Here is a 57,341-nt window from a genome sequence, read left to right as displayed (position 1 = left end):
CGCGGCTGCTTGTCGGTGGCGGCCAGCTCTTCTCGAACCAGTACCTCGGTCTCTACCAGTCGACCGACCTCGGTGTGACCTGGACCCCACTGCACAACAGCAGCTGGCCGACTCCGGTGGTCCACGGCATCGCCGTGGATCCGCACGACCGGGACACGATCCTGGTGACCACGGCCGGTACCGGTGTCCACCGCACCACCGACGGCGGCGCGACCTGGGAGATCAGTGTCGGCGGCACCAACACCCTGACCGGGCGGTCGATCCGCTTCGCGCCCGGCAACTCGCGGCAGGTCATCCTCGGAACCGACGCGGTGGCTGTCTTCCGCTCCACCGACGGCGGCACGTCGTTCGCCCAGTCGTCGAACGGCATCGCCGAGATCGACCTCCGCTCCATCCACGTCAACCCGCGTGACCCGGACGAGATCGCGATCGCCTTTCAGGGACAGAACACCGGCGGTGTCTACTCCACCGTCGACGGTGGTGCCAACTGGAAGCGGGAGCCGCTGCCGCCGACCCGGTACGGCACCGTCCGATTCGCCCCGGACGGCACGCTCCACGCCCTCTCCAACGGCCCCTCGACAGTGGCCCAGGAGGGGCTCTACCGGCGCGGAGGTGACGGGAACTGGACCGTACTCGGCCCCGACCAGGGGGCCTACTACGAGTCCGACCTCACGACGATCCGGTTCAGCCGCACCAACCCGGACCTGATCCTCCTCACCGGCGCCGACTTCGGGTACGCCGGCACCGAGGCCACGATCTGGCGCACGCTGGACCGCGGCCAGACCTGGACCAAGGTCCACGAGGGAACGTCCGGCCAGGCGGCGCTCGACGTCGAGATCGTGGAGAACGGCACCGACCAGGAAATGATCGCCTCGATCAACGACCGGAGCGGCGCCTACGCCAGCAGCGTCCTGCGCTCGGAAGACGGCGGCACGTCGTGGTTCACGTCGATGATCGGCCTGTCCGGAAGGTACATGAATCCATACCTGTGCGCGTCGTCCCACGACCCGCGCGTCGTCTACCTGGCGGCCTGGTTGGCCTCCAGTTCCACCGGCGTGTACCGCAGCCTGGACGGCGGCGTCACATGGGAATCCACCGGCTGGACGAGCAACGCCACCGTTGCCGACCTGGCCTGTGACCCGGCCGACGGGCGGACGCTGTACATGTCGCTGAACACCGACCCCCGGGTCGTCCGCTCCGCGGACGCCGGCACCACGTTCTCCCCGTTCGACAGTGGCATCGAATCGGTACGGCAACCTCGGACGCTGACCTTCGCCGGTCCGTCCCGCCTGCTGCTGGCGACCGCGAAGGGAAGCTACGCGACCAACCTCGACCGCGACATCATCACCGTCGGCACCTCGGTACGCCGGGACAGGGGCCAACTCGCGGTGGATCTGACCTGGCAGGGGGCAACCTCCGTCGACGTCGACATCTACCGCGACGACACGCTGGTCGGCACGGTGCCGAACGATGGCGCCCACACCGATCCCCTCGACGTCCAAGGCCGCGGCACCGCTACGTACCAGGTGTGCCGGGCGGACAGTTCGACCTGCTCAGCCAGGACGACGGTGACGTACGGCGGGCCACCGGTCTGAGCCGTCCGGGTCGCGAACAACCGCGTGGTGATGGCCAGTGCGGGCCATCACCACGCGGGGCGGCCATGACCCAACTGTGACCTGCATAGATGAGAAGCCGCAGGAGGGCGGGCGCAGTTGAGCGCCGTCACGTGCTGTTGGTTGCGGTTCGACGCCGTTCAGCGCACCCGACTGCTCCCCACGTGCTCCCCGATCCACGGCGCGACAGCGGCGTCGCCCGGCGCCTCGGGCACTTCGCTGCGGCACGTCTCCGAGGAGAAGCACCGAGGTTGACGTCTACTCGGTGACCGGTGCGCTGAGACACAGCGCGCCCAGCCGGCGGCACGGGCGAATGCGGCTGTCCGCCGGAGAGAGGCCACGACTACGGTGATGCTGTGGCGGTGTGGGAGCTCTGGCGGCAGGACGACAACGGCAACCGGGTCCGGATGGGCACCTTCGCTGACCGAATCGAGGCGCTGGCCAAGGTCCTGGCGCTGGAGTCGGGTGTGGCGCACAAGCAGACCTACTGGGTCGACGGGCCACCCGGGCCGGTCTGCCGCACAGACCGCGACCTGTACCGGCGCCTTGTCCGGGATGGCGAACGCATGAACGCGGCCGCGCTTGGTTTGGACGTGTTCCTGCGTTCGTGGTGGCGGGTAGCCCGGCCGCTGTCGGGTCGGGTCTCGCTGGACCTGGACACGGTTGCCGCGATGGTCGTGGCGGCGGGCATGGTCGAGCCGGCGCCACCGCAGGCCTCCTGGCGTTCCGCCTCGTTTCGCTACACGGACGAGCCGACATCGTATGCCGACTGGGAAGCCATCGTGCTGTCTCAGATCGCGGACCTGGCCGACTTCGCCGATCAGGGACCCCTGGACGAGTACGCCCGGTTCGGCATTGACGCCCCCCGCACGACGGGATGTGTGCGAGCCACGGGCATCCGCTGGTACAACTTCGATCCGCAGGCGTACCTGGAATGCGGGATGGCCGGGGCACTGGGCGGCTGGAGCGAAGACGACGGCCTACGGAAACAAGTTCCTGGCCCCGTCGTGCCGTTGGTGAACGAACCGGAGCCGGGCGAGCACACCATCGGCTTCCTCGGCTGGGCCGATCTCGCAGAACTGGCCCGGTGCGGGCAGGAGTACGAGTAGCACCACCGCGGCCGAGGGGTTGGCAGCCGATGCTGCTCGACGTCAGAAAACCGTTTGAGGCTTCCTTCCGCGTTCCCTTAGGTTGCCTGCGGCCCGTCGCTGTGAGGACAGAGGACAAAACGCGTGACCCCGCCTGCTCTTTAGACCTGACACCTTCTTCCGCTCACCTGTAGCCGACGCTCCCGTCGGTTCTGCCGGGCTGCCCTTGTGCGCCCGGAAATTGCAGCGTTGAGGCCGCGCGTAATCGGCCTCGTGTCAGGTCTAGAGAGATCAGGTCTAGAGAGATCATGTCTTCACAACCTCATACCGTGCTGTCCTGGGTCGTTCGTCGGGCCAGGCTGCCTCTGCTGTCGTTGCGGTGCGTGGACTGCCGGTCGGAGTCGGCCACCACCGGCGCGGGCAGGTTCCGCGTCAACGCCAACGGCAAACTGCTGGACGTGTGGCTGCTGGTCCGCTGCGCATCCTGCGATCGGACGAGCAAACTCACCGTGCACGAGCGAGTGCCAGTCAGATCCTTCGACCCGGCCGAACTCCACGGCTACCGTGTCAACGATCCGGACCTGGTGGCGTCCAGGCTGTTGGATCCGCTGCTCGCCCGGCGCAACCGCTTCACCCTGGACTGGACGGGGGCCTGGCGGCTGGACACCCCGTCGACATGGCTCGACGAGGCGTGGCCGGTCCAGGTGGAGGTCGTCTTCGAGGATTCGGTACCGGTGCGCCCGGAACGGCTCATCGCGCAAGGGCTCGGCCTCAGCAGGAACGAGGTACTGCGCCGGATCAAGTGCGACATTCCCCTGCGCCGTCCGACGAGCGCCGGATTCACCTTTACCGTGATGGCTGGGGCTTAGCGGGGATGTAGCCGCGGCGGGCCACCCGGCCCGCCCGGCTTCACCCCCGAACCCATGCCAATACCGGTCGCACAAGCACGATCGCGGTGAGGACCAGGCCGAGCGCGGCGATCTGGTCCTCGATGCCCTGGGTGATCCGGCCGTCGCGCGACAGCATCCGGATCGCGTCCGTGCGTGGATCGACCCGACGCTCCGCAGGTCTTTCAGCCATCGGAACTTTCTGACATCATCCGGCAGAGGGATCGAAGATTATGACCGTGGAGGTTCGGATGCGCTCCCGCCTGACGAGTTCCCTCAGCGTCGCCCTGCTGGCGACCGCCGCGTTCCTGGTTCCGGCGTCACCCGCCGCCGCCGCGCCCTCGTTCCGAACGCCTTTCCCGTGCAACCAGACGTGGTCCGGTCAGACCCGCACCACGCACAGCCCGCAGTACGCAATCGACTTCAACCGGACCAACGACCACGGCGATCCGGTCAAGGCCAGCGCCCCGGGCACGGTGGACGTGGTCGCCAACCTCGGTGACACCAGCTACGGCCGGTACGTGCGGATCAACCACGGCAACGGGTATACCACCTACTACGCCCACCTCAGCGGGTTCAACGTCTCGGTCGGCCAGTCCGTCGGCTACAGCACCACCATCGGGTACGTGGGCAACAGCGGCGGCTCCTCCGGATCGCACCTGCACTACGAACAGCGCCTGAACGGCAACGACATCAAGGTGCGCTTCAGCGGCAACCTGGCTCTCTACTTCGGGACGCGGAACTACACGCGTACCGCCGGCTGCTGATCCCCCGATCGACTGCCCCGGTTCTCGGGCACGGGCGACGGCCCTCCGGTTGGATCCGGCCGTCGCCGCTACCCCGGCAGGGGAGTTGTCGGCCCGGCACGTGACCGGCCAGCGAACGGGTGGCCGCGGGAACCGGAGGGCCCGCTGGCCGAGACGCAAAACGCCTGCGGTGCGGACGTCAGACACGAAGGGCAACCTTCCGTGCGGTCTGCGGTGAACCAGGATCCAACCCGCGAGGATGGGAACCCTCCGCCTTCAGACGGAGGAGGAAGTCAAGCCCGGTAGGTGTACCAGCGAGCCGAAGGGGTACCCGCGCCCAACATCCCGCCAGAGAGGGAGGCTGTGTTGGAAAGTCGAGCCAAGGCGATGGGCCACGGGATCCACCCCATGCTGATCGTTTTCCCGCTGGGGCTGCTCGCCACGGCGGTGATCTTCGACATCCTGTATCTGATCACGGATCGGGCCGGATTCCAGATCTCCGCCGGGTACATCATCGGCGCCGGCATCATCGGCGGCCTCGTCGCCGCGGTCTTCGGATACACCGACTGGCGGGCCATCCCGTCCGGCACCCGCGCCAAGCGGATCGGCGCGATCCACGGCATCGGCAACGTCGTCGTCGTGCTGTTGTTCGCGGTGAGCTGGCTGGCGCGGGCCACCGCGACGAACTGGGAGCCGAATGCCCTGGCCCTGATCTGCAGCTTCGCGGGCATCGTCCTGTCCGGGATGACGGCCTGGCTCGGCGGCGAACTGGTCGAACGGCTCGGCATCAGTGTCAGCGACGGCGCCGGCGTCAACGCGCCGAGTTCCCTGTCCCGCCGCCCCGCGCGCCGCTCCCGCGCCTGACCGGACCGGGGCGGCATCACCACGGCGCCACCGGCCCGTCGACCCACGTGCCGACGGAGGAACCCATGACCGGGTTGCGTACCGACCTGTACGAGCTGCGGATGGCGGCCAGCTACCTGCGCCGGGACATGGTGGAGCGCGCCACGTTCAGCCTGTTCGTCCGCCGCCTGCCGCCGCAGCGCGGCTTCCTGGTGGCCGCCGGACTGGCCGAGGCGCTGGCCTTCCTGGAAGGCTTCGCGTTCGACGAGGACGACATCGGCTATCTGCGCGACACCGTCGGGCTCGACCAACCGACCATGGCGGCGCTGGCCGGGCTGCGGTTCACCGGTGACGTCTGGGCCGTACCGGAGGGTCGCCTGGTGTTCGCCGACGAGCCGCTGTTGGAGGTCACCGCGCCGATCGCGGAGGCGCAGCTGGTGGAGACCGGCGTGCTGAACCTGATCACCTTCCACACCACGGTGGCCAGCAAGGCGGCCCGATGCCGCCTCGCGGCCGGCGGTGCGCAGTTGGTCGACTTCGCGTTCCGCCGGACGCACGGGATCGAGGCCGGGGCGGCCGTGGCGCGGGCGTCGGCGATCGCCGGCTTCGCCGCGACCAGCGACGTCGAGGCCGCGCGACGCTATGGGCTGCCGCCGTCCGGGACGATGGCCCACTCGTACGTCGAGGCGTTCCCCGACGAGCGTGCCGCGTTCCGCGCGTTCGCCACCGACTTTCCCACCAACCCGGTGTTCCTCGTCGACACCTACGACACGCCCGCCGGAGTGCGGGCCGCCGTCGAGGTCGTCGCCGAGTTGGGCCTGACCGGCCCGGTGGCCGTGCGACTCGACTCCGGGGATCTCGCCGCACTGGCCGTGCAGGCCCGCGCGATCCTCGACGACGCGGGGCTGACCCGGGCCCAGATCGTGGCCAGCGGCAGCCTCGACGAGGACGTCATCGCGGCGCTCGTCGCCAAGGGCGCACCCATCGACGCCTACGGCGTCGGCACCCGCATGGGCGTCTCCTTCGACGCGCCGTCCCTGGACAGCGCCTACAAGCTGGTGGCCGTCGGCGACCGGCCGGTGCTCAAGCTGTCGCCCGGCAAGGCCACCCTGCCCGGTCCCAAGCAGGTCTTCCGTGATCCCACCGGTGCCAGCGGCGACGTGGTGGGGCTGCGCGACGAATCGCCGCCGGGCAACCGCGAGCCGCTGCTCGTGCCGGTCATGCGCGGCGGTCGTCGCCTCGACGCCGCCGACCCGGCCGGTGAGGTACGCGCCGCGCGTCGCCGATTCGACGCGGACCTCACCTGGCTACCGGAGACGGCGCGTCGGCTGGCGGACCCGACGCCGCTCACCGCCACCGTCAGCCCGGCCCTCACCGCGCTGCACCACCGGGTGGCGGCGCAGGTGGCGCGGGGCGCGACCTACTGAGCTGTCTCAACCTGAGTAGCGCTGTTTCCTCCGCGGTGAAGAGCCAACCATCTGCCGGACCAGGTCTCTCCCCCGCCTGAGCGATCGCACGGGCGTGCTGGACCAGGCTCGCCGGGGTGGAACCACGCAACCGTCGAGCGGCGCTGGTCCTGCTGCTGGGGGCGGCGACCGTGATCGGTGCCGGCGCGGCCACCGGAACCCTCTTCGGCTACGGGTTCGCGTTCGCCTGGGTCGTGCACGTCGCGCTGATGGCCTGGATCGCCGGCTGGATGCAGCAGGCGCAGCCTGCTGCATCGGGCGTTGTGGGCCCGCGTCGAGCGTATCGCCACCGCCGCCGAGCGGGTCTGACAGCCTGTCCGACCGGGCCCGCGCCGACTCGCACGTGGTCTCGCTTCCGAGCTTCCGGCGAGAGCCCGAGTTCGTCGAGTTCAGGCTGCGTGAGCGCGCAGACAAGAATGACGACACCGGTGATGCGTAGCCCTGCCGAAGCACGCGTGTGCGGAGGACGGCGACGCGCCGCCGGCGGTCTGAACGGGCAACAGGAATACGGAGAACGGCGTCGGCCGGTGTCCCCACCCGGCCGACGCCGTTCACGCGGGACGTCAGTGCTTCTCCAACTCCACCTTCGGCAGCAGCCTCGCCAGCGGCTCGGGCATCCACCAGGCGCGCCGGCCCATCAGCTGCATCGCGGCCGGCACGATCAGGCAGCGGATGATGACCGCGTCCACGAAGATGGCCACCGCCATGCCGAAGCCGGTCTGCTGGAGCAGCCGCTCCGGGCTGAGCATGAAGGCGCCGAAGACGACGATCATGATGGCGCCGGCGGCGCTGATGACCGAGCCGGTGTGGCCGAGGCCCTGACGGACGGCGAGTGCGTGGTCCTTGGTGTGCACCCACTCCTCGTGGATCCGGGAGACCAGGAAGATCTCGTAGTCCATGGAGAGACCGAAGACGACCGCGAAGATCATCACCGGCAGGTACGCCTCGATCGGGCCGGGCTCGATGCCGAACCAGCCCTCCTGGAAGACCAGGGTGATCGCGCCGAGCGCCGCGCCGATGCTGAGCAGGTTGAGCAGCGCCGCCTTGAGTGGGATCAGGACCGAACGGAACACGGCCATCAGCAGGATGATGGACAGTCCGACGACGATCGCCATGAACAGCGGCATCCGGTCGGAGACCTTGGCGGAGTAGTCCTCGGCGGCCGCGGTCGAACCGCCGACCAGGTAGCTGGCGCCGGTGAGCTCGGAGACGCCGGGCAGTACGTCGTCGCGCAGGTGCGCGACGAGCGCGGAGGTGTCCTGGTCCTGCGGCGACGACTCCGGGAACGTGATTATCGTGGCGACGCCGGGGTTCTTGGTCGGCATGGCCGGGGAGACGGCCTGGACGCCGGGGGTGCCGGCCAGGACGCTGCTCGCCGCCTCGGCGGCCTCGGCCGCGTTGCCGCCCGTCGTGTCATCGACGACCACGATCAGCGGCCCGTTGAAGCCGGGGCCGAAGCCATCGGAGAGCAGGTCGTACGCCTGGCGGCTCGTGCTGTCGGGGTTGTCGCTGCCCGCGTCTGCGAAGCCCAGCCGCATGGTGAACGCCGGCAGGCACAGGGCGCCGAGCGCGACCACGGCCACCAGCATGGCGGTGAGCGGACGGCGCTGGACCGCGGCGGCGAGCTTGCGCCAGAGGGTGCCCTCGGGCGCCCTGCCCTTCGCCTCGCGCTTGGCGGCGCGGGCGGTGAACTGGCGGGCGAAGCGCGCGCCGAAGATGCCCAGCAGCGCGGGCAACAGGGTCAGCGAGGCGGCCATGGTGACCAGCACGGTCAGCGCCACGGAGAGGGCCATGCCCTTGAGCGAGCCGAGGCCGAGGGCGACCAGGCCCAGCAGGGCGAGAATGACGGTGCAGCCGGCGAAGAACACCGACCGTCCGGCGGCGTCGAGGGCGTCTACCGTGGCCCGCTCAGGGGAGGCGCCCTTGACCAGTTCGGCCCGGTAGCGGGCGAAGATCAGCAACGCGTAGTCGATGCCGACGCCGAGGCCGACCAGCATCATCACGTACGGGGTGTAGGCGGCGATGGTGAACAGGTGCGAGGCGAGGATGATGATGCCGAGAGTGGAGCCCACGGCGAAGACGGCCGTGATGATCGGCAGCCCGGCGGCGATGACGGTGCCGAACATGAAGACCAGGATCACCAGTGCCGCGAGCAGTCCCGCGCCTTCGGCCGCGCCGCCCGAGCTCTGCCCGAGCAGCCGGGCCGGCCCGCCGCCCAGCTCGACCTGGAGGCCGTCGCCGGCCGCCTCCTGGGTCACGTCGTAGACGCGCTTGGCGTCCTCCTTCTCCATGTCCTTGGCGGGCACGTTGAGCATCACCGTGGCGTAACCGATGGTGCCGTCGGGCGCGATGGCGGCCGCATCCGCGTAGAGGCTGCGTACCTGCGCGACGTGGGGCTGCTCGGCGACCTCGGCCAACATCGTCTCGACGCGCTGCCGGACGGCGGGGTCGCGCAGTCCGCCCTTGGCGTGCAGGACGATCTCCATGGTGTCCCCGGCGCGGGCCGCGCCGCTGGCCGCCAGCAGGTCGGCGGCGGCCTGGGACTCGGTGCCGGGTAGGGAGAAGTCCTCGCGGTAGTCGTTGCCGGCCATGACGGCCGAGGTCCAGACGCCGATCATCACGGCGAGCCAGAGCAGCAGGGCGAGCCAGCGGCGGCGGTGGGAGAAGCTGGCGACGCGCGCGAACACGCCCGGCCGGCCGCGTGAGTGCGGTGTTGCCTGGACGGTCTCTTCGGTGAGGGTCATGGTCTCTTTCAGGGTCGGATCAGCAAGGGGAGTCGGTCCGTGCGTTCACCACGGGGTGGTTCTGTACGGCAGGTGCGCGGCGGACGCGTCCTCGCGGGCCTGACAGCCCGCCCGGGGTTGTGCGGTCCTGACTCGGAGCCGTGTACGGGGCGGCAGCGGGCGTAATCAGGTGGTGGTGAAGTCGGCCATCATGGCCATGTCTTCGTGTTCGAGGTTGTGGCAGTGCAGCATGAAGGTCCCGGCGTAGTCGGTGAACCGGATGGCGATCTCGACCGCTTCGGACGGGCGTACGTCGACGGTGTCCTTCCAGCCGGCGTCGTACGGGCCGGGTGCCCGGTTGTTGCGGCTGATCACCTGGAACGGGTCGAGGTGCACGTGTACCGGGTGGTGGAAGTCGCTGATCAGTCGCCAGACCTCGGTGGTGCCGAGGCGCGGCCGGGCCAGCGGGCGGCCGGGCCGGTAGGGCTGGCCGTTGATGGTCCATCCGTGGTCGGGACGCAGCTGGAAGTGGAACGTCCGCGTCGCTGCGGCGCGGGCCGGGTCGAGGGGCTCGATGTGGCCGAGTCGCTCGGGCAGGCCTGGGTCGTCGTGGGTCGCGCCGGTGATGTCGAAGGCCATCACGTGGGCCGTGCGGCCGGTGCCGAGGCGGTTCACCAGCCGTACGCGTGTGCCGGGACGGTAGCGAGAGAAGTCGATGACCACGTCGAAGCGTTCGGCGGGTGCGATGTCGATGGTGTGGTGGGTCAACGGGCGATGCAGCAGACCACCGTCGCCGCCGATCTGCACCAGGCCACCGCCGGGAGCCGGCGGGTCGAGTGCCAGCCGGTATCGCCGGGCGTTGGAGGCGTTGAGCAGCCGCAGCCGGTACCGGGCCCGGTCGGTCCGCAGCACCGGCCAGGGCGCGCCGTTGACCAGGATGACGTCGCCGAGCACGCCGTTCATGTACGGATCGGTGACGCCGGGGCTGCGCAGGTCCGGATCGATCAGCGGATAGCGGAGCGAACCGTCCGCGGCGAACGACCGGTCGGCGATCATGATCGGGATGTCGCGGTCGCCGGCGGGTAACCGCAGCGCGTCCTCCTCGTCGTCGTGCACGAGGTGGAAGCCGGCCAGCCCACGCCAGACCGCCACGCCGGTGTGCCCGTGCCGATGGTCGTGATACCAGAGCGTCGCCGCCCGCTGCCGCATCGGGTACGTGTAGTCCCGCTCGCCGACGCTGATCCGCCCCGGATCGTGGCCGCCGTGGTGGCCGGCGTGGTGGCCGACGTGCGCCGGGGTGCTTCCTCCGGCCGGCATGATGAGGTCCGCGGGGTAGCCGTCGCTGTCGGCGGGGGTGTGTCCGCCGTGCAGGTGGACCACGGTCGGGTGGGGCAGGGTGTTGCGGTGCCGGACGACGGTGCGCCGGCCGGCGCGGGAGCGGATCGTGGGGCCGGGGAAGCTGCCGTGGTACGTCCACGCCTCGGTGGGCAACCCCGGCAGGATGCTCAGCGTGGCCGGCCGTTGGGTGATCTCGTGGTAATCCGTCGTGGCGTCGGAGCGTACCGGCGCGAGCACCGGAGGAACGGGCAGCGGCACCTGGTACGGCCGGGGCAGCGGCGCCTGGCTCGGCAGCAGCCGGCCCGGTTCGCCGGGGCCGAGCAGCCCGCTGCGGGCGAGCCAGCCACCGCCGGCGGCCGCCGCCACGGCGGCCGCGCTCGTGCCGAGCAGTCGACGGCGGGTGATTCGTGGACTCATGCGGCCTCTCCCGTGGTCAGGTCCGGCGTCGGCGTGCCGGTCGCCGTCCGCCGGGGACGGGTGGGTGCCGCGCCCCATGACTTGACGAGCAGCAGCGCCACGCCCACGGTGAGTCCGACGGCGACGGGAACGTGGACGGTCAGGACCCGCTGCTCGCCGAGGGGGATCAGCGCGCCGGCGATCAGGAGTTGGATCAGGCTGGTCCGCACCGGCCAGGACGGGCCCCTGCTGGACCGCCACCAGACGATGGCGGTGATGCACTGCACCAGCAGGGCCAGCGCCAGCAGCCCGCCGTTGAGGCCGTGGGCGGCGAGGGCGTCGTAGTGCCCGGAGAGGAACCCGCCGGCGAGGGCGGCCTGACCGAGGATCAGCACGGCCACGCAGGTGGTGATCGCGCGGAAGACCAGCCACGACCGGGAGCGTGCGGCCCCCGGAGTGGCGTCGGGTGCGTGATGGTCGAGGATCGTCACGTCACTCGTCCTCAGATCTGGGCGTCGGCGACGGCCGGCTGCCGGTTCTGGCGTACGCCGCGACGCCAGACGTCGACGGCGGCGCTGACGGCGGTGATGTCGGTGGTCGGATCCCCGTCGACGAGCAGCAGGTCGGCGCGGAGCCCGGGCGCGATGCGGCCCCGGTCGGTCAACCCGAAGTGCCGGGCCGGCACGCTCGTGGCCGCCGCCAACGCTTCGGTCCGGGTCAGTCCGGCCTTGACGAGCAGCGCCAGCTCGCGGTGCATGGCGGTGCCGTGCTGCGGGGCGAACGGGGTGGCATCCGTGCCGGCCAGCAGCGTGACTCCGGCCCGGTGCAGCACGCCGGCGGCGTGCACCGCGTTGGCGGCGCTGCCCGCAGCGACGTGGTCCAGGGCGGCGCCCTGGCTGATCGCTTCGAAGTAGGCGAGCGTGGTGACCACGAAGACGCCGTCACCGGCGATCCGCTCCGCGAGTCGCCAGCCGGTCGGGTCGTCCGACCCGGCGTCGGCGTAGACGTGCGCGAGCCCGTCGACACCGCCGTCGAGGGCGATGGTCACCTCCCGGGTCGTGATGGCGTGTGCGATCACTGTCAGGCCGGCGGCGTGTGCCGCCTCGACCAGGGCGGACACGACGTCGGGGGCCAGCACGGGCAGGTCCGCGCCGTGCATCGCCCCGTCGTCGACGACGATCTTGATGTAGTCGGCGCCCTCGGCGACCCGGGCGGCGACGAACGGCGCCGCGTCCGCCACCTTTGCGACGGTGGGGAACGGGCCGGCGGCGTCGCCGAGCGCCGCCATCGCCTGCGGGTCGAGACCGGTCATCAGTTGGCTCGGGTGGCCACCCGGGGCCGTGGCGAGCAGGCCGGCGCTGCGCAGGTCGGCCACGTCATCGCAGTCGGCCGCCAGCCGACGCTGGCGGGCCAGGTTGTCCGGCAGACAGAACATGTCCAGCTCGGTGGTGACGCCGGCGGCCAGGGCCTGGGCGAGGCTGCCGTCGAAGGTGTGGGTGTGGGCGTCGATGAGGCCGGGCAGCAGGGTCCGGCCGGCGCCGTCGACCTGCACGTCGGCCGGTCGGCCGTCCGGTTCGGCAATCCGGTCGCCGTCGATGAACACGTCGGCTCGTTCCACGGTGTGCTGCCCGTCGAACACCCGCACGTCACGGATCACGGTACGCATTGCGGCCTCCAAGGCGATGGGAGTGGCTCGGCCGGGACGGGATCGTCCCGACTCGGCAACCAGGAGGGCGCTCGCGTCGCCAACTGTGACAGCGGTGGTGCTCGGCTGCGGAATGGATCACATTTCCCCACCGGGGATGTCACACTCCCGGGCGCCGGTGTCCTCTCAGAGGTGAACCCGACCGGAGGTGACACCCGTGTCCGACGACGTACAGCCGGCGCCGACCGCCGACCCGACGACTACTTTCCTCGCCCACCGGGAGCTGCTGTTCTCGGTGGTCTACGCGATGCTGGGCAGCGTCGCCGACACCGACGACGTGCTGCAGGAGACCTGGCTGGCCTGGGCGGCGAGAAACCACACCGACGGTGCGTCGATCGAGAACCCACGCGCCTATCTGACGCGGGTCGCCGTCAACCAGGCCCTCGCCCAGCGCGCGGCCCTCGAGCGGCGCCGGGAGTCCTACGTCGGCCAGTGGCTGCCCGAGCCCCTCGCCACCCTGCCCGCCAAGGACGGCGACGCGGGCGACGCCGTCCTGCGCGCCGAGTCCTCGTCGATGGCGCTGCTGGTGGTGCTGGAGACCCTCACCCCGGCGGAGCGGGTCGTCTTCGTCCTGCACGAGGTGTTCGGCTACCCGCACACCGAGATCGCGACCATCATCGGCCGCTCACCGGCGGCGGTGCGCCAACTCGCCCACCGGGCCCGTGAGCATGTGCAGGCCCGCCGCCCCCGGTTCCAACCCGATCCCCGACTCCAGCAGCAGGTGACCGAGCGGTTCTTGACCGCCGCGCTCGGCGGTGACGTGCGCGGCCTGCTCGCCGTTCTCGCCCCGGACGTCACCCTGTGGACCGACGGCGGCGGCAAGGGACCCGCCACCAGCCTGCACCCCGTGCACGGGCGCGACGAGGTGGCCCGGCTGCTCGTCGCGGTCGCCGCCGGTGTCCCGGCCGGGCTCGACATCCGCTACCGGCCGGTCAACGGCGATCCCGCCGCGATCCTGTTCGAGCGCGGCGTCCCGTTCGCGGTCCTCGTCCTCGACCTCGACCCCGAGCGGGAGGCGGTGCGCCGGGTCTTCTCCGTCACCAACCCCGACAAGCTCTCCCGGGTCGGCGGATGAGGCAGCGGAACGCGAGCCGGCCCGGTCGTGCCGACGAGCGGTCGTCGTACCGACCGAGTCCTTGCGTCCGTTGAGGAGCCTTTGCCAATGGCGCTCCTGCCACAGGTTTCGGCGCGGCGCGCAGTGCTCCGGCTTCGGCTTTGGTGTGATCCGTGCGGACCCGGCTACCTGGCGACCTCGAAGATACTCAGCCGCCTCGTGCAGCGCCCGGAACTGGCGCAGTTCCAGCCACGAGGCGGCACGACCCGACCGGCGCTCAGTGGGGCGGCGCTTCGGCCGCTGCCGCCAAGGATCGTCACCGGGCTGCCGATCCGCGCCGCCGCTCAGGATTCCGAGGCGCCACCACGGAGAGTGACCGGTCAGGCCGGGGCGTGGTAGGCCAGCACGCCCCGGTTGACCGCGGCGATCGCCTGCCTGGCGGTGGACCTCAGCTCCGACGAGGCGCCGCCGGAGTCGGCGAGCTGACCGAGCAGGTCCACCACCTGCCGGGCCCACCGGACGAAGTCGCCGGCCGGCATCTCGCCGTCGATCTCGTGGCCGCTCGCGAGCACCTTCGCCAGGGCCTCGCCCCGGGCCCAACGGTAGACCGGCCAGGCGAAGCCCAGATCCGGCTCGCGGGTGACCGCCAGGCCACGGGCCGCCTCGTCCGCCTCGATCTCGCTCCACAGCTTGAGCGTCTCGTCGACCGCCTCGGCCACGGGGCCGCGCGGCAGCGACGCCCGCTCGTCGACGTCGCGGCGGGCCTCGAAGACCACCACCGACACGGCGGCGGCGAGTTCGGCCGGGGAGAGCCCGTCCCACACCCCCCGGCGCAGGCACTCGGCGACCAGCAGATCCGCCTCCGTCCAGATCCGGCCGAGCATCCGGCCGGCGTCGGTCACCGTGCCGTCGGGCGCGAGGTAGCCGCGGGCGGTGAGCAGCGCGACGATCCGGTCGAACGTACGGGCCAGCGAACCGGTCCGGCCGGCCACCCGCTGCCGCAGCTCCTCCGTGTCCTTCTCCAGGCGGCGGCGCCGCTCCGCCCAGCGGGCGTGCTCCTCCCGGTCGGGGCAGGCGTGGCAGGGGTGGCGACGCAGCTCGCCGCGGAGCTGGCTGAGCCGGTGGTCCTCGCCGACGGCCTGGCGGGAACGGCCGCCCCGGCGCCCGCCGTGCCGGTCCAGCCCGGTGCCGCTGACCTCGGCGGCCAGGTCTCGCCGGGCGGCCGGCGACCGGTGGTTGAAGTGCTTCGGCACCCGGATCCGCGCCAACACCTCGGCGGGGGTGGTGAAGTCGCCGGGGCTGACGCGGCCGGCCCAGCGGTCCTGGGTGAGCACCAGCGGCCGGGGCTCACCGAAGCCGCCGGTGGCCGGGTCGAGCACGACCGCCAGGCCGGCCCGCCGGCCCGACGGCACCCGGATCACGTCGCCGACGCGCAGCCGCTCCAGCGAGGCCACCGCGGCGGCCTTACGCTGGCTCTGCCCCTGCCGGGCGATGGCCCGTTCCCGGTCGGCGATGGCGACCCGCAGCGCGAAGTACTCGTCGAAGTCGCCGTGGTGGCAGGCCGCCTCCACGCCGTACGCCTCGATGGTTTCGGTGTTGCGCTGCACCTGGCGGGCCAGGCCGACCACCGAGCGGTCCGCCTGGAACTGCGCGAAGGAGGATTCCAGCAGCGCCCGGGCCGGCTCCGCACCCACCGTGCCGACCAGGTTGACCGCCATGTTGTACGACGGCCGGAAGCTGGATCGCAGCGGGTAGGTGCGGGTGGAGGCGAGGCCGGCGACGTGCCGGGGGTCGGTCTCCGGGGACCAGACGACGACGGCGTGCCCCTCGACGTCGATGCCGCGCCGGCCGGCGCGGCCGGTGAGCTGGGTGTACTCCCCCGGCGTCAGGTCGACGTGCGCCTCGCCGTTGTACTTGACCAGGCGCTCCAGCACCACGCAGCGGGCCGGCATGTTGATGCCCAGGGCGAGCGTCTCGGTGGCGAAGACCGCCTTCACCAGGCCCCGGACGAACAGCTCCTCGACGACCTCCTTGAACACCGGCAGCATGCCGGCGTGGTGGGCGGCCAGGCCGCGTTCGAGGCCGTCGAGCCACTCCCAGTAGCCGAGCACCGACAGGTCCTCGCCCGGGATCGCGGTGACCCGGGACTCGACGACCCGGCGGATCTCCGCCCGCTCCTCGGGCGAGGTGAGCCGCAGCCCGGCGGCGAGGCACTGCTGCACGGCGGCGGCGCAGCCGGCGCGGCTGAAGATGAACAGGATCGCCGGCAGCAGGCCCTCCCGGTCCAGCCGGTCGACGATGTCGGGGCGCATCGGGCCGCGCCAGCGGGGGCCGCGCCGCCCGCCGCCCGGGCCGGCGCTGCGCCCCTCGCCCAGCTCCAGCCGGCGCATGGTGTCGCGGGTGTAGCGCAGCAACTCGGGGTGCACGTCGTGCTTGCGGGCGGCGTCGGCGTCGTGGAACAGGTCGAACATCCGCTTGCCGACCAGCATGTGCTGCCACAGCGGCACCGGGCGGTGCTCGCTGACCACCACGGCGGTCTCGCCGCGCACGGTGACCAGCCAGTCGGCGAACTCCTCGGCGTTGGACACGGTGGCCGAGAGGGAGACCAGGGTGACGGAGGCGGGCAGGTGGATGATCACCTCTTCCCAGACCCCGCCGCGGAACCGGTCGGCGAGGTAGTGCACCTCGTCCATCACCACGTACGCCAGGCCCTCGAGGGTGGCCGAGCCGGCGTAGAGCATGTTGCGCAGCACCTCGGTGGTCATCACCACCACCGGGGCGTCGCCGTTGATGGCGTTGTCGCCGGTGAGCAGACCGACCTGCTCGGCGCCGTAGCGGTCGACCAGGTCGTGGTATTTCTGGTTCGACAGCGCCTTGATCGGGGTGGTGTAGAAGCACTTGCGCCGCCGGGGCGCGGCCGGGGCCGGAGCGGCCTCGCCGCCGGCCGCGGGCACCACCTCGTCACCCGCGCCGCCGGGGCCGCCGGCCTCGCGCCCCGGCGCGCCGCGCAGCGCCAGGTGTACGGCGAACTCGCCGACCACCGTCTTGCCGGCGCCGGTGGGGGCGCAGACGAGCACGCCGCTGCCCCGCTCCAGCGCCTGGCACGCCTCCCGCTGGAAGTCGTCGAGATCGAACCCCAGATCGAGGGCGAACTCGTCCAGCGCCGGGAACTGGGAGGCCTGCGCGGCCCGGCGGCGCGCCGCGGCGTACCGCTCGGCGGGGCTCGACATGTCCTCAAGATTAATGCGTGCCGAGGGCGGCCACGTGACAAGGCCAACCGACAGCGGGGTCGGGGGCGGTCGGTAGGGTGCACGGCGTGCCGGACCATGCCGAACCGCCCCACGCCTCACCCGGGGCCGACGACGCCGTCGTCCCGGGCCCGTCCCGCCGCCCCGTGGAGGCGGTCCTGTTCGACTTCCACGGCACGCTGGCCCAGGTGGAGGAGCCCCGCGAGTGGGTGCTCGCCGCCGCGGCCTCCTGCGGCGTGACGCTGGAGCGGATGCGGGCCACCGCGCTGGCCGACCGGCTGTTGACGGCGGGCCGGGCGGGCGGCCCCCTGCCGGCCCGGGTGCCGCCCCGGCTGGCCGAGCTGTGGGCCGACCGGGATCTCTACCCGCACGCCCACCGCGGCGCCTACACCGGGCTCGCCGAGACGGTCGACGCGGGCATCGAGGGCTTCGCCGAGGCGCTCTACGAGCGGGTGCTGGTCCCCGACGGCTGGGTGCCGTACCCGGACACCGCGCCGACCCTGGCCGCCCTGCGGGCCGCCGGCGTCCCGGTGGCCGTGGTCAGCAACATCGGCTTCGACATCCGGCCGATCTTCGCGGCGTGGGGGCTGGCCGACCTGGTCGACGCCTTCGCCCTGTCGTACGAGGTCGGGCGCTGCAAGCCGGACCCGGGGATCTTCCTGCGCGCCTGCGGGATGCTCGGCGTCGACCCGGAGCGCGCGCTGATGGTGGGCGACACGCCGGCCGACGCGGGAGCCGTCGCGGCCGGGTGCGGGGTGCTGGTGCTGCCGGCCGCCGAGGCGGGGCGCGCCAACGGGCTGGGCACCGTGCTGGACGTGGCCGGCGTCGACCAGCACCGCTAACGACGAGACGACAGCAGCGTTAGCAACCGCCGCTAACGCGAGGGCGTTATCGTCTTTGCCATGATCACCGAGACGTCGCCCCGGGACCGGATCGTCCGGGCCGCCGCCGCCCTGCTCGCCGAAGGCGGCCGGGAGGCGGTCTCGACCCGCGCGGTGAGCCGGGCGGCCGGGGTGCAGGCGCCGACCATCTACCGGCAGTTCGGCGACATGCGCGGCCTGCTGGACGCGGCGGCCAGCTACGGGTTCGCCGCGTACCTGCACGCCGAGGCGTCCCGGGACCTCGCCGGCGACCCGGTCGACGACCTGCGCCGGGGCTGGGACCTGCACGTCGGCTTCGGCCTGGCCAACCCGGCCTGCCACGCCCTGATGTACGGCGACCCGCGCCCCGGCGAGACCCCGACCGCGGCCCGGGTCGCGGCCGACATCCTGCGCCAGCTCGTGCACCGGGTGGCCGAGGCGGGCCGGCTGCGCGCGGGCGTCGACCAGGCCACCGAGATGCTGCACGCCGCCGCCTGCGGGGTGACCCTCGCCCTGATCCGCACCCCGCCGCCGCGGCGCGACCCCGCCCTGTCGACCCGGACCCGGGAGGCGGTGCTCGCCGCGCTGGTCACCGACTCCCCCGCCGCCCGGGCGACCTCCCGGGCCGGCAACCCGGTCCGGCACGCGGTGGCGCTGCGCGCCGCCCTCGACGGCCTGACCACCGACCTCTCCCCGGCCGAGCGCGCCCTGCTCGCGGAGTGGCTGGACCGCATCGTCCGCACCACCCCCGCCCCCTGACAGCGAGGATGCGGAAGCGGACCGACCAGGCCAGCCTCACAGTCAGCGGAGCAGGTGGACGGCGGCCGGGACGGCGGTCACGGTCACCGGAAGGTCCAGTGCCCGCTCGCCGTCGGCGTACGTGGTGATGCCCTCGGCGCTCAGCTCGACCGTGCGGGCGCGGTAACTGCGCACCAGCGGGTGCGCCACGTGGGTGCCCTGGTAGATGCGCGGCTTGACCCGCATCAGGGTGCGCCGGTCGAACCGGCCGCCCACCACCACGTCGAGCAGCCCGTCGGCGGGGTCCGCGTCGGGGCAGATCCGCATGCCGCCGCCGTAGCTGGCGCAGTTGCCCACCGCCACCAGCACGGCGTCCACCTCGTGCGCCACCCCGTCGAGCCGCAGCGTGTAGCGGCGCGGGCGCAACCGGGCCAGCTCCACCAGGATCGCCAGGTCGTAGCGGCGCGGCCCACGCGGCCGGCGCATCCGGTTGGCGCGCTCGTTGACGATCGCGTCGAAGCCGGCCGCGAGCACCGCGCCGTACCAGCGGCGCACGCCGTCGGCTCCCGTCAGCCGCGCCAGGTCCACCGGGTGGGTGCGGCCGTCGCGCAGCGCCGCCGCGATCACGTCGGCGGCGGCGAGCGGGTCGGCCGGGAAGCCGGTGTCGACCGCGAAGTCGTTGCCGGTGCCGGCCGGCACCGGACCGAACGGCACCGCCGTGCCGGCGACCGCCTGCAACGCCCGGTGCACCGTGCCGTCGCCGCCCACCGCGACCAGGGCGGACGCGCCGTCGCCGACCGCCGCGTGGCAGGCCGCCTCGGCCTCGTCGGCGCTGTGCGCGTGCAGCAGGCGCACCGGCCGACCGGCGGCCGCGAGCCGGTGCAGGACCTTTGGCAGCAGCCCCCGGTGCCGCCCACGGCCGGCGGTCGGGTTGGCCAGCACGGCGACGGGTCCGCCGGCGGCGGAGGGGTGATCGTCTGCGGTCACGGCGAGCACCGTACCGCCACCCACCGGGGCGGCCGCACCGCCCGCCCCGGCGACGGCGACACCGCCCGCCACCCGCCGCCGCGACCGACGAGCATCCCGGGCGCACCTGACATTTGTCACGGCCGGCCGTGCGGCATGCATTCACCGTCATGACTGATCGCACTGGATCAACCACGGCCCGAACGGACAGACTCAGATCAGCCAGCAGGGCCGAAGGATGGGCCGAACAGCGGAGGGAGTGGTCACGGTGGACGATCGCTACGACAGCTACTGCGCCGCCGACCGGCTCTTCTACGACTCGCTCGGCAGCGCGGTCGAACAGCCCACCTTCGCGGCGGCCCGGCGGCCCGTGCCCGACGGCTGGCGCTCGGAGCCACTCGACGACTGGCTCATCTACGCCCCGGAGGGCGGCACGCTGCCCCAGCAGGGCTGGAAGATCCACGTGTCGGCGACCCTGGCCAACGCCGAGCGGGTGCTGGACACCGTCTGGGACTACTGCGTCCCGCGGGGGCTGTCGTTCAAGTTCCTCCGCGGCCCACGCACCCTGCTGCTACGCAACTCCAAGTACGCCTCCCGCGGGGCCAGCGGCAAGTTCGTCACCGTCTATCCGCGTGACGACGCGGAGCTGGAGCTGGTCTGCAAGGAGCTGGACGAACTGCTCGCCGGCGAACCCGGCCCGTACATCCTCAGCGACCTGCGCCACGGCGCCGGGCCGGTGTACGTGCGCTACGGCGGCTTCGCGGCCCGCTACTGCCACTCCCCCGACGGCCAGGTCGTCCCGGCGATCGAGGACGACACCGGCACCCTCGTGCCGGACCGCCGCGACCCCGTCTTCCACGTGCCGTCCTGGGTGACGCTGCCCGACTTCCTCGGCCCGCACCTGGCCGCCCGCAACGCCACCAGCACCAACGAGGTGCCGTACCGGATCGAGAAGGTCATCCACTTCTCCAACGGCGGCGGCCTCTACGTCGGCCGGGACCTGCGCAGCGACACCCAGGTGGTGCTGAAGGAGGCCCGACCGCACGCCGGGCTGGACGCCGACGGCACCGACGCCGTCGCCCGGCTGGGCCGGGAGGCCGAGGCGCTGCGCCGCCTCGCCGACCTGCCGCAGGTGCCCCGGGTGCACGACGAGTTCACCCTCGGCGAGCACCGCTTCCTCGCGCTGGAGTTCGTCGAGGGCCGCGCGTTGAACAAGGTCCTGGTCGACCGGTACCCGCTGATCGACGCCGACGCCACGGACGCCGACCGCGCCGACTACACCCGGTGGGCGTTGGACGTCCACCGGCAGGTCGAGGAGGTCGTGCTGGCCATCCACGAGCGCGGCCTCGTCTACGGCGACCTGCACCTGTTCAACGTCATGGTCCGCCCCGACGACCGGATCGCGCTGGTGGACTTCGAGGTCGCCGCCCCGATCGACGGGCACCGCCGGCCGGGCCTGCGCAACCAGGGCTTCGCCGCGCCCCGGGACCGCACCGGTCCCGCCGTCGACCGGTACGCCCTGGCCTGCCTGCGACTGGCGCTGTTCCTGCCGCTGACCCAGCTGGTCCGGCTGGTGCCGGCCAAGGCCGCGCACCTCGCCGACGTGATCGCCGCCCACTTCCCGGTGCCGAGGAAGCTCCTCGACGCCGCCGTGGAGGAGATCACCGGCGCCCCCGCCGCCGCGACGGCCGGCACGACCGGCAGGACCGGCACGACGACCGACGAACGGGACGACGGAGCGGCGGCCGACCTCACCGTCGGCGTCGGACCGGCCCACCGCGACCGGCTCGCCCGGGCGATCCTCGCCAGCGCGACACCCGACCGGGACGACCGGCTCTTCCCCGGCGACATCGAGCAGTTCCGCAGCGGCGGGCTCAACCTCGCCCACGGCGCCGCCGGCGTCCTGTACGCCCTGCACGCCAGCGGCGCCGGGCGCTGGCCCGACCACGAGCAGTGGCTCGTGCGCCGCGCCACGGCGCCCGCCTCCGGCACCCGGTGCGGCTTCTACGACGGCCTGCACGGCGTCGCGTACGCCCTGGAGCTGCTCGGCCGCCGGCAGGACGCCCTCGACGTGCTCGACATCTGTCTGCGGCAGCCGTCGGACGGGCTGGACCACAGCCTGGCGAGCGGCCTGTCCGGGATCGCGCTCAACCTCGCCGAGCTGGCCGGGCGCACCGGTGAGACGGCCCTGCGCGACGCGGCCTGGCGGGCCGCCGAGCGGGTCGTCGACCGGCTCGCCGACGACCCGGGGCCGGACGTCAGCGGGGGGCGGCACCCGTACGCCGGGCTGCTGCGCGGCCGGACGGGCCCGGCGCTGCTGCTGGTGCGGCTGCACGAGCTGACCGGCGACCCCGCCCTGCTGGAGCACGCCGCCACCGCCCTGCGCCAGGACCTGCGCCGCTGCGTGGTCCGCCCCGACGGCGCGCTGGAGGTCAACGAGGGCTGGCGCACCATGCCCTACCTCGGGCAGGGCAGCGTCGGCATCGGGCTCGTGCTCGACCAGTACCTGCGGCACCGCGCCGACGAGCGGTTCGCCGAGGCCAGCGCCGGCGTGCGCCGCGCCGCCCGGTCCCCGTTCTACGCGCAGTCGGGCCTGTTCGCCGGTCGCGCCGGCATCATCGCCTACCTCGCGGCGTACCCGGACGACCCGGAACGGCGCCGCGAGCGGGACGCCCAGGTGCGGCGGCTGGCGTGGCACGCCCTGCCGTACGGGGACGGGACCGCGTTCCCCGGCGAGCAGTTGCTGCGGCTGTCCATGGACCTCGGCACCGGCACCGCCGGCGTGCTGCTGGCGCTGGCCGCCGCGCGGCACGACGCGCCGGTGACCCTGCCGTTCCTCGCGCCCCTGACGGGCGCCCCCGACCCCCTCGCCGACGCGAGGGCGACCGACCCCACCGACCAGCACGGAAGGAGGTGACACGACATGGCGCTTCTGGACCTCCAGGGCCTGGAGATGGCCCCCGCCGACCGCACCGGCGGCGGCAGCCGGGCGAGCCTGCTGCTCTGCGGCGACAGCTCGCTGTCCATCACGACCTGCAACTGACCAGGTCGCCACGCGAGGCCCTGGGCGGGTAGACGTACCCGCCCAGGGCCGCACGTCTTCGTGGGAGGTCCGATGCGGACGCTGACCGGCTCCGACCGACTGCTGCGCCGGGTGGTCCGCGACGGCGGCGGCTGGACGGTCCTGCTCGGGACGGTCGCGCTCGCCGGCGCGGCCGCCGAACTCGCGCTTCCCGCGACGCTCGGGCTCGCCGTCGACGCCGCCGTCGGCGGTCACGGCTCCTGGTGGCCCGCCGCCGCCTGCGGGCTGGTCGCCGTCCTCGTCGTCACCGACGTCCTCGGCGACCTCGCCGGCGGGTACGGCGCGGCCCGCGCCACCGCCCTGCTACGCCGGCGCCTGCTGCGTCACCTGTTCGCCTCCGACGTGCGCACCGTCCGCCGGTACCCGGTGGGCGACCTGGTCGGTCGGCTCGTCGGCCAGGCCGCCGACGCCGGACAGGCCGGCACCGCCGTGGTGCTGGGCGTCGTCGCGCTGCTCCCCCCGGTCGGCAGCGTCGTGGCGCTCACCCTGATCGAGCCGCTGCTCGGCGTCACCCTCCTCGGCGGGCTGGCCCTGCTGGCGGTGCTCATGCGCGCGTTCGTCACCGACGCCTCCGCCGCCGTCGGCGGGTACCAGCGGGTGCTGGGCGCCATCGCGGGCCGCCTGCTGGAGGCGCTGGGCGGCGCCCGCACCATCGCCGCCGCCGCGACCGTCGACCGGGAACGCGACCGCGTCCTGGCGGCTCTGCCGGAACTGCGCGGGTACGGTCTGCTCGGCTGGCGGCTGCTGGCCCGGGCGAGCGCCCGCACCGCCGCCGTGGGTCCGGCGCTCCAGGTGGCCGTGGTGGCCGTCGGCGGGTACGCGCTCACCGCCGGCTGGCTCACCCCCGGTCAACTGGTCGCCGCGGTGCAGTACGCCGCCCTCGGCGCCGGGCTGGGCGCGGTGCTGGCCACCCTCAACCGGCTCGTCCGCAGCCGCGCGGCGGCCGGCCGGATCGCCGAGCCGCTGGCCCATCCGGTGCGCCGCGACGGCACCGAACCGCTGCCGCCCGGCCGCGGCGAACTGCGGCTGCGCGCCGTCGGCGTCCACGCCGAGGACGGCAGAGCGGTCCTCGACGGGGTCGACCTGACCGTGCCGGCCGGCGCCACGGTGGCCGTCGTCGGACGCTCCGGCGCCGGCAAGTCGACCCTCGCCGCGGTGGCCGGCCGGCTGCACGACCCGGACTCCGGCGAGGTGCTGCTCGACGGGGTGCCGCTGCGCCGGTTGCGCCCCGCCGCGCTGCGGCGGGCCGTCGGGCACGCCTTCGACCGGCCGGCCCTGGTCGGCGAGACGGTGCACGACGCGATCGGGCTCGCCCTGCCCGACGGGTCGGCACGCCCGCCCGCCGGCGGCGCCCCGGCCACGCCGGCCGTGCTCGTCGCGGCGCGGGCGGCGCAGGTCGCCGACGTCGTCGCCCGGCTGCCCGACGGGTTCCGCACCCGGCTGGTGGACGCGCCGCTGTCCGGGGGCGAGGCGCAGCGGCTGGGGCTGGCCCGGGCATTCCCCGCCGAACGGCTGCTGATCCTGGACGACGCGACGTCCAGCCTGGACACCGCCACCGAACACCGGATCGCCCGGGCGGTGGCCGACGGCGCGCAGGGGCGTACGCGACTCGTGGTGACCCACCGCGCGACGACGGCGGCAGCGGCCGACCTGGTCGCCTGGCTCGACGGCGGACGGCTGCGGGCCGTGGCGCCGCACCGGCGGCTGTGGGCCGACCCGGACTACCGGGCGGTCTTCGCGCCCGGCGGTGCCGCCCCGTGAGCGGCGTACGCGGCACGACCTGGGGGGCGCTGCGCGCCCGCCGCCGGGCGCTGGGCCGGCTCGCCGCCTGGTCGGTGGCCGAGTCCCTGCCGGCGCTGCTCAGCGGGCTGCTCGTGGCCCGCGCCGTCGACCGGGGCTTCCTGGCCGGTCAGTTCGGCACCGGCCTGGCCTGGCTGGCCGGGCTCGCCGTGGCCGTGCTGGTCGGCGCGTCCGCCACCGGGCAGGTGTACCGCAGCCTCGGCGACGTGGTGGAGCCGTTCCGCGACGAGCTGGCGGCCAGGGTGGTGCACGCCGCGCTGTGCGACGCCACCCGGGCCGGTGGCCGGCCGGACAGCGCCGCCGTGGCCCGGCTGACCCACCAGGTGGAAGTCGTCCGGGACACCTTCGGCGGGCTGCTGCTGGTGGTCCGCGGGTTCCTGTTCACCGCCGGCGCGGCGCTGCTCGGCCTGCTCGCCCTGGCGCCACCGCTGGCGGGCGCGGTGGCCGCTCCGCTGCTGGTCGGGCTGGCCGTCTTCGCCGCGGCGCTGCCGGCGATGGTGGCGCACCAGCGCTCCCAGGTGGCCGCCGGGGAGGAACTCGGCCGGTCGGCGGCGTCCGCGCTGGCCGGGCACCGCGACGTGGTCGCCTGCGGCGCGCAGGACCGGGTCGTGGCCGGGGTCGCCCGGCGGGTGTCGGCGCAGGCCGACGCCGAGCGGACCCTCGCGCGGATGGCGGCGCTGCGCAGCCTCAGCCTCGGGCTCGGCGGCTGGCTGCCGGTGGTGGTGCTGCTGCTGGCCGCGCCGTGGCTGGTGCGGCACGGGCTCAGCACCGGCGCCGTGCTGGGCGCGCTGGTCTACGTCACCACCGGCCTGCAGCCCGCCCTGCACGCGGTCGTGCAGGGCGTGGGCGGCGGCGGCCTGCGTTACGCCGTCACCCTCGACCGGATCCTGCGCACCTGCCCGCCCCCCGGGCCGGTGCCGCCCCCACCCGCCGTCGCCGGGCCGGTGCCGCCCCCACCCGCCGTGCCCGGTCCGGCGCCGTGCCGCGCCGACCCGGCGGCCGCCCCGCCCGCGGTCCGGCTGCGCGGGCTGACCTTCCGGTACGGCCCGCACGCCCGGCCCGTCCTGGCGAACCTCACCCTGACCGTGGCCCACGGCGAGCACCTGGCGGTGGTGGGGCCCAGCGGCGCCGGCAAGTCCACGCTGGCCGCCCTGGTCGCCGGGCTGGTGCCGCCGGAATCCGGCACGGTGCACCTGGCCGGCACGCCCGTCGCCACCACCCCGCCCGAGGCGCTGGCCCGGCTGCGGGTGCTGGTGCCGCAGGAGGCGTACGTGCGCAGCGGCACCCTCGCCGACAACCTGCGCTACCTGCACCCCGAGGTGGACGACGCGACCGTGGCGGCCGCCGTGGACGCCCTCGGGGCCCGCCCCCTGGTAACTCGCCTCGGGGGGCTCGACGCCGAGATCGACCCCGCCGCCCTGTCCACCGGGGAACGGCAGCTCGTCGCCGCGGTCCGGGCCTACCTGGCCCCGGCGCCGCTGGTGATCCTCGACGAGGCGACGTGCCACCTGGACCCGACGCTGGAGGCGACCGTCGAGCGCGCCTTCGCCCGCCGCCCCGGCACGCTGGTGGTGATCGCGCACCGGATCAGCTCGGCGACCCGCGCCCGCCGCGTGCTGGTGTTCGACGGCGACCGGCCGCTCGTCGGCACCCACGACGACCTGCTGGTCCACTCCCCCACCTACCGCGAACTGGTCGGCCACTGGCAGGACGTCGCACCGCCGACCCGCGTGCCTCTCGGCCGGGAGTGACCGCCCGCGTGGCCGGTCACGCCCGGGACGCCACCGGCGATGCCGGATCGTGGTGAGCTGCGGCTCCGCGCCGAACGGTCCGTGCCGGGCCCGATCGTGGTGGGAGACGGCGCCGTCAGATCCAGCCGGCCTCGCGGGCGACCCGCACCGCCTCCACCCTGGTGCGCGCGCCCGCCTTGCGGGTGATCCGCCCGAGGTGGTTGCGCACGGTCCCCGGCGAGAGCCCGAGCGTCCGGGCGATCTCCACGACCGGCGCCCCGGCCGCCGTCAGGTCGAGGATCTCGGTCTCCCGCACGGTCAGCGGGCTGTCCCTGACCAGCGCCGCCATCACCAGGTCGGCGTCGATCACCGACTCCCGCCGGGCCAGCCGCCGGACCCCGTCCACCACCCGCTGCGGAGCGACGTCGTTGCCGAGGATGCCGACGGTCCGACCCGGCGTGAGGACCCGGTGCAGGCTGCGCGCGCGGCGGTGGTCGGCGAGCACCAGCAGGGGGCACTGCCCGGCCACCCCCGCCCCGACGAGATCGAGGTCGACGACCGCCACGTCGGGGCGCTGCGCCCGGACCGCCGACGGGAGGGCGTCCTCCCGGTCCAGCTCCGCCACCACACTGATGTCATCCTCGGCGGCGAGGACGAGTGAAAGGGCGCCACGGACCAGGGCACCGTCGAGGGCCAGCAGGGTACGGATCACCGTTGACCTTCCCGAGCGTCGTCAGACCGAGCACGGACCGTCCGCATTCAAACACGTACCGAGCGGCGCCGCTCGGCTCAGGCGCCGCACGCTGTTCCGCGCGCAGCGCGGAGAGCATCGCTGTCCTCCGGGGGCGGCGGAGAGAACGTCAGATCCACCCGTCGCGCCGGGCGCGCCACACCGCCTCCATCCGGTTGCGGGCCCCCGTCTTGCGCATGACCGCCGACAGGTGGTTGCGCACCGTGCCGTGCGCGAGGAACAGCCGGCGGGCGATCTCCTTGAGCGGCAGGCCCTCGGCGGCCACCCGCAGCACCTCCACCTCCCGACGGGTCAACGGGCTGGACGGGGGTAGCAGCGCCGCCACGGCGACCGCCGCGTCGATGACCTTCCCGCCGGCGGCGAGTTCCCGGACGGCCTCGACCAGCGCCTCGAGCGACGCGTCCTTGCCGACCAGGCCGCGTACCCCGGCGGCCAGCAGGTCCCCGACCGCGGCCTGGCTCCACCGGCGCCCCATGCCCAGCACGGCCGTCTCGGGCGCCGCCCCGATGATCTCGGCAACCACCTCGACCGGCTGCGGCGCGTCCGACGCCAGGTCCACCACCACCACGTCGGGCCGGTGCCGACGCACCACGACGGACAGCTCCGCCACCCCGGCCACCTCGGCAGCGACCTCGATGTCCTCCTGGCTCGACAGCGCGGCGCACAGCGCGGTGCGCAGCAGCCCCATCTCCTCGGCAACGACAACGCGGATCAACGCGTAGCTCCGATCTCGGGTACGTGGTGGCCACCGAGTCCCCTGAACGGGACTGTGCGGGCCGGCCGCGTGGACAGATTGGGATCGCGCCCGCGACGTCGGACGTGGCGACGCTCATGGGCACCGTGTGACCACGCACCGGACGGTGCGACCGGACGGGCCGGACGACCGCGCGGGCGGGTCCGCCGGAACTCAGCCGGGGTGTGCGCTCATACCGTGGAGCCGGTCGCCGGATGCCACCGCTGGCTCTGCGGAGACGGCCACGCCGGGCCGCGAGCAGCACGGGCGAACGGCGGCGCGCCCCGCCCGGCGGCCCCCATCAGGGCGGTCGAGCGGGCGACGGGCAGCCTGCGCCGCCCCGGCGAGGGGGCGGCCCCCGGCACGGCGACGGGCGGAGGACGGAAAGTCGGGCGACGCACTGGGCAGCGACCTCCCCGTGTCGGGAACGTCGACACATCGTAAAGACGCGATCACTCGACCGCAGCTTGTGAACGCCTGGTGACGGATTGCCGACTGGATCGCCCACAACGGGGGTGGCGTGCGCTAGGCGCGCGGCACCCGGCCGGAAACGACGCAAGCCCCCGGCGAAGGGGGCTTGCGTCGTACGCGGGTGGTGCGGTCGGCCGCGATCAGGTCATGTCGTCGTAGCGGCGGTCGATCGGGGCGGGCGCGGCGACCGGCTCCGGGGCCGCGATCGGCTCGCTGGCGTCGACCCGCTGCCCGGCCTCGACCGGGTCCGCGTCGAACTCCAGCGGCGACACCTCGTCGTCGTCGATGCCCGCGTAGGCCTCCCGGCCACGGCCCTTGCGCTTGTCGTTGAGGAACGCGACACCGACGGCAATGAAGTAGAGCAAGGACAGGCAGAGCGCCAGCAGCGTCATGCCGAACGGACCCGGGTCCGGGGTGGCCACCGCCGCGAACGCGAAGCATACGAACACCACGGCCCGCCACCAGCTGAGCAACCGGCGAGCGGTCACCACGCCGGTGAAGTTGAGCATCAGCAGCGTGAGAGGGAACTCGAACGCCACCCCGAAGAGCAGGATCATGTTGGTGACGAACGAGATGTACCGAGTCACCTCCAGCTGGGAGTCGGTACCGGTGACACCGGCCTCCAGCAGGAAGGCCAGGCCCTTGTCCACCACGAAGAACGCCAACACCGCGCCGGCGGCGAACAGGGGCGCCGCGATCGACACGAAGACGTACGCCCACTTGCGCTCGTGCCGGTGCAGGCCGGGCGCGATGAACGCCCACAGCTGGTAGAGCCAGACCGGGGCACCGATGATCAACCCGATCCAGAGCGCCAGCTTCAGCTTGAGAACGAAGCCGTCCGTGGGCGCAAGCTGGAGGAAGTTCTGGCACTCACCGTCCACCACCATGCCTGGGAGCCGACAGTACGGCTGCTTGAGCAGGTCGAACGCCGGCTGGGCAAGCAGCCAACCACCGATCAGCCCTACCATGATCGCCAGGGACGCCTTGAGCAGCCGGTCCCGCAGCTCGCGGATGTGCTCGACCAGCGTCATCGAGCCGTCGGCGGCCCGCTCGAAGTTTTTCCGACCGCGCTTCTTGAGGGCGAAGGCCACGGGTCTCGGGCCCTCGGTCAGTTGTCGCGGACGCGGTGCACCGGGTCAACGACCGGCTGCTGCTGCGGCGGGGCCTGATGGGGCGCCTGCTGCGGAGCCTGCTGACCGGTGTGCGGCGGGAGCGGCTGGTAGCCGGCCTGCGCGTCGGCCTTCTCGGCGAGGTTGCGGTCGTCGTCGTGCAGGCTCTTGGTCTCGGCCTTGATGATCCGCAGCGACCGGCCCAGCGAACGGGCCGCGTCGGGGAGCCGCTTCGCGCCGAAGAGCAGGATCAGCACGACCACGAGTACGGCGATGTGCCACGGCTTGAGGGCACCCATGGGAAGCTCCAGTCGCTCTGTGTCGTCGTGAGGGGTGTACCGCAGCCATCGTACGTGCGCCGACGGCCGTTGCCACCCGCCGGGTTCGTCCCGGCCGGTGAAGTCTTGACCAACCCGGGATGTCCCGTCAACACTCCCCCGACGGACCGTTCCTGCGCGGTACCGGACCGGATCGCGCAGGGACGCGACACCGATCGATCAACCGCCGCGCTTGGCCTTGATCAGCTCGACTCGCCGGTGGGTGACGTCGAGCTGCTGCTGGAGGGCCTCGGCCCGCTGCTGGAGGGCCTCCGCGGTGTCCCGCAGCGCCTCCGCCTCGGTCGCCCGTCGTTGCAGGGCGACGGCCGCGCGGCGCAGCCGGGGCAGCCGCGCCAGCACCGGCCGGACGGCCAGGGCCAACACGACGAGCGCGAACAGCACCACCGCGAGCACGATCCACTTCACCACGGCGGCCAGCCTACTGGGTGCCCGCGGTCACCGCCGGGTCGGCCGAGGGCACCGCCGGCGGCGTGTCCGACCCGTCCGCCGGGCGCCGGGGCGCGGCCGGGGTCGGCGTCGCGTACGCGTCGAGCGCGGCGGTCGCCGCGGCCCGGACCTGCTCGGCCAGCTCGGCCGGGGCGACCACGGCGACGTCCGGCCCCAGCCCCAGCACGAAGCGACGGGCCCAGCCCAGGTCGGTGACCCGCAGCGAAACCAACCACTGGTCACCGGTGCCGGCCTCGACCCGCTCGCACGGGTAGTACTCGGTGATCCACCGCTCGCCCCGGCCGACCCGCAGGGTGATCAACGGCAGGTCCGGCGAGGGCCGGAACACGCCGTCGGTGAGGTCGTGCGGGCGGGCCTGCGGCGGCACCATCGCCGGCTCGTCCAACTCGGTGACCGCGTCGATCCGGTCGACCCGGAACAGCCGCACCGCCTCCGCCCGGCGGCACCACGCCTCCACGTACGCCCGGCCACCGACCATCAGCATCCGCAGCGGATCGACGACGCGGTCCGTGGTCTCGTCCCGCGCCGCCGTGTAGTAGGTGATGCGCAGCGCCCGGCCGCTCTCGACGGCGGCCCGCAGCTCCTGCACCCGACGGGTGTCGGCGGGCAGCCGGACCTCGACGGGCGCGGCCACCAGGTCCCCGGCCGCATTCTCGATCTTGGCGAGGGCCCGCTCCACGGCCTCCCGGTTGGCCACCCCGGGCGTCTCGGCGAGCATCCGCAGCGCCACCACCAGCGCGAGGGCCTCGTCGGGGGTGAGCCGCAGCGGCCGGTCGATGCCGGCGTCGTAGGTGATGGTCACCCGGTCGCCGTCGAAGGCCATGTCGATCAGGTCGCCCGGGCCGTAGCCGGGCAGCCCGCACACCCACAGCAGTTCCAGATCCTCGCGCAGCTGCCGCTCGGTGACGCCCAGGTCACCGGCGGCCTCGGCGATCTCGATACCGGGCCGGGCGAGCAGGTAGGGCACCAGGTTCAGCAGCCGGGCCAGCCGGTCGGCCGACGCGCGGGAGCCGCCACGGGCGGCCGGCCGGGTCACCGGGCACCCCCGACGACGGCGAGGTCGTCGTGCCGGGCCGCGATCTCCTTGAGCCGCTGGATGACCGCCTCCCGCACCTCGGGCGGGTCGAGCACCCGCACGTCCGGACCGTAGCCGACGAGCTGGCCGGCGAGGACGTCCACGTCGGCGTACGGCAGGACGAGCCGGTCGCCGTCGGGCCCGGCGGTGACGCCGACCGCCCAGCGGCGCAGCCCGGCGGCGCGGCCCGGGGCGGCCAGCACGGTGGCCCGCCCGGTGCGCTCCACCGGCCCCGACCAGCGGGCCACGTGGCTGATCAGGTCGACCCCGGCCGGCGGCTCGTAGCCGCCCGGCGTGCCCGTCACCCGGACCGCGCCGACCACCCGCGACAGCCGGAAGCAGCGGGTCGCCTCGCGGTCGAGGTCGTGGCCGACCACGTACCACCGGCCCCGCCAGCAGACCACACCCCACGGCTGCAACCGGCGGCGGTTCGGCTCGTCGCGGTCGGGCACCCGGTAGTCGAAGGTGACCTCCCGCCGGTCCCGGGCGGCGGCGGTGAGCGGCGCGAACGCCGGGTCCACCGTCACCATCGGCTCCAGGCCCAGCGTGGCCTGCGGGTCCACGTCGACGCCGGCGGCGCGCAGCTTCGCCAGCCCGGAGGAGGCGGCGGCGGCCAGCCCGGCGTGCTGCCACAGCCGCGCGGCGATGCCCACCGCGGCGGCCTCGTCCGGCTCGAGGGGGATGTCCGGCAGCGCGTACTCGCGGTGGGCGATCCGGTAGCCGGGCTCCGCGTCGAAGACGCTCGCCGTCCCGGTCTCCAGCGGTACGCCCAGCTCACGCAGCTCGGCCTTGTCCCGCTCGAACTTGCGCTGGAACGCCTCGTGGTCGCGCGCGTCCTCCGGATCGTGCTCGTAGCCGGGCACGGTCGCGGCGATCTGCGCGGCGGTCAGGAACCGTCGCGTGGACAGCAGGCAGATCACCAGGTTGACCAGGCGTTCGGTGCGGGTCCGCGACACGGGTAGACGCTAGCAGCCCGCGCGTCGGGCACGTGCACCCACGCGGGCACCACGTGGGTCGCGTCGCACCGGCCCCGCGTCCGGTCCGCCCGCACGGCACGTCCGGCGGTCATACAGTGACCTGGTGGCGCGGCCGGAGGTCAAGACGGAGAGCGTCGGCACCGTCGTGGTCGCCGGGGCCGCCAACCTCGCCATCGCCGTCGCCAAACTGGTCGCCGGGCTGATCTCCGGGTCGGCGGCGATGCTCTCCGAGGCCGTGCACTCCGTCGCCGACACCACCACCGAGGTGCTGCTCTACCTCGCGCTGCGGCGCGGGGCGCGCCCGGCAGACGCCCGCCACCCGTTCGGGTACGGAAAGGAGAGCTACGTCTGGGCCTTCCTGGCGGCGGTGTTCACGTTCGTCGCCGGCGCCGGCTTCGCCATCACCCACGGCGTCACCACCATCCTGGTGCACGAGCACCGGAACGACTACCTGGCCGCCTACGTCGTGCTGGCCGTGTCGTTCGCCATCGAGTCGGTCTCGCTGGCCCGCGCCGTACGCCAGATCCGCACCGAGTCCCTGCAGTTGCACACCACACCACGCCGGTTCCTGCGGCTGACCGCCGACCCCGCCGTCAAGGCGGTGTTCTTCGAGGACGCCGCGGCCCTGATCGGCTTGGTGCTGGCCGCCGTCGGGGTGGCCCTGTCCCAGCTCACCGGCGAGGAGCTGTGGGACGGCCTGGCCTCCATCCTGATCGGGGTGCTGCTGCTCGTGGTCGCCACCGTCCTGGCCCGCAGCAACATCTCGCTGCTGGTCGGTCGGGCGGTGCCGGAGCGGGTGCACCGCGAGATCGCCGGCGAACTCGCCGGGCTGGCCACCGTGCGCCGACTCGACACGCTGCTGACCATGCAGCTCGGCCCGGCCGACGTCCTGGTCGCCGCGAAGCTGGACTTCGACGACGAGGCGACCGGCGCGACCATCGAGGCCGTTGCCGACGAGGCCGAGCGCCGCCTCACCGCCCGCTACCCGCAGATCCGGTACGTCTTCCTCGACCCCACCGGCACCCCACGCGGCGGCGCCCGGCGGCCGGACGACCCCGCCGGCTGACCCGCCCTGCCCTCCCCGGCCGCCCGCCCTTGCTCCCCGGGCCGGGCCGCCCTGCTCCAGCCGCCCCGCCCGGCGGCATCGCCCGGCCGCCCCCGGGCGCGGCCGGCCGGGGCGGCGACGCTAGCGTGCCGGGCATGGTGCGATGGCGGTCCGGAACGGTGACGGCGCTGCGGCGGCAGTGGACCGGGGCGGTGGAGCTCGACGTCGACCTGCCCGACGGCGCCACGGTCCGCGCCCTGGCCTACCCCGAACTGGTCGGCCTACCCGAGCCCGGCGATCGGGTGCTGCTCAACGCCGGCGCGCTGCTGATGGGCCTCGGCACCGGCGGGTACGCCCTGGTCGTGGCACTGCCCGACCGGCTGCCGCCGGACCCGCCGCAGGCCCTCGACACCCGCGACGCCGGTCACCTCGTCAAGGCCCGCTACACCCCGCTGCAGCCGATCCTGCTCGGCGTCGACGAGGAGGCGTCCCCACACCGCGAGGTCCTGGCCGCCGCCGACGACCTGGGCGGCCTGCCGGTCGTCACCGCCGACCTGCACTCCGCGCTGCCGGCGGTCCTGGCCGGCATCCACGCCGACGCCCCGGACGCCCGGGTGGCGTACGTGCTGACCGACGGCGGGGCGCTGCCCGCCTGGTTCTCCCGCACCCTCGCCGGGCTGCGCGACCACCTCGCCGGCACGGTCAGCGTCGGCCAGGCGTTCGGCGGCGACCTGGAGGCGAGCACCGTGCACAGCGGCCTGCTGGCCGCCCGCCACGTCCTGGGCGCCGACGTGGCGATCGTCGCCCAGGGGCCCGGCAACCTCGGCACCGGCACCCGGTGGGGCTTCTCCGGCGTGGGCGTCGGCGAGGCCGTCAACGCCGTCGCCACGCTGGGCGGGCGACCGGTCGGGTCGCTGCGGATCTCCGACGCCGACCCCCGGCCCCGGCACCGGGGCGTGTCGCACCACAGCCTCACCGCGTACGGCCGGGTGGCCCTCGCCCCCGCCGCGCTGGTGGTGCCCGCCGGACTGGACCCGGCGCTGGCCGGCGAGGTGGACGCCGCGCTGGCCCCCCTCGCGGCACGGCACACCGTCGTCCGGGTGCCCACCGACGGGCTCGACGCCGCGCTGCGGGCGGCACCGGTGCCGCTGTCCACCATGGGCCGGGGCCTCGACGCCGACCACGCGTACTTCCTGGCCGCCGCCGCGGCCGGCCGGCACGCCGCCCGCCTGCTGACCTGACCCGGCCCGAGCCCGACCCGGACGCCGGACGACCGACGTGCCCGGCGGCCGCCCTCAGGTCGCCAGGTAGCCCTGCCGCACGATGCGCTCGGCGGCCTTCTCGTACACCGCCGGGTCGTCCGGGACCAGGGTGCCCAACCCGTCCACGTAGCGGTTGTACATGCAGAACGCCGCCGCGATCAGGACCGTGTCGTGGATCTCCAGGTCCGTCGCGCCGGCACCCCGGGCGGCTTCCACCAGCTCCACCGTCACGTCGCGGCCGCTGCGCTGCACGGCCTCGGCGATGCGCAACAACGCCCGCAGCTTCTCGCTGACCTCCGCGTCCACCGGATCGACGAGGACCCGGTCCACCAGCGGCATGCCGGAGGGGAGCTGCGCCGCCGCGAAGGCGGAGTGCGTCGCGCAGCAGAACCGGCACTCGTTCAGCCCCGACACGTACGCCGCGATCAGCTCCCGCTCCCCGGGCGTCAGCGTCGGGTGCGGGGCGCGCAGCAGCGCCTCCGCCAGCGCGTTGAGGGGCTTGGCCGTCTCCGGCCGGAACCGCATCGGGCCCCGGATGCCCGGATGCTCCCGCTCGTCGATACCGAGGTCGATGTGTGCGATGACGTCACCATCCCTTGCCGCCGCGGCGGGGCGTGCCCGGTCCACGGACCGACAACGCCGAACGGGACGATCGTCCCAGCGTCGCCGGGCCGAGGCCACTTCGAGCTTGCGGTGCCGTCCGGGCCCGGTCAGGCCGTGCCGACCAGCGCCGCCCGGGAGGGTCAGGCCATGAAGATCAGGGCGAGCCAGGCGCCCACGATCAGCACCAGCGCGAGCGCCAACACCCAGGTGGGCACCGTGTACTCGCCGCGCCGGTTACGCTCGATCTCGGCGCGGATCTTCTCGCGGCGGCGCTCGACCCAGTTCTGCCGCGCCCGGCCGCTGTCGGGAGGTTCGGAAGTCGTCATGGCGCGGTCAGCCTACCGGGCCGGCCGACCCGGCAGGCGGTCACCACCACACCGGGCCGGCCCGCACCGTCACATGCTGGCGATCAGCCGCTCCACCCGCTCGTCGTACGCCCGGAACGGGTCCTTGCAGAGCACCGTGCGCTGCGCCTGGTCGTTCAGCTTCAGGTGCACCCAGTCGACGGTGAAGTCACGCCGCTTCTCCTGGGCGTGCCGGATGAACTCGCCGCGCAGCCGGGCCCGGGTCGTCTGCGGCGGAGTCTCCTTCGCCTCGAAGATCTCCGGGTCGGTGGCCACCCGGTCCACCTCGCCGCGCCGCTCCAGCAGCCCGTAGAGGCCCCGGCCCCGGCGCAGGTCGTGGTAGGCGAGATCCATCTGGGCGACCCGCGGATGCGACAGCGGCAGGTCGTGCTTGCGCTGGTAGCGCTCGATCAGCCGCAGCTTGGTCACCCAGTCGATCTCCCGGGCCACCGGTTCCAGGTCGCCGGTCTCCACCGCGCGCAGCACCCGACCCCACAACTCCACCACCCGCTTGGCGGTCTGGTCGCCGCCGCGCCGCTCCACGAACTCGGTCGCCTTCGCCAGGTATTCCTGCTGGATCTCCAGCGCGCTGACCTCCTTGCCGGAGGACAGCCGCACCTTGCGCCGGCCCGTGATGTCGTGCGACACCTCGCGGATAGCCCGGATCGGGTTCTCCAGCGTCAGGTCCCGCATCACCACCCCGGCCTCGATCATCCGCAGCACGATGTCGGCGGTGCCGACCTTGAGCAGCGTGGTGACCTCGTTCATGTTGGAGTCGCCGACGATCACGTGCAGCCGGCGGTAGCGCTCCGCGTCCGCGTGCGGCTCGTCCCGCGTGTTGATGATCGGCCGGCTCCGGGTGGTCGCCGACGAGACGCCCTCCCAGATGTGCTCGGCCCGCTGCGACAGGCAGTAGACCGCCCCGCGCGGCGTCTGCAACACCTTGCCCGCGCCGCAGATCAACTGCCGCGTGACCAGGAACGGGATCAGCACGTCGGCCAGCCGGCCGAACTCGCCGTGCCGGGAGACCAGGTAGTTCTCGTGGCAGCCGTACGAGTTTCCGGCCGAGTCGGTGTTGTTCTTGAACAGGTAGATCTCGCCCGCGATGCCCTCGTCGTGCAACCGCTTCTCCGCGTCGACCAGCAGCCCCTCCAGGATCCGCTCGCCGGCCCGGTCGTGCGCGACCAGGTCCACCACCGAGTCGCACTCCGGGGTGGCGTACTCCGGGTGCGAGCCGACGTCGAGGTAGAGCCGGGCGCCGTTGCGCAGGAACACGTTGCTCGACCGGCCCCAGGACACCACTCGGCGGAAGAGGTACCGGGCGACCTCGTCGGGGGACAGCCGCCGCTGCCCGCGGTAGGTGCAGGTGACGCCGTACTCGGTCTCAAGGCCGAAGATTCGCCGCTCCATGATGAGACATTAGCCGCCCGAGGCCCCAGATGGGCAGCCTCACCACGTCGTCTCACGCCAGGGACGCCCGCCGGCCCGCCGAGGGCCATGCCGCGCGCGCCGGCCCCGCCGTCACCCGGGCACGACCTCGCCGTACGCCCGCCGGCGGCGTCCCAGGTGGACCGTGCCGCCGCACGGGCGCACCGGCACGAAGACGGCGTCACGCCGGTGCGGGCGTCGTCCGGCCCGGTCGAGCCAGGCGGGCCGGACGGGACAGGCCCGCCGCGGCCGCACCGTCGACCCACGGGCGTACGACGACCCCGCGGGCGCCCGGGCCCACGGCCCCGACGCCCGCGCGACCGACTCCGCTACGCCTCGGGGGCCTCCGGCTGCTGGCCCTCCAGGTCCGCCGAGCCGGCCGACGTGGTGGGCTTCCCCGCCTCCTCGGTCGGCGCGGTCGGGGTCTCCGGACGGGCCGGCACGGCCGGCTCCTCGGTCTTTCCGCCGTCCAGCAGGGCGGTCAGCGCCGCCCCGGTGATGCGGCGGAACGTCCGTCCCACCCGGCGCCGGTCCAGGACCGCCACCTCCAACTGGTTCGCGGCGATAGTGCGGGACGCGCCGCCCTCGCCCCCGACGCTGCCCAGCGCCTGCACCGCGACCTTCACCGCCTCGCCCAGCGACATGTCCGGACGGTGGTGGGACTTCAGCACGCCGGTGATCGCCTCGGCCTGCCCGCCCATCGCCATCCGGCCCGGCTCGTCGTTGACGGAGCCGTCGTAGGTGAGCCGGTAGAGCTCGTCGTCCTCGGCGGTGGCGCCGACCTCGGCCACGCAGATCTCCACCTCGAACGGCTTCGACTGCTCGGTGAAGATGGCGCCCAGGGTCTGCGCGAACGCGTTCGCCAGGGCCCGGCCGGTGACGTCGCGCCGGTCGTAGCTCAGGCCGTTCAGGTCGGCCATCCGCACGCCGGCGCGGCGCAGGTTCTCGAACTCGTTGTAGCGACCGACGGCGGCGAAGCCGATCCGGTCGTAGATCTCACTGACCTTGTGCAGGGCGCTGGAGAGGTTCTCGGCGACGAAGAGCACCCCGCCCTCGTAGCTCAGGACGACCGCGCTGCGGCCCCGGGCGATGCCCTTGCGGGCCAGCTCGGAGCGGTCGCGCATGATCTGCTCGGGCGAGGCGTAGAACTGCATGGCCACGGCGGCGGTTCTCCTTCAGGGCGCTGTGCTGACGGCTGCTGACTGGTGCGGGCGGGAGCGGATCAACCGCCCGGATTCTCCATCCGGCCGGAGACCACGCTCTCGGCGATCGCCGACATCTCCTCGTCGGTGAGCCGGTGGGTGCCCTCCGCCGTCGCCGTCATCACCACCGGGTAGATCCGGCGGATCAGGTCCGGCCCGCCGGTGGCGGTGTCGTCGTCGGCCGCGTCGTAGAGCGCCTCGACCGCGAGCCGGACCGCCTCGTCGATCGAGAGACCCGGCTGGAAGCGCTTCTTCAGCGCGGAGCGGGCGAAGAGCGAACCGGAGCCGATCGCGTCGTAGCCGGTCTCCTCGTACGGGCCGCCGGTGACGTCGAAGCTGAAGATGCGGCCGGCCCGCGCCGGGTCCTTCGCGGCCAGGTCGAAGCCAGCGAAGAGCGGGATCACCGCCAGGCCCTGCATGGCGGCGCCCAGGTTGCCGCGGATCATCGAGGCGAGCCGGTTGGCCTTGCCGTCGAGCGAGAGCATCGCGCCCTCGATCTTCTCGTAGTGCTCCAGCTCCACCTGGAACAGTCGCATCAGCTCGATGCCGATGCCCGCCGTGCCCGCGATGCCCACCAGGGAGTACGCGTCGGCCGGGTGCACCTTCTCGATGTCGCGCTGGGCGATCAGGTTGCCCATGGTGGCCCGCCGGTCGCCCGCCATCACGACGCCGCCGACGGCCGAGATGGCCACGATGGTCGTCGCGTGTGGCGCCATGTCGGCGGCCATGCCCGGCGGCAGCGGCCGTCGGCCGGGCAGCATCTCGGGGGCCACCTTGCTCAGGAACGAGGTGAAGGAGGACGTCCCCGCGTTGGTGAACACATCTGGTAGACGCCCGGATGGATCAAAACCCGCTGCCACGTGGTTCCTCTCAGATATGTGATCGCCCCGGCCAGCCGCGACTGATCGTCACGGAACTGGCCGAGACCACCGTTGCAGTTGAAGCACAATATCCCGCGCACCCAGCCGGTGCGATGATCGTGGTCCAGATGTTGGGGGTCCGGCGTGCCGCAGATCGCGCAGACACCGCCCTGCTCGGCCAGGAGCTCCTGGAACTCCTTCTCCCCGATCCCGTAACGCCGCCGGAGATGGTATTCCCGCGTGCCGCCGTAGAGCCGCTGGGCGGTTTCCCTGCCCCGCGCGTTGTGGCAGGGCTTGCAGTAGCTGTGCCGCCCGCTGCCCTTGGTGGTCCTCGGGAAGTCGTCCATCGGCTTGACCTGCTCGCAGTCCGGGCACCACTTCAGGCCCTCTCCGACCGGCAGGGTGGAACGTTTCTGCGGCGCGATGCCGCGCTCGCGGCGGCTCGCCAGGGAGCGGGCCGCCGCACAGGACTTGCAGTAGTAGGCGAGGCCGTCCGCCCGCCGCCGGTTGCGATGAAACTCGGCGACGGGCAGCAACCGGTCACACTGGGGGCACACCTTGTCCGACGCGCTAGGCGAATCGGACATAAGGTATCACTCCCCCCCTTTCTGGACGTAACCGCGCACGAACTCCTCGGCGTTCTCCTCCAGGACGGAGTCGATCTCGTCGAGCAGGTCGTCGACGTCCTCGGTGATCTCGGCGTGCCGCTCGGCGACCTCCGGGTTCGCCTCGGTGGTGACGTCCTCGATCTCCTCGCCCTGCCGGGACTTGCCCGACTGCGACTGCCCGCCGCTGTCACGAGTGGCCATTGCTGCCTCCTCCACGATCGCCTGCGATCAACTTACCTCGCGGAGGCGACGAAAAGCCCGCCGCGCGCCGGCTTCGGCACGCGGCGGGAATCCGTCCACGCCGATCAGCCGCCGGTGAGGGTCTCGAGCAGGTCCTTCGCGCTGGGGCAGCGGTCGAAGAGCGCGCCGACGTGCTTGCGGGTGCCGCGCTCGGGCTCCATCATCGGCACCCGCACCAGCGACTCCCGGCCCACGTCGAAGATGACCGAGTCCCAGCTGGCCGCGACCACCTCGGAGGCGTACTGGGCCAGGCAGCGGCCGCGGAAGTAGGCGCGGGTGTCCTCCGGCGGCTCGGTCATCGCGGTGCGGGTCTGCTCGTCGTCGAGCAGGGTCTTCATCGCGCCCCGGGAGACCAGCCGGTGGTAGAGGCCCTTCTCCGGGCGGACGTCCGAGTACTGCAGGTCGACCAACTGGAGCTTGTGCGAGCCCCAGCCGAGCTTCTCGCGCTCCCGGTAGCCCTCCAGCAGCCGCAGCTTCGCCACCCAGTCCAGCTCGTCGGCGCAGAGCATGACGTCGCGGCCCAGCCGGTCCAGCACGCCCTCCCAGCGAGCGAGCACGTCCAGGGTCTGCTCGTCGGCGTCGGCGCCGTAGCGGTCGTCCACGAAGGACCGCACCCGCTCGTAGTACGCCCACTGCACGTCCAGGGCGGTGAGTCGCCGCCCGTCGCGCAGCCGCATCAGGTGGGTGAGCGACGGGTCGTGGCTGACCGCGCGCAGCTCGCTGACCGGGTCGGCGATGCCCAGGTCGGAGCCGAGCGCCTTCTCCTCGATCATGGTGAGGATCAGCGCGGTGGTGCCGACCTTGAGGTAGGTGGAGATCTCCGACAGGTTCGCGTCGCCGATGATGACGTGCAGCCGCCGGTACTTGTCGGCGTCGGCGTGCGGCTCGTCGCGGGTGTTGATGATCGGCCGCTTGAGGGTGGTCTCCAGGCCGACCTCGACCTCGAAGAAGTCGGCGCGCTGGGAGATCTGGAAGCCGCTCTGCCCGCCGTCCTGCCCGATGCCGACGCGGCCGGCGCCGCAGACGATCTGCCGGGTCACGAAGAACGGCGTCAGGTACGCCACGATGTCGGCGAAGGCCGTCTGGCGGCGCATCAGGTAGTTCTCGTGGGAGCCGTAGCTGGCGCCCTTGTTGTCGGTGTTGTTCTTGTAGAGGTGGATGGGCTGGGTGCCGGGGATGGTGGCGGCGCGGCGGGCCGCCTCGGCCATCACCCGCTCCCCCGCCTTGTCCCAGCGCACCAGGTCCCGCGGGTTGGTCACCTCGGGTGTGGAGTATTCCGGGTGGGCGTGGTCGACGTAGAGCCGCGCGCCGTTGGTGAGTATCACGTTGGCCAGCCCGAGGTCCTCGTCGGCGAGCGCCTCGGCCGGGTCGTACGCGGCACCGGAGTAGGTGAAACCGCGCGCGTCCCGCAGCGGCGACTCCTCCTCGTAGTCCCAGCGGGCCCGGCCGCCCCGGTTGAGTTCCGGGCGCGCCCCGTAGGCGTTGACCACCTGGGAGGAGGTGACCATGGGGTTGGCGCCGGCTTGGCCGGGCACGGAGATGCCGTACTCGACCTCGGTGCCCATGATCCGTCTTACGCTCATCGACCTACCTGCTTCGCTCGCCCGACCCGGTCCCCCGTCACGTCGAGCGTAGTCGGCCGCGCGGCGGATGGGGGCGCGCCGGACCGGGGCGGCAGGCGCGGGCCGGGCGGGGACGGGTGGGTCCGGACGGGACGGGGCCCGCGGCGCGTCGCGCCGCGGGCCCCGTGCGGGTGTGGGTCAGAGGTACTGACCGGTGTTGCTGGCCGTCTCTATCGACCGGCCGGCCTCCGCGCCCTTGCCGCCGGAGACGAGCGTGCGGATGTAGACGATCCGCTCGCCCTTCTTGCCGGAGATGCGGGCCCAGTCGTCGGGGTTGGTGGTGTTGGGCAGGTCCTCGTTCTCCCGGAACTCGTCGACGCAGGCGTCGAGGAGGTGCTGCAGGCGCAGGCCCTTGCGGCCGGAGGTGAGGAACTCCTTGATGGCCATCTTCTTGCCCCGGTCGACGATGTTCTGGATCATCGCGCCGGAGTTGAAGTCCTTGAAGTAGAGGACTTCCTTGTCGCCGTTGGCGTAGGTGACCTCGAGGAAGCGGTTCTCCTCGGTCTCCGAGTACATCCTCAGCACGACCGCGTCGATCATGGCCGCGACGGTGGCCTGGGGGTCGCCGCCGTGCTCGGCCAGGTCGTCCGGGTGCAGGGGCAGCCCGGAGAGGATGTACTTGGAGAAGATGTCCTTGGCTGCCTCGGCGTCCGGCCGCTCGATCTTGATCTTCACGTCGAGCCGACCGGGACGCAGGATCGCCGGGTCGATCATGTCTTCCCGGTTGGAGGCGCCGATGACGATGACGTTCTCCAGGCCCTCCACGCCGTCGATCTCGCTGAGCAACTGCGGGACGATCGTGTTCTCCACGTCGGAGGAGACACCGGAGCCCCGGGTCCGGAACACCGAGTCCATCTCGTCGAAGAACACGATGACCGGAGTGCCCTCGCCGGCCTTCTCGCGGGCCCGCTGGAAGATCAGCCGGATGTGCCGCTCGGTCTCGCCGACGTACTTGTTGAGCAGCTCCGGGCCCTTGATGTTGAGGAAGAAGCTGGTGTGCCGCTCCTTGCCCTCCCGCTCGGCGATCTTCTTCGCCAGCGAGTTGGCCACCGCCTTGGCGATCAGCGTCTTGCCGCAGCCGGGCGGGCCGTAGAGCAGGATGCCCTTCGGCGGGCGGAGCTGGTGCTCCCGGAACAGATCGGCGTGCAGGAAGGGCAGCTCCACCGCGTCGCGGATCTGCTCGATCTGGGCGTGGAGGCCGCCGATGTCGGTGTAGTCGACGTCGGGCACCTCCTCCAGGACCAGCTCCTCGACCTCGCTCTTCGGGATCCGCTCGTAGGCGTACGCCGAGCGGGGCTCGATCATGAGCGAGTCGCCGGCCCGGATCGGCGAGCCGATCAGGGTCTCGGCGAGGTGCACGATCCGCTCCTCGTCGGAGTGCGAGACCACCAGCGCCCGGTCGCCCGGGCTGCCGTCGGGACCCGCGAGGATCTCCTTGAGCATGACCACCTCGCCGACCCGCTCGTAGCCGAACGCGTCGACGATGTTGAGCGCGTCGTTGAGCAGGACCTCCTGGCCGCGCCGCAGCTCGGCGACGTCCAGCGAGGGCGAGACGGCGACCCGGAGCTTGCGTCCGCCGGTGAACACGTCCACCGTGCCGTCGTCGTGCCGCGCGAGGAAGACGCCGTAGCCACTCGGTGGCTGCGCGAGGCGGTCGATCTCCTCCTTGAGCGTCACGATCTGCGCGCGGGCCTCCTTGAGGGTGCTCACGAGCCGGTCGTTGTTCTCGGTCAGCCGCGCCAACTGTGCCTGGGTGGCCGCCAGCCGCTCTTCGAGCTGCCGGACGTGTCGGGGGCTTTCGGTCAACTTGCGCCGCACCAGAGCGAGTTCCTCTTGAAGGAACGCGACCTGCGTGGAGAGATCGTGGGCCTCCTTCTCCCACCGTGCGGCGCGCGAGTCCGCGTCGTCGCTGCGTGCCACGTCCCACCTCCCCGGGGGGCTTGAACGTTCTGCCCTAACACTAGCCGCTATGAGGCCGATTCGGTCCCACGCAACGCGCTCGTCACCGAACCTTGATCGCCAAGGGTGGCCCCGGGGGCCGGTCCGGGCGTTCGGGTACCGTCGGGGCGTGGGACGGGAGAACATGGGGGGTGCGCCGTGGCGGAGGTCATGACCGACCAGCTACAGGTCTGGGTGGACCAGGATCTCTGCACGGGCGACGGGCTCTGCGTGCAGTACGCGCCGGAGGTCTTCGAGTTCGACGTCGACGGGCTCGCCTACGTCAAGGGCCCCGACGGTGAGCTGCGGCTCGCGCCGGGCAGCCGGGTCGACGTGCCCGAGCACCTGCGCCTCGAGGTGATCGACTCGGCGAAGGAGTGCCCGGGCGAGTGCATCCACGTCGTACGCGGCAGCGACGGCGTCGAGGTCGCCGGCCCGGAGGCCGAGGAGGACTGAGCGCCCCGCCCTCCCGCGCCGCCGAGGGGGCGGGCGGGAGGGCTGCCGAGCGTACGCCTCAGAGCATCGGGCGGCCGACCACCGAGGCGACCAGGCGGGCGAACTCCTCCAGCCGGGCGATCTGCCCCGCGCCACCGTCGTCGAGGGTCTTGCCGAAGCGCAGCGCGTCGTGCCGGGGCGCGCCCACCGCCTCGTCGCTGGGCGGCGCCTCGTCGAGCGAGGTCAGCAGCAGGTAGACGTCGATGCTGTCGACCCGGATGCCGCCGTTGTCGTCGCGGGTGAGCCGGCGCCGGCAGCCGACCTCGGTGACCGTGGAGACCGGCACCACCCGCAGCGAGGACGTCATCGACCCGGGTGGCCCCTCCCCCGGCGGCACGTCCTCGCCGTGCCAGAGGACGAGCCGGCTGCCGTCGCAGACCACGACCTCCTGCCACACCCCGTTGACCTCGTTGACGAAGCGTTCCAGGGTGAAGCCGAGCACCGACGCACCGCGCAGCACCCCGCCCAGCGCCTCCAGGGCGACGTCGGGGTCGCGCAGGTAGGCGCGGGCCGCCGATTCGAGGTCCTGGTAGGGCGACCAGTCCGGGAACACCGCCGGCAGGTCTCCGCCGCCGAAACCCGGCCGGTTCATGCCACCTCCCCGTAGCCGTGCCACCGGCCCGCACCGGCCGGCAGGTTCCGTCCGCTCACTCCCAGCCGCCTCGTTCCACGGTCACGGCTGCGTCGTGTCCCCGGCCGCGGCCGGCTCCGCCGCGGCGGCCCGCGCGGCGGCGGCCTGTCGGACCGCCTCCGCCTCGCGCAGCGCCTGCCGACGTTCGGCGTACGCCTCGGCGCCCTTGCTGGGCTTGCGGCGTCGCGGCGGCGCGGTGACGCCCGGAGCGAGCTTACGCGCGGACACCAGGAACGCGGTGTGCGCGATCATGCGGTGGTCCGGGCGCACCGCCAGTCCTTCGGCGTGCCAGTCGCGCACCAGCGACTCCCAGGCGCGCGGCTCCGTCCAGCCGCCGCGCTCGCGCAGCGCCTCGACCAGCTCGGACAGCTGCGGGGTGGTGGCGACGTAACCGATGAACACGCCGCCGGGCACCAGGGCCCGCTCGACCATGTCGAGGGTCTCCCACGGGGTGAGCATGTCGAGGATGATCCGGTCGAAGCCCGTCTCGGTGCAGGTGGCGACGTCGCCGACGTGCAGGTGCCACGCCGGGTGCGGCCCGTTGAAGAACGCCTCGACGTTGCGCTTGGCGATCTGGGCGAAGTCGTCGCGTACCTCGAACGAGTGCAGCTCGCCCTCGGTGCCGACGGCGCGCAGCAGCGAGCAGGACAGCGCCCCGGAGCCGGCCCCGGCCTCCAGGACCTTGGCGCCCGGGAAGATGTCGCCCATGGCGACGATCTGGGCGGAGTCCTTCGGGTAGATCACCTGCGCGCCGCGCGGCATGGAGAGCACGTAGTCCGAGAGCAGCGGGCGCAGGGCCAGGAACGCGGTGCCGCCGCCGGAGGTGGTGACCACGCTGCCGTCGGGCAGGCCGATCAGCGTGTCGTGCTCCAGGATGCCCCGGTGGGTGTGGAACGCCTTGCCCGGCTCCAGGGTGACCGTGTGCATCCGCCCCTTGGGGTCGGTCAGCTGCACCCGGTCGCCGGGCCGGAACGGCCCGCGGTGCACGGGGGGCAGCGCCCGGGTGTCGGCGGGCACCGCGGTGCCCGGGTCGGCCGGGGCGGCGGGGGGAGTTGCGGTCACGTGTTCATCTTCCGTTGAGGTTCGAGGAGCTGAGCCAGATCCGCGATGTGCAGGATGCCGACGACATCTTCGCCTGAGGTCACCACGTACTGCGCGCCCGGGTGGGTCTGTACCGCCTCCATCACCCGCTCCCCGTCGAGCCCGACCGGCATGGCGGGCAGGTCGGCCAGGGACCGGGCGACCGCGTCGACGGCCAGCCAGGGGCGCCGTTCCGCCGGCACGGCCTCCGCCGCGGCGGGGTCGACCAGGGCGACCGGCCGGCCGGCGGAGTCGGTGACCAGGAGCGCGGCGCCCGGCGTGGCGCCGGTGGCCCGGCGCTGCGCCTCGGCCAGCGGCGTGCCGGTGGGCACGGCGAGCACCGGCCGGGACAGCCGGGACAGGTCGATCAGCGGGAAGCGGCGGCTGATCCGCGCCATCCGGATCGACTGCCCGGCGCCGCGCCAGAGGGTGAACGCGACGAGCAGCATCAGCGGCAGCGCCAGCGGCGCCAGGTCGCCCGTGAGGGCGAACAGGGTGACCAGCGCGGCGGTGCCGACGGCGACGGCGCGCCCCACCCACCCGGCGACCTCGGTGCCCCGGTGCCGGTCGTGGGTCACCGCCCAGACCGCCGCCCGCAGCGCCCGGCCGCCGTCGAGCGGCAGCCCCGGCAGGATGTTGAACAGCGCGACGATGACGTTGCTCACCGCCAGCTGGAACGCGAGCTGGTTGGCCAGGGTGCGGTCGGGCAGGGCGAGGGTGGCGGCGACGGCGACCGCGCCGAGCACGGCGGAGACGGCGGGGCCGGCGAGCGACACCAGCAGGTCGACGCGGGGAGACGGGGCGTCGCGGTCCATCTCGGTGTAGCCGCCGAGCAGCTCCAGGGTGATGCCGCGCACACCGATGCCGTACCGGCGGGCGGTCAGGGCGTGGCCGAGCTCGTGCAGGAGCACCGAGCCGAGCAGGGAGACCACGAAGCCGAAGCCGATCAGGTAGCCGGCGAGCTGGGACAGGTCGAGCTGGCGGCGGGCGAACTCCGCGTACAGCACGGTCACCAGCAGGGTGAGCAGGACCATCGAGCCGTTGAGGTGCAGCGGCACCCCGAAGACCCGGCCCACGGTCAGGCCGGGCCGCGGGTCGGGCCGGCGCCGCGGTTGCCTCGTCTGCTCCATCGGACCGATGCTACGCGGCGGGGGATCATGCGCCGGAGCGGCGACGGCGGAGGTGTCACACCGGTGCCCTAACCTTCCGGGCATGACGGCGGAACCGGTGACCACGCAGCAGCCCGCGACCCCGGCCGAGGTGCCGGCGACGGTGCGGGCCTCGCTGTCGCCGTCGCGGGCGGCGGATTTCAAGACCTGCCCGCTGCTCTACCGGTTCCGCAGCATCGACCGGCTGCCGGAGCGGCCGACCGTCGAGCAGGCCCGGGGCACGCTGGTGCACGCCGTGCTGGAGCGGCTGTTCGACCTGCCCGCCGGCGCGCGCACCCCGACGGCGGCGGGCGACCTGGTGGCCCCGCAGTGGGACCGGCTGGTCACCGAGCAGCCGGAGCTGGCGGGGCTGTTCGCCGACGGCGGCACCCCGGCCGCGGCCGAGTTCCTCCGCTCGGCCGCCGCGCTGTTGGAGGGCTACTTCGCGGTGGAGGACCCGCGCCGGCTGGAGCCGGCCGAGCGGGAGAGCCTGATCTCGGCGGTGGTCGACGAGGAGCTGCTGATCCGGGGCTATCTCGACCGGCTCGACGTGGCGCCGGACGGCGCGCTGCGGGTGGTCGACTACAAGACCGGCGGCGCGCCCCGGGAGGCGTTCGAGGCGCGGGCGCTGTTCCAGCTCAAGTTCTACGCGCTGGTGCTGTGGCGCACCCGGGGCGTGGTCCCCCGGGTGCTGCGGCTGCTCTACCTCAAGGACGCGGAGGTCTGCGACTACGCCCCGGACGCCGAGGAGCTGCTCCGCTTCGAGCGCACGGTGGTGGCCCTGTGGCGGGCGATCGAGCAGGCGACCGCCCGGCAGGACTTCCGTCCCCGGCCGAGCCGGCTCTGCGACTGGTGCAGCCATCAGGCCCTCTGCCCGAGCTTCGGCGGCACCCCGCCGCCGTTCCCGACGCAGGTGGCGACGGATCCGCTGCGCGACGCCCGGTCCCGCCCGGCGGCCCCCGGCGCCGACGAGTGACGCCGCCGCACGCGACCGCGGCCCCACGTCGTCAGGGGGATGCCCACGGTCGACCGGTGGCGCAGCGACCGCACGGACCGGTGAGCGACCGGGTGCGCGGGCCGGCGGACCACCGGGCGCACGGCCCGGGGAGCCGGCGGGCGCGAGGGCCGGCGAGCCGCCCGGGTGCCCGGACCGGGGAGCCGGCGGGCGGCGGGCGGGCCCTGGCGCGGTGGAGGCGGTCTCCTCCTCAGGGATGAGGCCGGGCTCACCGTCGGCGACGATCAATCCGGCGTGGCGGCGGCTAGCGTCGCGGTATGACTTCGGGCCCGAAGGCGTGGCTGCGCCGGCACCCGCTCGCCGCGGACGCTCTCCTCGCCGTCGGGCTCGTCGGGGCGGAGATCGTGTTCACCTTCCTCACCCCCCGCGATTACTGGCCGCCGCACCTGCTGGCGACGCTGGCCTGGAGCCCGGTCTGCGCCGCGCCGGTGGCGCTGCGCCGGGTCGCGCCGTGGCCCGCCGTCGCCGCGGCGGTGGCGACGCTGGCGCTGCCCGTCCTGCTCGACCTGACGCCGGCCGCGCAGGGCCTGACCTTGCTGGTGCTCACCTACACGGTGGCCGCGACCCGGCCGCTCCGGACGGCGGTCGCGGCGGCCCTGGCGCTCTGGCTGCCGGCCGCGGTGGTGAACGCAACCGCATCCCTGGACGGGGTGATGGAGGGCGTCAGCTCCGCGTACCTGGTGGTGAACAGCTTGCTGACGGGGGCGGTGTCGTACTCGGTGGGCCGGGCCGTGCACGGGCGCCGGGCCGCCACGGAGGCGCTGCGGGAGCGGGCCCGGGCCGCCGAGGAAAACCAGCGTTCACTCGCCGAGCAGGCGGTCGCCGACGAGCGCCGCCGCATCGCCCGGGAGCTGCACGACGTCGTCGCGCACCACGTCAGCGTGATGGGGGTGCTGGCCACCGGCGCCCGCCGGGTGCTGCCGAAGGACCCGGACGCGGCCGACGGGGCGATCGCCACCATCGAGGCGACCAGCCGGGCCACCCTGCGGGAGCTGCGCCGGCTGCTGGACGTGCTGCGTACCGACGCCGAGCCGGCCGCCGACCTGGCCCCGCAGCCGGGACTCGCCGGCATCGAGGCCCTGGTCGACCAGGTGCGCGAGGCCGGCCTGCCGGTGACGCTGCGGATCGAGGGCACCCCGGGGGCGCTGGAGGAGGGGGTGGCGCTGACCCTCTACCGGATCGCCCAGGAGGCGCTGACCAACGCGCTCAAGCACGCCGGCACGGCCACGGCGGAGGTGCGGCTGACCTTCGACGAGGGCGTGGTCGGCGTCGAGGTGGCCGACACCGGGCGCGGCCCAGGGCCGGGCGGCGACCGGATCGGGCACGGCCTGGTCGGGATGCGGGAACGGGTCGCCCTCTACGGTGGGGTCCTGCGCACCGGGGCACGCCCCGGCGGCGGCTTCCGGGTTTCCGCGCGGATCCCGGTGGAAGGCCGTGGCGCGGTGGCGGCATGACCGGCTCGGGGGCGTACGGGAGAATCGCGGCCGGGCCGCGGAACGGGGTGACGGCGTGGCCGGGGACCAGGGACGGGGGCAACAGGTGACCGAGGCGACGGTGCCGGCGCGGCGGCCGGTGCGCATCCTGCTCGCCGACGACCAGCCGTTGCTGCGTACCGGCTTCCGGATGGTGCTCGGCACGGAGGACGACCTGGACATCGTGGCCGAGGCCGGGGACGGCGTCGAGGCGGTGGACCTGTCGCGCCGGCTGCTGCCCGACGTGGTACTGATGGACATCCGGATGCCGCGGATGGACGGGGTCGCGGCGACCCGGGCGATCGTCGACGCCCGGCTGCCGGTGCGGGTGTTGATCCTGACCACCTTCGACCTGGACGAGTACGTGGTGGGGGCGCTGCGGGCCGGGGCGAGCGGCTTCCTGGCCAAGGACGTGCCGGCCGACGACCTGGTCACCGCGATCCGCACGGTGGCGGCCGGGGACGCGGTGGTGGCGCCCCGGATCCTCAAGCGACTGCTGGACCGGTTCGCAGACCTGCTGCCGGACCCGGCAGCTTCCCCGCCCAAGGGCCTCGGCGCGCTGACGGAGCGGGAACGGGAGGTGCTGGTGCAGGTGGCCCGGGGGCTGTCCAACGCCGAGATCGCCCGGGCGCTGTCGGTCAGCGAGACCACCATCAAGACCCACGTGGGGCACGTGCTGACCAAGCTGGGGCTGCGCGACCGGGTGCAGGCCGTGGTACTGGCGTACGAGTCGGGTCTGGTCCGCCCCCGGGCGTAGTGGCGCCCGCCCTGGCTGTTTTCGCAGGCGTACCCGAAGATTCCCCGCGGCCGGGAGGCGCCGTTGCCGTCGTCACCTACCGTGACCGGAGATGGCGCGGCGCGGTTGACCCTGACGTGGCGTCACTGTGCAGGATCGGTCCCCGACGGGCGGGAAATGCGATCGACCGGACGCCGGGTCAGGGGCAACCCTGAGCCGGGGTCGGGGGCACCCGCACCCGCGAAATAGGCACCGGCTCCGCCCGGAGTCGGACGGATCGGCGCCGACAAGCACCGATGATGGAGACTGCCGCGCCGGACCAGCGGGGGCGGCGCGGATATCAAAAACAGACGGAAGAGGTAGATGACGTGACCGCGACGGTAGGCCAGCAGGCGCAGGCCGCGGCCCGGGCGAACGACGTGTGGAAGGTGTACGGCAGCGGCGAGGCGCAGGTCATCGCGCTGCGGGGGGTCAGCGCGGAGTTCGAGCGGGGCCGGTTCACGGCGATCATGGGCCCGTCGGGCTCGGGCAAGTCGACGCTGATGCACTGCCTCGCCGGCCTCGACTCGGTCACCCGCGGCACGGTGTCGATCGGCGACACCACCGTCACGGGCCTGGGCGACGCGGGCCTGACCAAGCTGCGCCGGGACAAGGTCGGCTTCATCTTCCAGCAGTTCAACCTGCTGCCGACCCTGACGGCGAAGGAGAACATCCTGCTGCCGCTGTCGATCGCCGGGCGCAAGCCGGACCCGGCCTGGTACGACACGGTCATCGCCACGGTGGGGCTACAGGACCGGCTGGGCCACCGCCCGGCGCAGCTCTCCGGCGGGCAGCAGCAGCGCGTGGCCTGCGCCCGCGCGCTGGTCTCCCGCCCCGAGGTGATCTTCGCCGACGAGCCGACGGGCAACCTCGACTCCCGCTCCGGCGCGGAGGTGCTCAACTTCCTGCGCAACTCGGTGCGTGAGCACGGGCAGACGATCGTCATGGTCACCCACGACCCGACCGCCGCCGCGTACGCCGACCGGGTGGTCTTCCTCGCCGACGGGCAGATCGTCTCCGAGCTGATCGAGCCGACCGCCGACACCGTGCTGGACACGATGAAGAAGCTGGACACCCCCACCGAGGTGGCCCGCTGATGTTCCGGGCGACTCTGAAGAGCCTGCTGGCCCGCAAGGTCCGGCTGATCCTCTCCGGCCTGGCCGTGGTGCTGGGCGTCATGTTCGTCTCCGGCGCGTTCGTGCTCACCGACACGCTCGGCCGCTCGTTCGACTCGATCTTCGCCGACGCGTACGAGGGGGTGGACGTCAACGTCGCCGCCAAGCCGAAGATCGACGTCGCCGAGGCCGAGGGCATGCAGGCGGCCCAGCCGTTGCCGGCGGCCACCCTGGACAAGGTCCGGGCGGTGCCCGGCGTGGCCGAGGCGACCGGCGTGGTCGGCGTCGACGGGGCACGGCTGATCGGCAGCAACGGCAAGGTGGTCACCTCGTTCGGTCCGCCGCAACTGGGCGAGAACTGGACCGGCGAGAACGACCTGGTGCAACTGCGCGAGGGACGGGCGCCGCAGGCCGACGACGAGATCGTGGTCAACAAGGCGCTGGCCACGGCCGGCAAGGTGAAGGTCGGTGACCGGGTCGGCGTGCTGACCCTCCAGCCGAAGCAGGAGTTCACCATCGTCGGCGTCTTCGGCTACAGCGGCGGCCGGGACTCCATCGGCGGCGCCAACGAGATCATGTTCACCACGCCCGTCGCGCAACGGCTGATGCTCGGCGCGCCGGACACCTTCAGCAGCATCACGGTCACCGCCGCCGGCGGGATGTCGGACGAGGCGCTGCGCGACGCCGTGGCCGCCGCGGTGGGCGCCGACTACGAGGTCAAGACCGGCGAGCAGCTCTCCGAGGAGGCGGCGGCCAGCATGAAGGAGGCGCTGTCCTTCTTCAACCGGATCCTGCTCGGCTTCGCCGCGGTGGCGCTGCTGGTGGGCACCTTCCTGATCCTCAACACCTTCTCGATCATCGTGGCGCAGCGCACCCGCGAGCTGGCGCTGATGCGCGCCATCGGGGCCAGCGGCCGGCAGATCATCGGGTCGGTGGTGCTGGAGGCCATCGCGGTGGGGCTGATCGCCTCGGTGCTCGGCCTCGGCGCCGGCATCGGCATCGGCGCGCTGCTGGCGTACCTGTTCAGCACCTTCGCCGGCGGGCTGACCCTGGCCGGGGTCGGCGTGCCGCTGTCCGCGGTGATCGGCGCGTTCGCCGTCGGCCTGGTGATCACCGTGGTGGCGGCGCTGCTGCCGGCGCTGCGGGCGTCCCGGATCCCGCCGATCGCGGCGATGCAGGACGTGGCCAACCCGGACCGCCCGCTGACCAAGGTCACCGTGGCCGGCGGGATCGTCACCGCCGTCGGCGCCGGGCTGCTGGCCCTGGGGCTCACGGGCAACGCCGGGGGCAACACGCTGGCCACCATCCTCGGCGGCGTGCTGTTCGCCTTCATCGGCGTGGCGCTGCTGACCCCGCTGATCAGCCGCCCGGTGGTGAGCCTGCTCGGCGCGATCTTCGCCTGGTCCGTGCCGGGCAAGCTGGGTCGGCTCAACTCCGGCCGCAACCCGCGCCGCACGGCCATCACCGCCGCGGCGCTGATGGTGGGCATCGCCCTGGTCACCGGGGTGACCGTGATCCTGGACTCGGCGAAGAGCAGCATCAGCGCGCTCACCCAGGACACGCTCAAGGCGGAGCTGGTGATCTCCGGGGCACAGAGCGGCCCCCGGCCGCCGAGCTTCGACTCGGGGGTGCTGGAGAAGGCCGCGGCGATCCCCGGGGTGCGCCTCGCCGACGGCGAGTACGGCGACATGGCGGTGGTCGGCGGCAAACGCACCTGGGTGGGGGCGAGCAGCGACGTCGCCGCACTGCGCACGATCTTCGGCGCCGAGGCCACCGCCGGGAACATCGACCGGCTCGCGCCGGACGAGATGCTGGTCAGCTCGGACACCGCTGAGTCGCGCGGGCTCTCCGTCGGCTCCCAGGTGCCGGTGCAGCTGGCCCGGGGCGAGGCGCGGACCTACACGGTGACCGGCATCTACGCCAGCTCCGAGCTGACCAACCAGGTGGTGCTGCCGCCGCAGGCGGCGCGCGACTTCGCCATCCCGCAGCCGATCCAGGGCTTCATCCAGCTGGCCCCGGGCACCCGGGTCGCCGACGTGCAGCCGCAGATCGAGGCGCTGCTGGCCGACTCCCCAGAGGTGTCGGTGGCCGACCGGGAGGCGTTCATAGACCAGCAGGCCGGCCAGCTCGACGGCCTGCTCACGATGATCCAGATCCTGCTGGCGCTGGCCATCGTCATCGCCGTGCTCGGCATCATCAACACCCTGGCGCTGTCGGTGCTGGAGCGCACCCGGGAGCTGGGGCTGCTGCGGGCCATCGGTCTGCGCCGGGCGCAGACCATGCGGATGGTCACCGTGGAGGCGGTGGTGATCTCGGTCTTCGGCGCGCTGCTCGGCGTCGCCGTCGGCAGCGGCCTCGGCGCGGCCGTGGTCGAGGCGCTGCGGGACGAGGGGATCACCGACCTGGTGCTGCCCTGGTCCCAGATGGGGGTCTTCCTCGGCCTGGCCGCGATCATCGGGGTCATCGCCGCGGTGCTGCCGGCGGTCCGGGCCGCCCGGATCAACGTCCTGGGCGCCATCGCCCACGACTGACCCACCAGGCACGACGAGGGGCCCCGCCGACCGGCGGGGCCCCTCGTCGCGTCAGACGCCGGCCGGCGGCGCGCCGAGCAGGGCCGCCAGCAGCTCCAGGTCCGCGCCGGTCAGGCTCTCCAGCTGGTGTACGCCGTCCAGCCGCCCGATCGGCACCTCCGCCGGCACGGCCAGCACCGCCGCGCCGGCGGCGAGCGCGCTGGCCACCCCGGTCGGCGAGTCCTCGATCGCCACGCAGCGGGCGATCGGCACGTCGAGCAGCCGGGCGGCGGTCAGGTACGGCTCCGGGTGCGGCTTGGCCGCGTCGACCTCGTCGCCGCAGACCACCACGTCGAAGCTGTCCCGCCCGAGGGTGTCCAGCGCGACCTCCACCAGGGGCCGGACGCTGGAGGTCACCAGCGCCGTCGGGATGTCCGCCGCGCGGACCGCCCGCAGCAGCGTCAGCGCGCCGGGACGCCAGCGCAGCCCGGTGCGGAACAGCTCCAGGATCCGGGCGTTGATCCACGCCGCGCTGACGTCGGGGTCACGGTGCGGCTGGCCCAGGTCGTCGTGCAGAATACGCATCGACGCGGCCATGCTGGTGCCGACCATCGCCTTGCGGGCCGCCTCGGAGAGGGTGGCGCCGTACTCGGCCGCCAGCTCGCGCAGCGCGACGTCCCACAGCTTCTCGCTGTCGACCAGGGTGCCGTCCATGTCGAAGAGCACGGCGGCGGGGTGGTGGCTGCTCAGAACATCCTCCCTCGGGTGGCGTACCCGGGAATCCTCTCAGCCGGGACGCCGGCGGCGCGCCCAGGTGCCGCCGGCGTGACCTGGCCGACGGGTTGCGGGCGGCGTCGAGGCCGGACGACGCCGGTCGCCGTCGCCCCGGTGCCGGGCGAACTTCGGGTCCCGCTCAGCCGAGGCCGCAGGCGCCCAGGGACTGCTCGTAGCCGCGGAAGAAGGCCTCGGTGCGCTGCTCGGCGGTGCCGTGCGAGCCCTCGGCGAACCATGGCTGACCGGGGTCGTCGCCGACGGCGAGCAGCCCCTCGCGGAACTCCTCCAGGTCGCCGTCGTCGAGCTCCAGCGCCCCCGAGCGCACCGAATCACCCAGGTACGCCCCGGCCATGCAGTCGGCCTGGAGTTCCTGCTCGATGGTGAAGCGGTACTGGATGCCGAGCCGGGTCTGGATGCCGTGGGCGTACTCGTGGCCGAGCAGGTAGAACACGAACGCGTCGCCTACCTGGCGGAACGCCCCGACCGACCAGTTCACGTCATAGGCGATGAAGTCGCCGGCCGAGCAGTAGATCGCGTTGTTGCGCGGCAGGACCTGCCCGCCGCAGGACACCTCGCCGTCGCGCTGGTACGGGACGACCTGCCGGATCGGGCGGAACCGTTCCCCCGAGGCGCGGAACCGGTCGGCCCAGTACCGCTCGGCGATGCGCCGCGCGTCCGTGACGTCCCGCTGGAACTCCTCGACGCTGGTGGTGCCGTCGGCGCGGGTCTGCGCGGCGCCGGGCGGGGCCGTCCCGTCGGGGTCCTGCCCCGCAGGCTCGGACGTCCCGCCGACCACGCACCCGGCCGCCACGACGAGAGCCACCGCGAGGCCGGCGAGCGCGCTCGGCGGCCGGCGTCCCACGCGCGTCGTCACTGCGCCCTCCCGGCTTCGGCGATGCCGTGTGCAGTACCCCGGCGGTCCGCGGGTCATGCCCGGCCGCAGCCCGCGACGCCGGTCGGGCATGCCCGCGCCGCCCGCCTCGACGACGCCTGAGCCCCACCGCCGGGGCCGGGGTGGTCAGGGGCTGGCGGCCAAAAACACGAACGCGGCGAGCAGCACCAGGTGCACGCCGCCCTGGAGCACGGTGGCCCGCCCCGGCACCACGGTCAGCACACCCGTGACGACGGTGAGGGCGAGCAGGGTGAGCTGGGTGCCGCCGAGGCCGAGCAGGAGCGGCCCCTCCAGCCAGATCGAGGCCAGCGCTATCGCCGGGATGGTCAGCCCGATGCTGGCCATGGCCGAGCCCAGCGCCAGGTTCAGGCTGATCTGCACCCGGTCGCGGCGGGCCGCCCGGGCGGCGGCGATCGTCTCGGGCAGCAGCACCAGCAGCGCGATGACTACGCCGACGAAGGACTGCGGCAGGTTCGCCCCGGCGACGGCGGACTCGATCGCCGGGGACACCGCCTTGGCGTCACCGACCACGGCGACCAGCGCCACCAGCAGCAGGCCGAGGCTGAGCAGGGCGGCCCGGTTCGACGGCGGCGCGGCGTGCCCGTCGGCATCCACCACCCGCCCCTCGGTGGTGACCGGCAGGAAGTAGTCGCGGTGGCGGCCGGTCTGCACCATCACGAACAGGCCGTAGAGCGCGAGCGACGCCACGGCGGCGAAGGCCAGCTGGGCGGGGCTGAACTGTGGACCCGGCCGGCTGGTGGTGAAGGTCGGCACCACGAGGCTCAGGGCCGCGAGGGTGGTCACGGTGGCCAGCGCGCCACCGGTGCCCTCGGAGTTGAACACCGCCACCTTGCGGCGCAGCGCGCCGATCAGCAGCGACAACCCGAGGATGCCGTTGCACGTGATCATGACGGCGGCGAAGACGGTGTCCCGCGCGAGGGACTGCGTCTTCTCGCCGCCGCTGATCATGAGGGTGACGATCAGCGCGACCTCGATGACGGTGACGGCCACGGCGAGGAGCAGCGAGCCGTACGGCTCCCCCACCCGGTGCGCGACCACCTCGGCGTGGTGGACGGCTGCCAGCACCGCTCCGGCCAGGAACGCGGCCACCACCACGACGACAGGACCGGGTAGGTCGCGTCCCCAGGTGAGGATCAACGCCACGACCGCGAGCAGCGGTACGGAGACGGTCCAGTCGGTCAGACGTGAGCGGAGCAGCGCAGCCATGCCCCAACCCTGCCAGGATTCACGATCATGTGACCACCGACCGGTGTACGCAGTGGCGATCGGCCCACCGCCACGCTGTCCAGGTGCGCCGCCGGCCCGAGCCGTCAGCCGTAGGTGGGCTGCTGCGGCCAGCCGGGCGGGGAGTCCTCCCAGTCCTCCTGGCGGCCGTACGGGGTGAGGTCGAGGATGCTGTTGACGAAGACGAGCCGGTCGACGCCGCGCGCCGTCGTGTTGTACGTCCGGTAGACGTCCGCGCCGTCGCGCAGGAAGACGCTGAGCATGAAGCCGCGCTCCGCCCCGCAGTCCGCCGCGAACGACGTGCCGTGCGACGAGACGAACGGCAGGGTCCAGCCGCGACGCGCCTTGTACGCCTCGATCTGCGCCAGCGGCATGTCCGACACGGTCGCCCAGCTGATCCCCCGCTCCGCCAGCCGCGCCGGCCCGGTCACGGGGACGCTGTCGGTGAACCAGGTGCACCCGGGGCAGTGGTGGTCGGGGCCGTTGTCCATGAACTGGTAGACCACGAGCTGGCTGCGGCCCTCGAACAGGTCGAGCAGGGTGGCCGGGCCGGTGGGCGTGTGGAAGCGGTGGCCACTGTCGAACCTGACCATCGGGAGGCGACGACGCCGGGCGGCGAGCGCGTCCTGCGCGCGGGTCAGCTCCTTCTCGGCCTTCAGCAGGTCGTCACGGGCCTGCTGCCACTCGTCGGCCGACACTGTCCGGGGCTTCTCCATGAGGCGATTGTGCCCAGGGTGCCCGACGACATGCCGGTGCGACGCGCCGGCGGGGACGGGGCATGGCGCCGGCGGGGACGGGGCATGGCGCCGGCGGGAACGGGGCGTGGCCGCCTGCTGCCAGGGCGGGCGGTCGA

Annotated in this window: 51 protein-coding genes (1 of these 51 cut by a window edge); 21 read left to right on the top strand and 30 right to left on the bottom strand. The window is 73.5% G+C overall.

Annotated elements, in window-relative coordinates:
• The 3 genes from ACGFZ2_RS03770 to ACGFZ2_RS03760 form a co-directional block, all read left to right on the top strand.
• On the top strand, positions 1-1,595 hold the 3' portion of the coding sequence (locus ACGFZ2_RS03770) for a WD40/YVTN/BNR-like repeat-containing protein (RefSeq protein WP_393449846.1). 841 nt of this gene lie to the left of the window's left edge; 1,595 of the gene's 2,436 nt are visible here — the last part of the coding sequence; the start codon falls outside the window, past its left edge; the stop codon is at positions 1,593-1,595.
• 374 nt (positions 1,596-1,969) lie between these two features.
• Entirely contained in the window at positions 1,970-2,722 is a 753-nt protein-coding gene (locus ACGFZ2_RS03765) for a hypothetical protein (RefSeq protein ID WP_393449844.1), read from the top strand.
• A 308-nt stretch (positions 2,723-3,030) separates the two neighbouring features.
• Positions 3,031-3,570: a DUF1062 domain-containing protein gene (locus tag ACGFZ2_RS03760; protein WP_393449841.1), complete on the top strand. Its 540-nt coding sequence runs from the start codon at positions 3,031-3,033 to the stop codon at positions 3,568-3,570.
• A gap of 40 nt (positions 3,571-3,610) precedes the next feature.
• Here the strand turns inward: ACGFZ2_RS03760 and ACGFZ2_RS03755 are convergent, their stop codons facing one another.
• Positions 3,611-3,781, bottom strand: coding sequence for a hypothetical protein (locus ACGFZ2_RS03755; RefSeq protein WP_393262102.1), 171 nt, complete (start codon positions 3,779-3,781; stop codon positions 3,611-3,613).
• Between the two features lie 40 nt (positions 3,782-3,821).
• Between ACGFZ2_RS03755 and ACGFZ2_RS03750 the strand changes: the two genes are divergently transcribed.
• The 3 genes from ACGFZ2_RS03750 (at position 3,822) to ACGFZ2_RS03740 (ending at position 6,604) form a co-directional block, all read left to right on the top strand.
• Positions 3,822-4,355 (top strand): M23 family metallopeptidase, encoded by a 534-nt coding sequence (locus tag ACGFZ2_RS03750; RefSeq protein WP_393449838.1) that lies wholly within the window; start codon positions 3,822-3,824, stop codon positions 4,353-4,355.
• A gap of 366 nt (positions 4,356-4,721) precedes the next feature.
• The gene (locus tag ACGFZ2_RS03745) at positions 4,722-5,198 is read left to right on the top strand and encodes a DUF2231 domain-containing protein (protein ID WP_393262617.1); all 477 of its coding nucleotides are present in this window, start codon (positions 4,722-4,724) and stop codon (positions 5,196-5,198) included.
• A gap of 65 nt (positions 5,199-5,263) precedes the next feature.
• Positions 5,264-6,604, top strand: a complete 1,341-nt coding sequence (locus ACGFZ2_RS03740; RefSeq protein ID WP_393449835.1) for a nicotinate phosphoribosyltransferase — start codon at positions 5,264-5,266, stop codon at positions 6,602-6,604.
• Between the two features lie 602 nt (positions 6,605-7,206).
• Here the strand turns inward: ACGFZ2_RS03740 and ACGFZ2_RS03735 are convergent.
• From ACGFZ2_RS03735 to ACGFZ2_RS03720, 4 genes are all read right to left on the bottom strand, one after another.
• Entirely contained in the window at positions 7,207-9,387 is a 2,181-nt protein-coding gene (locus ACGFZ2_RS03735; protein WP_393449832.1) for an MMPL family transporter, read from the bottom strand.
• A gap of 165 nt (positions 9,388-9,552) precedes the next feature.
• Entirely contained in the window at positions 9,553-11,121 is a 1,569-nt protein-coding gene (locus tag ACGFZ2_RS03730; RefSeq protein ID WP_393449829.1) for a multicopper oxidase family protein, read from the bottom strand.
• A complete protein-coding gene (locus ACGFZ2_RS03725) occupies positions 11,118-11,591 on the bottom strand; it encodes a hypothetical protein (RefSeq protein ID WP_393449826.1) in 474 nt (157 codons plus the stop codon). Before ACGFZ2_RS03725 ends, ACGFZ2_RS03730 begins: the two co-directional genes overlap by 4 nt.
• 11 nt (positions 11,592-11,602) lie before the next feature.
• Positions 11,603-12,766 (bottom strand): amidohydrolase family protein, encoded by a 1,164-nt coding sequence (locus tag ACGFZ2_RS03720; protein ID WP_393449823.1) that lies wholly within the window; start codon positions 12,764-12,766, stop codon positions 11,603-11,605.
• Positions 12,767-12,962: 196 nt separating this feature from the next.
• Between ACGFZ2_RS03720 and sigJ the strand changes: the two genes are divergently transcribed.
• On the top strand, positions 12,963-13,880 hold the full coding sequence (sigJ, locus tag ACGFZ2_RS03715) for an RNA polymerase sigma factor SigJ (RefSeq protein ID WP_393449820.1): 918 nt from the start codon (positions 12,963-12,965) through the stop codon (positions 13,878-13,880).
• Positions 13,881-14,239: 359 nt separating this feature from the next.
• Here sigJ and ACGFZ2_RS03710 read toward each other — a convergent pair whose 3' ends face one another.
• Positions 14,240-17,089 carry a DEAD/DEAH box helicase gene (locus tag ACGFZ2_RS03710; RefSeq protein WP_393262122.1) on the bottom strand — a complete coding sequence of 950 codons (2,850 nt, stop codon included), beginning with the start codon at positions 17,087-17,089 and terminating at the stop codon, positions 14,240-14,242.
• 86 nt (positions 17,090-17,175) lie between these two features.
• Here ACGFZ2_RS03710 and ACGFZ2_RS03705 point away from each other — a divergent pair, with 86 nt between their 5' ends.
• The gene (locus ACGFZ2_RS03705) at positions 17,176-17,949 is read left to right on the top strand and encodes an HAD family hydrolase (protein WP_393449817.1); all 774 of its coding nucleotides are present in this window, start codon (positions 17,176-17,178) and stop codon (positions 17,947-17,949) included.
• 60 nt (positions 17,950-18,009) lie between these two features.
• Positions 18,010-18,726 carry a TetR/AcrR family transcriptional regulator gene (locus tag ACGFZ2_RS03700; protein ID WP_393449814.1) on the top strand — a complete coding sequence of 239 codons (717 nt, stop codon included), beginning with the start codon at positions 18,010-18,012 and terminating at the stop codon, positions 18,724-18,726.
• A 42-nt stretch (positions 18,727-18,768) separates the two neighbouring features.
• On the opposite strand, the gene ACGFZ2_RS03695 is transcribed toward ACGFZ2_RS03700, so the two are convergent.
• Entirely contained in the window at positions 18,769-19,701 is a 933-nt protein-coding gene (locus tag ACGFZ2_RS03695; RefSeq protein ID WP_393450231.1) for a diacylglycerol kinase, read from the bottom strand.
• 238 nt (positions 19,702-19,939) lie between these two features.
• Between ACGFZ2_RS03695 and lanKC the strand changes: the two genes are divergently transcribed.
• From lanKC to ACGFZ2_RS03675, 4 genes are all read left to right on the top strand, one after another.
• Positions 19,940-22,588, top strand: coding sequence for a class III lanthionine synthetase LanKC (gene lanKC, locus ACGFZ2_RS03690; RefSeq protein WP_393449811.1), 2,649 nt, complete (start codon positions 19,940-19,942; stop codon positions 22,586-22,588).
• A 6-nt stretch (positions 22,589-22,594) separates the two neighbouring features.
• Entirely contained in the window at positions 22,595-22,714 is a 120-nt protein-coding gene (locus ACGFZ2_RS03685) for a SapB/AmfS family lanthipeptide (RefSeq protein ID WP_120569348.1), read from the top strand.
• A 72-nt stretch (positions 22,715-22,786) separates the two neighbouring features.
• A complete protein-coding gene (locus tag ACGFZ2_RS03680) occupies positions 22,787-24,514 on the top strand; it encodes an ATP-binding cassette domain-containing protein (protein ID WP_393449807.1) in 1,728 nt (575 codons plus the stop codon).
• Complete coding sequence (locus ACGFZ2_RS03675; protein ID WP_393449804.1) at positions 24,511-26,304, top strand: ATP-binding cassette domain-containing protein; 1,794 nt, start codon at positions 24,511-24,513, stop codon at positions 26,302-26,304. Before ACGFZ2_RS03680 ends, ACGFZ2_RS03675 begins: the two co-directional genes overlap by 4 nt.
• 115 nt (positions 26,305-26,419) lie before the next feature.
• Here the strand turns inward: ACGFZ2_RS03675 and ACGFZ2_RS03670 are convergent, their stop codons facing one another.
• The 7 genes from ACGFZ2_RS03670 to ACGFZ2_RS03640 all read right to left on the bottom strand — a co-directional run bounded on the left by ACGFZ2_RS03670 (position 26,420) and on the right by ACGFZ2_RS03640 (position 32,163).
• Positions 26,420-26,995 carry a response regulator transcription factor gene (locus ACGFZ2_RS03670; RefSeq protein ID WP_393262136.1) on the bottom strand — a complete coding sequence of 192 codons (576 nt, stop codon included), beginning with the start codon at positions 26,993-26,995 and terminating at the stop codon, positions 26,420-26,422.
• 148 nt (positions 26,996-27,143) lie between these two features.
• The gene (locus tag ACGFZ2_RS03665) at positions 27,144-27,749 is read right to left on the bottom strand and encodes a LuxR C-terminal-related transcriptional regulator (protein WP_393449801.1); all 606 of its coding nucleotides are present in this window, start codon (positions 27,747-27,749) and stop codon (positions 27,144-27,146) included.
• Between the two features lie 629 nt (positions 27,750-28,378).
• Positions 28,379-29,329: a twin-arginine translocase subunit TatC gene (gene tatC, locus ACGFZ2_RS03660; RefSeq protein ID WP_393449798.1), complete on the bottom strand. Its 951-nt coding sequence runs from the start codon at positions 29,327-29,329 to the stop codon at positions 28,379-28,381.
• Between the two features lie 17 nt (positions 29,330-29,346).
• The gene (tatA, locus tag ACGFZ2_RS03655) at positions 29,347-29,646 is read right to left on the bottom strand and encodes a Sec-independent protein translocase subunit TatA (RefSeq protein ID WP_393449795.1); all 300 of its coding nucleotides are present in this window, start codon (positions 29,644-29,646) and stop codon (positions 29,347-29,349) included.
• Positions 29,647-29,844: 198 nt separating this feature from the next.
• Positions 29,845-30,093, bottom strand: coding sequence for a hypothetical protein (locus ACGFZ2_RS03650; RefSeq protein WP_357456897.1), 249 nt, complete (start codon positions 30,091-30,093; stop codon positions 29,845-29,847).
• A 10-nt stretch (positions 30,094-30,103) separates the two neighbouring features.
• On the bottom strand, positions 30,104-31,168 hold the full coding sequence (locus ACGFZ2_RS03645; RefSeq protein WP_393449792.1) for a helix-turn-helix transcriptional regulator: 1,065 nt from the start codon (positions 31,166-31,168) through the stop codon (positions 30,104-30,106).
• The gene (locus ACGFZ2_RS03640; RefSeq protein ID WP_393449789.1) at positions 31,165-32,163 is read right to left on the bottom strand and encodes a helix-turn-helix transcriptional regulator; all 999 of its coding nucleotides are present in this window, start codon (positions 32,161-32,163) and stop codon (positions 31,165-31,167) included. The genes ACGFZ2_RS03645 and ACGFZ2_RS03640 overlap by 4 nt, the downstream gene beginning before the upstream one ends.
• A gap of 124 nt (positions 32,164-32,287) precedes the next feature.
• Between ACGFZ2_RS03640 and ACGFZ2_RS03635 the strand changes: the two genes are divergently transcribed.
• Entirely contained in the window at positions 32,288-33,250 is a 963-nt protein-coding gene (locus ACGFZ2_RS03635; protein WP_393449786.1) for a cation diffusion facilitator family transporter, read from the top strand.
• A gap of 134 nt (positions 33,251-33,384) precedes the next feature.
• Positions 33,385-34,470 (top strand): DUF3866 family protein, encoded by a 1,086-nt coding sequence (locus ACGFZ2_RS03630; RefSeq protein WP_393449783.1) that lies wholly within the window; start codon positions 33,385-33,387, stop codon positions 34,468-34,470.
• Positions 34,471-34,524: 54 nt separating this feature from the next.
• Here the strand turns inward: ACGFZ2_RS03630 and ACGFZ2_RS03625 are convergent, their stop codons facing one another.
• The 9 genes from ACGFZ2_RS03625 to arc all read right to left on the bottom strand — a co-directional run bounded on the left by ACGFZ2_RS03625 (position 34,525) and on the right by arc (position 43,318).
• On the bottom strand, positions 34,525-35,073 hold the full coding sequence (locus ACGFZ2_RS03625) for a carboxymuconolactone decarboxylase family protein (protein WP_393450228.1): 549 nt from the start codon (positions 35,071-35,073) through the stop codon (positions 34,525-34,527).
• Between the two features lie 161 nt (positions 35,074-35,234).
• The gene (locus ACGFZ2_RS03620) at positions 35,235-35,420 is read right to left on the bottom strand and encodes a hypothetical protein (protein ID WP_393262154.1); all 186 of its coding nucleotides are present in this window, start codon (positions 35,418-35,420) and stop codon (positions 35,235-35,237) included.
• A 69-nt stretch (positions 35,421-35,489) separates the two neighbouring features.
• The gene (gene pafA / locus ACGFZ2_RS03615; protein WP_350685647.1) at positions 35,490-36,848 is read right to left on the bottom strand and encodes a Pup--protein ligase; all 1,359 of its coding nucleotides are present in this window, start codon (positions 36,846-36,848) and stop codon (positions 35,490-35,492) included.
• Positions 36,849-37,195: 347 nt separating this feature from the next.
• Positions 37,196-38,026 carry a proteasome subunit alpha gene (gene prcA / locus ACGFZ2_RS03610; RefSeq protein ID WP_393449780.1) on the bottom strand — a complete coding sequence of 277 codons (831 nt, stop codon included), beginning with the start codon at positions 38,024-38,026 and terminating at the stop codon, positions 37,196-37,198.
• Between the two features lie 62 nt (positions 38,027-38,088).
• Positions 38,089-38,928 carry a proteasome subunit beta gene (prcB, locus tag ACGFZ2_RS03605; protein WP_350704275.1) on the bottom strand — a complete coding sequence of 280 codons (840 nt, stop codon included), beginning with the start codon at positions 38,926-38,928 and terminating at the stop codon, positions 38,089-38,091.
• Positions 38,847-39,464, bottom strand: coding sequence for an endonuclease VII domain-containing protein (locus tag ACGFZ2_RS03600; RefSeq protein ID WP_393449777.1), 618 nt, complete (start codon positions 39,462-39,464; stop codon positions 38,847-38,849). Before ACGFZ2_RS03600 ends, prcB begins: the two co-directional genes overlap by 82 nt.
• 57 nt (positions 39,465-39,521) lie before the next feature.
• Complete coding sequence (locus tag ACGFZ2_RS03595; protein WP_088993750.1) at positions 39,522-39,737, bottom strand: ubiquitin-like protein Pup; 216 nt, start codon at positions 39,735-39,737, stop codon at positions 39,522-39,524.
• A gap of 104 nt (positions 39,738-39,841) precedes the next feature.
• Positions 39,842-41,359 (bottom strand): depupylase/deamidase Dop, encoded by a 1,518-nt coding sequence (gene dop / locus ACGFZ2_RS03590; protein ID WP_393262163.1) that lies wholly within the window; start codon positions 41,357-41,359, stop codon positions 39,842-39,844.
• A gap of 177 nt (positions 41,360-41,536) precedes the next feature.
• Positions 41,537-43,318 carry a proteasome ATPase gene (gene arc, locus ACGFZ2_RS03585; protein ID WP_350685640.1) on the bottom strand — a complete coding sequence of 594 codons (1,782 nt, stop codon included), beginning with the start codon at positions 43,316-43,318 and terminating at the stop codon, positions 41,537-41,539.
• A 177-nt stretch (positions 43,319-43,495) separates the two neighbouring features.
• On the opposite strand from arc, the gene ACGFZ2_RS03580 reads away from it, so the two are divergent.
• On the top strand, positions 43,496-43,792 hold the full coding sequence (locus ACGFZ2_RS03580; protein WP_350685639.1) for a ferredoxin: 297 nt from the start codon (positions 43,496-43,498) through the stop codon (positions 43,790-43,792).
• Between the two features lie 58 nt (positions 43,793-43,850).
• Here the strand turns inward: ACGFZ2_RS03580 and ACGFZ2_RS03575 are convergent, their stop codons facing one another.
• The 3 genes from ACGFZ2_RS03575 to ACGFZ2_RS03565 form a co-directional block, all read right to left on the bottom strand.
• Positions 43,851-44,423, bottom strand: a complete 573-nt coding sequence (locus tag ACGFZ2_RS03575; RefSeq protein ID WP_350704280.1) for a hypothetical protein — start codon at positions 44,421-44,423, stop codon at positions 43,851-43,853.
• Positions 44,424-44,504: 81 nt separating this feature from the next.
• Positions 44,505-45,524, bottom strand: coding sequence for a tRNA (adenine-N1)-methyltransferase (locus ACGFZ2_RS03570; RefSeq protein WP_393262168.1), 1,020 nt, complete (start codon positions 45,522-45,524; stop codon positions 44,505-44,507).
• Complete coding sequence (locus tag ACGFZ2_RS03565; protein WP_393449774.1) at positions 45,521-46,672, bottom strand: M50 family metallopeptidase; 1,152 nt, start codon at positions 46,670-46,672, stop codon at positions 45,521-45,523. The genes ACGFZ2_RS03570 and ACGFZ2_RS03565 overlap by 4 nt, the downstream gene beginning before the upstream one ends.
• A gap of 82 nt (positions 46,673-46,754) precedes the next feature.
• On the opposite strand from ACGFZ2_RS03565, the gene ACGFZ2_RS03560 reads away from it, so the two are divergent.
• From ACGFZ2_RS03560 to ACGFZ2_RS03540, 5 genes are all read left to right on the top strand, one after another.
• Complete coding sequence (locus tag ACGFZ2_RS03560; RefSeq protein WP_393449771.1) at positions 46,755-47,666, top strand: RecB family exonuclease; 912 nt, start codon at positions 46,755-46,757, stop codon at positions 47,664-47,666.
• A 296-nt stretch (positions 47,667-47,962) separates the two neighbouring features.
• Entirely contained in the window at positions 47,963-49,159 is a 1,197-nt protein-coding gene (locus tag ACGFZ2_RS03555) for a sensor histidine kinase (protein ID WP_393449768.1), read from the top strand.
• An 85-nt stretch (positions 49,160-49,244) separates the two neighbouring features.
• Positions 49,245-49,934, top strand: coding sequence for a response regulator (locus ACGFZ2_RS03550; RefSeq protein WP_393450225.1), 690 nt, complete (start codon positions 49,245-49,247; stop codon positions 49,932-49,934).
• A 347-nt stretch (positions 49,935-50,281) separates the two neighbouring features.
• Positions 50,282-51,049: an ABC transporter ATP-binding protein gene (locus ACGFZ2_RS03545; protein ID WP_350704290.1), complete on the top strand. Its 768-nt coding sequence runs from the start codon at positions 50,282-50,284 to the stop codon at positions 51,047-51,049.
• Positions 51,049-53,598: an ABC transporter permease gene (locus tag ACGFZ2_RS03540; protein ID WP_393449765.1), complete on the top strand. Its 2,550-nt coding sequence runs from the start codon at positions 51,049-51,051 to the stop codon at positions 53,596-53,598. Before ACGFZ2_RS03545 ends, ACGFZ2_RS03540 begins: the two co-directional genes overlap by 1 nt.
• Before the next feature lie 51 nt (positions 53,599-53,649).
• Here the strand turns inward: ACGFZ2_RS03540 and ACGFZ2_RS03535 are convergent, their stop codons facing one another.
• The 4 genes from ACGFZ2_RS03535 to ACGFZ2_RS03520 all read right to left on the bottom strand — a co-directional run bounded on the left by ACGFZ2_RS03535 (position 53,650) and on the right by ACGFZ2_RS03520 (position 57,204).
• Positions 53,650-54,303, bottom strand: coding sequence for an HAD family hydrolase (locus ACGFZ2_RS03535; RefSeq protein WP_393262186.1), 654 nt, complete (start codon positions 54,301-54,303; stop codon positions 53,650-53,652).
• 187 nt (positions 54,304-54,490) lie between these two features.
• Positions 54,491-55,282, bottom strand: coding sequence for a neutral zinc metallopeptidase (locus ACGFZ2_RS03530; RefSeq protein ID WP_393262625.1), 792 nt, complete (start codon positions 55,280-55,282; stop codon positions 54,491-54,493).
• Positions 55,283-55,369: 87 nt separating this feature from the next.
• On the bottom strand, positions 55,370-56,470 hold the full coding sequence (locus ACGFZ2_RS03525) for a calcium:proton antiporter (protein ID WP_393262189.1): 1,101 nt from the start codon (positions 56,468-56,470) through the stop codon (positions 55,370-55,372).
• A gap of 104 nt (positions 56,471-56,574) precedes the next feature.
• Entirely contained in the window at positions 56,575-57,204 is a 630-nt protein-coding gene (locus tag ACGFZ2_RS03520; protein ID WP_393449762.1) for a DUF899 domain-containing protein, read from the bottom strand.
• Positions 57,205-57,341: the final 137 nt, after the last annotated feature.

It is taken from the genome of Micromonospora sp. NPDC048063 (assembly GCF_043202855.1).
In the GTDB taxonomy this organism is placed as follows: Bacteria; Actinomycetota; Actinomycetes; order Mycobacteriales; family Micromonosporaceae; genus Micromonospora.
The sequence above is the reverse complement of the archived record's forward strand: the minus strand, read 5'-3'. Positions and strand labels throughout refer to the sequence as shown.

Excerpts from the sequence above, each read along its gene's own strand:
- ACGFZ2_RS03750 (WP_393449838.1), top strand. The coding sequence starts at position 3,822 with ATGACCGTGGAGGTTCGGATGCGCTCCCGCCTGACGAGTTCCCTCAGC.
- tatA (WP_393449795.1), bottom strand. The coding sequence starts at position 29,646 with ATGGGTGCCCTCAAGCCGTGGCACATCGCCGTACTCGTGGTCGTGCTG.
- ACGFZ2_RS03575 (WP_350704280.1), bottom strand. The coding sequence starts at position 44,423 with ATGAACCGGCCGGGTTTCGGCGGCGGAGACCTGCCGGCGGTGTTCCCG.
- ACGFZ2_RS03525 (WP_393262189.1), bottom strand. The coding sequence starts at position 56,470 with ATGGCTGCGCTGCTCCGCTCACGTCTGACCGACTGGACCGTCTCCGTA.
- ACGFZ2_RS03685 (WP_120569348.1), top strand. The coding sequence starts at position 22,595 with ATGGCGCTTCTGGACCTCCAGGGCCTGGAGATGGCCCCCGCCGACCGC.
- ACGFZ2_RS03745 (WP_393262617.1), top strand. The coding sequence starts at position 4,722 with ATGGGCCACGGGATCCACCCCATGCTGATCGTTTTCCCGCTGGGGCTG.
- ACGFZ2_RS03735 (WP_393449832.1), bottom strand. The coding sequence starts at position 9,387 with ATGACCCTCACCGAAGAGACCGTCCAGGCAACACCGCACTCACGCGGC.
- ACGFZ2_RS03700 (WP_393449814.1), top strand. The coding sequence starts at position 18,010 with ATGATCACCGAGACGTCGCCCCGGGACCGGATCGTCCGGGCCGCCGCC.
- ACGFZ2_RS03710 (WP_393262122.1), bottom strand. The coding sequence starts at position 17,089 with ATGTCGAGCCCCGCCGAGCGGTACGCCGCGGCGCGCCGCCGGGCCGCG.
- ACGFZ2_RS03630 (WP_393449783.1), top strand. The coding sequence starts at position 33,385 with ATGGTGCGATGGCGGTCCGGAACGGTGACGGCGCTGCGGCGGCAGTGG.
- ACGFZ2_RS03560 (WP_393449771.1), top strand. The coding sequence starts at position 46,755 with ATGACGGCGGAACCGGTGACCACGCAGCAGCCCGCGACCCCGGCCGAG.
- ACGFZ2_RS03555 (WP_393449768.1), top strand. The coding sequence starts at position 47,963 with ATGACTTCGGGCCCGAAGGCGTGGCTGCGCCGGCACCCGCTCGCCGCG.
- ACGFZ2_RS03520 (WP_393449762.1), bottom strand. The coding sequence starts at position 57,204 with ATGGAGAAGCCCCGGACAGTGTCGGCCGACGAGTGGCAGCAGGCCCGT.
- ACGFZ2_RS03740 (WP_393449835.1), top strand. The coding sequence starts at position 5,264 with ATGACCGGGTTGCGTACCGACCTGTACGAGCTGCGGATGGCGGCCAGC.
- ACGFZ2_RS03730 (WP_393449829.1), bottom strand. The coding sequence starts at position 11,121 with ATGAGTCCACGAATCACCCGCCGTCGACTGCTCGGCACGAGCGCGGCC.
- ACGFZ2_RS03595 (WP_088993750.1), bottom strand. The coding sequence starts at position 39,737 with ATGGCCACTCGTGACAGCGGCGGGCAGTCGCAGTCGGGCAAGTCCCGG.
- ACGFZ2_RS03620 (WP_393262154.1), bottom strand. The coding sequence starts at position 35,420 with ATGACGACTTCCGAACCTCCCGACAGCGGCCGGGCGCGGCAGAACTGG.
- ACGFZ2_RS03565 (WP_393449774.1), bottom strand. The coding sequence starts at position 46,672 with ATGGAGCAGACGAGGCAACCGCGGCGCCGGCCCGACCCGCGGCCCGGC.
- ACGFZ2_RS03530 (WP_393262625.1), bottom strand. The coding sequence starts at position 55,282 with ATGACCCGCGGACCGCCGGGGTACTGCACACGGCATCGCCGAAGCCGG.
- ACGFZ2_RS03680 (WP_393449807.1), top strand. The coding sequence starts at position 22,787 with ATGCGGACGCTGACCGGCTCCGACCGACTGCTGCGCCGGGTGGTCCGC.
- ACGFZ2_RS03720 (WP_393449823.1), bottom strand. The coding sequence starts at position 12,766 with ATGCGTACCGTGATCCGTGACGTGCGGGTGTTCGACGGGCAGCACACC.
- dop (WP_393262163.1), bottom strand. The coding sequence starts at position 41,359 with ATGAGCGTAAGACGGATCATGGGCACCGAGGTCGAGTACGGCATCTCC.
- ACGFZ2_RS03540 (WP_393449765.1), top strand. The coding sequence starts at position 51,049 with ATGTTCCGGGCGACTCTGAAGAGCCTGCTGGCCCGCAAGGTCCGGCTG.
- pafA (WP_350685647.1), bottom strand. The coding sequence starts at position 36,848 with ATGGAGCGGCGAATCTTCGGCCTTGAGACCGAGTACGGCGTCACCTGC.
- ACGFZ2_RS03755 (WP_393262102.1), bottom strand. The coding sequence starts at position 3,781 with ATGGCTGAAAGACCTGCGGAGCGTCGGGTCGATCCACGCACGGACGCG.